This window comes from Sphaerisporangium sp. NPDC005288 (assembly GCF_040607475.1).
GTDB classification, from domain to species: domain Bacteria; phylum Actinomycetota; class Actinomycetes; order Streptosporangiales; family Streptosporangiaceae; genus Sphaerisporangium; species Sphaerisporangium rhizosphaerae.
On record NZ_JBEXGT010000018.1, the window covers coordinates 1 to 57,671 of the forward strand.

The 57,671-nt window shown below is 72.1% G+C and carries 50 protein-coding genes (1 of these 50 running past the window's edge); 8 read left to right on the forward strand and 42 right to left on the reverse strand.

The genetic code is table 11. From position 1 onward, the window contains the following. Positions 1-266 precede the first annotated feature (266 nt). Positions 267-740: a discoidin domain-containing protein gene (locus ABZU32_RS18345; RefSeq protein WP_354923640.1), complete on the forward strand. Its 474-nt coding sequence runs from the start codon at positions 267-269 to the stop codon at positions 738-740. A 66-nt stretch (positions 741-806) separates the two neighbouring features. Here the strand turns inward: ABZU32_RS18345 and ABZU32_RS18350 are convergent, their stop codons facing one another. From ABZU32_RS18350 to ABZU32_RS18425, 16 genes are all read right to left on the reverse strand, one after another. After that, entirely contained in the window at positions 807-3,350 is a 2,544-nt protein-coding gene (locus ABZU32_RS18350) for a phenylalanine--tRNA ligase subunit beta (protein ID WP_354923643.1), read from the reverse strand. Next, positions 3,350-4,390: a phenylalanine--tRNA ligase subunit alpha gene (gene pheS, locus ABZU32_RS18355; protein WP_354847977.1), complete on the reverse strand. Its 1,041-nt coding sequence runs from the start codon at positions 4,388-4,390 to the stop codon at positions 3,350-3,352. The genes ABZU32_RS18350 and pheS overlap by 1 nt, the downstream gene beginning before the upstream one ends. A 297-nt stretch (positions 4,391-4,687) precedes the next feature. Further along, positions 4,688-5,770, reverse strand: a complete 1,083-nt coding sequence (locus ABZU32_RS18360; protein WP_354923646.1) for an ATP-binding protein — start codon at positions 5,768-5,770, stop codon at positions 4,688-4,690. Between the two features lie 142 nt (positions 5,771-5,912). Further along, positions 5,913-6,716, reverse strand: a complete 804-nt coding sequence (locus ABZU32_RS18365) for an RNA methyltransferase (protein ID WP_354923649.1) — start codon at positions 6,714-6,716, stop codon at positions 5,913-5,915. A 127-nt stretch (positions 6,717-6,843) separates the two neighbouring features. After that, the gene (gene rplT, locus ABZU32_RS18370) at positions 6,844-7,227 is read right to left on the reverse strand and encodes a 50S ribosomal protein L20 (protein ID WP_354847900.1); all 384 of its coding nucleotides are present in this window, start codon (positions 7,225-7,227) and stop codon (positions 6,844-6,846) included. Positions 7,228-7,251: 24 nt separating this feature from the next. Next, on the reverse strand, positions 7,252-7,446 hold the full coding sequence (rpmI, locus tag ABZU32_RS18375) for a 50S ribosomal protein L35 (RefSeq protein WP_189163794.1): 195 nt from the start codon (positions 7,444-7,446) through the stop codon (positions 7,252-7,254). 137 nt (positions 7,447-7,583) lie between these two features. Continuing rightward, on the reverse strand, positions 7,584-8,222 hold the full coding sequence (gene infC, locus ABZU32_RS18380) for a translation initiation factor IF-3 (RefSeq protein WP_354923818.1): 639 nt from the start codon (positions 8,220-8,222) through the stop codon (positions 7,584-7,586). Positions 8,223-8,574: 352 nt separating this feature from the next. Further along, the gene (locus ABZU32_RS18385) at positions 8,575-9,405 is read right to left on the reverse strand and encodes a shikimate dehydrogenase (RefSeq protein WP_354923652.1); all 831 of its coding nucleotides are present in this window, start codon (positions 9,403-9,405) and stop codon (positions 8,575-8,577) included. Continuing rightward, on the reverse strand, positions 9,405-10,568 hold the full coding sequence (mltG, locus tag ABZU32_RS18390) for an endolytic transglycosylase MltG (protein ID WP_354923654.1): 1,164 nt from the start codon (positions 10,566-10,568) through the stop codon (positions 9,405-9,407). The genes ABZU32_RS18385 and mltG (ABZU32_RS18390) overlap by 1 nt, the downstream gene beginning before the upstream one ends. Before the next feature lie 157 nt (positions 10,569-10,725). Further along, the gene (mltG, locus tag ABZU32_RS18395) at positions 10,726-11,919 is read right to left on the reverse strand and encodes an endolytic transglycosylase MltG (protein WP_354923656.1); all 1,194 of its coding nucleotides are present in this window, start codon (positions 11,917-11,919) and stop codon (positions 10,726-10,728) included. 329 nt (positions 11,920-12,248) lie between these two features. Continuing rightward, positions 12,249-12,746 carry a Holliday junction resolvase RuvX gene (gene ruvX, locus ABZU32_RS18400; protein WP_354923658.1) on the reverse strand — a complete coding sequence of 166 codons (498 nt, stop codon included), beginning with the start codon at positions 12,744-12,746 and terminating at the stop codon, positions 12,249-12,251. A gap of 28 nt (positions 12,747-12,774) precedes the next feature. Further along, positions 12,775-15,447 carry an alanine--tRNA ligase gene (gene alaS / locus ABZU32_RS18405; RefSeq protein WP_354923660.1) on the reverse strand — a complete coding sequence of 891 codons (2,673 nt, stop codon included), beginning with the start codon at positions 15,445-15,447 and terminating at the stop codon, positions 12,775-12,777. Between the two features lies 1 nt (position 15,448). Further along, positions 15,449-15,703 carry a hypothetical protein gene (locus ABZU32_RS18410; RefSeq protein ID WP_354847880.1) on the reverse strand — a complete coding sequence of 85 codons (255 nt, stop codon included), beginning with the start codon at positions 15,701-15,703 and terminating at the stop codon, positions 15,449-15,451. After that, positions 15,700-16,092 carry a DUF948 domain-containing protein gene (locus tag ABZU32_RS18415; protein ID WP_354923662.1) on the reverse strand — a complete coding sequence of 131 codons (393 nt, stop codon included), beginning with the start codon at positions 16,090-16,092 and terminating at the stop codon, positions 15,700-15,702. Before ABZU32_RS18415 ends, ABZU32_RS18410 begins: the two co-directional genes overlap by 4 nt. 231 nt (positions 16,093-16,323) lie before the next feature. Further along, complete coding sequence (locus ABZU32_RS18420) at positions 16,324-17,640, reverse strand: replication-associated recombination protein A (RefSeq protein WP_354923664.1); 1,317 nt, start codon at positions 17,638-17,640, stop codon at positions 16,324-16,326. A 54-nt stretch (positions 17,641-17,694) separates the two neighbouring features. Next, a complete protein-coding gene (locus tag ABZU32_RS18425) occupies positions 17,695-18,156 on the reverse strand; it encodes a DUF2231 domain-containing protein (RefSeq protein ID WP_354923666.1) in 462 nt (153 codons plus the stop codon). Positions 18,157-18,448: 292 nt separating this feature from the next. On the opposite strand from ABZU32_RS18425, the gene ABZU32_RS18430 reads away from it, so the two are divergent. After that, on the forward strand, positions 18,449-19,378 hold the full coding sequence (locus ABZU32_RS18430; protein WP_354923668.1) for a peptidylprolyl isomerase: 930 nt from the start codon (positions 18,449-18,451) through the stop codon (positions 19,376-19,378). Between the two features lie 101 nt (positions 19,379-19,479). Here the strand turns inward: ABZU32_RS18430 and aspS are convergent, their stop codons facing one another. The 3 genes from aspS to ABZU32_RS18445 are packed head-to-tail and all read right to left on the reverse strand — an operon-like array spanning position 19,480 to position 23,198. Continuing rightward, the gene (gene aspS / locus ABZU32_RS18435; protein WP_354923670.1) at positions 19,480-21,258 is read right to left on the reverse strand and encodes an aspartate--tRNA ligase; all 1,779 of its coding nucleotides are present in this window, start codon (positions 21,256-21,258) and stop codon (positions 19,480-19,482) included. Beyond that, entirely contained in the window at positions 21,255-22,514 is a 1,260-nt protein-coding gene (gene hisS, locus ABZU32_RS18440; RefSeq protein WP_354923672.1) for a histidine--tRNA ligase, read from the reverse strand. The genes aspS and hisS overlap by 4 nt, the downstream gene beginning before the upstream one ends. Continuing rightward, a complete protein-coding gene (locus ABZU32_RS18445) occupies positions 22,515-23,198 on the reverse strand; it encodes an MBL fold metallo-hydrolase (protein WP_354847861.1) in 684 nt (227 codons plus the stop codon). 192 nt (positions 23,199-23,390) lie between these two features. Here ABZU32_RS18445 and ABZU32_RS18450 point away from each other — a divergent pair, with 192 nt between their 5' ends. Further along, positions 23,391-24,263 (forward strand): peptidylprolyl isomerase, encoded by an 873-nt coding sequence (locus tag ABZU32_RS18450; RefSeq protein WP_354923673.1) that lies wholly within the window; start codon positions 23,391-23,393, stop codon positions 24,261-24,263. Positions 24,264-24,322: 59 nt separating this feature from the next. Continuing rightward, positions 24,323-25,552, forward strand: coding sequence for a DUF349 domain-containing protein (locus ABZU32_RS18455; RefSeq protein ID WP_354847855.1), 1,230 nt, complete (start codon positions 24,323-24,325; stop codon positions 25,550-25,552). 294 nt (positions 25,553-25,846) lie between these two features. Here the strand turns inward: ABZU32_RS18455 and ABZU32_RS18460 are convergent, their stop codons facing one another. The 17 genes from ABZU32_RS18460 to ABZU32_RS18540 form a co-directional block, all read right to left on the reverse strand. Beyond that, positions 25,847-28,033, reverse strand: coding sequence for a bifunctional (p)ppGpp synthetase/guanosine-3',5'-bis(diphosphate) 3'-pyrophosphohydrolase (locus ABZU32_RS18460; protein WP_354847852.1), 2,187 nt, complete (start codon positions 28,031-28,033; stop codon positions 25,847-25,849). Between the two features lie 236 nt (positions 28,034-28,269). Then, the gene (locus ABZU32_RS18465; protein ID WP_354847849.1) at positions 28,270-28,788 is read right to left on the reverse strand and encodes an adenine phosphoribosyltransferase; all 519 of its coding nucleotides are present in this window, start codon (positions 28,786-28,788) and stop codon (positions 28,270-28,272) included. Between the two features lie 123 nt (positions 28,789-28,911). Further along, complete coding sequence (gene secF / locus ABZU32_RS18470; protein WP_354923674.1) at positions 28,912-29,994, reverse strand: protein translocase subunit SecF; 1,083 nt, start codon at positions 29,992-29,994, stop codon at positions 28,912-28,914. Next, a complete protein-coding gene (gene secD, locus ABZU32_RS18475; RefSeq protein ID WP_354923676.1) occupies positions 29,994-31,742 on the reverse strand; it encodes a protein translocase subunit SecD in 1,749 nt (582 codons plus the stop codon). The genes secF and secD overlap by 1 nt, the downstream gene beginning before the upstream one ends. An 81-nt stretch (positions 31,743-31,823) precedes the next feature. Next, on the reverse strand, positions 31,824-32,177 hold the full coding sequence (gene yajC, locus ABZU32_RS18480; RefSeq protein WP_354923678.1) for a preprotein translocase subunit YajC: 354 nt from the start codon (positions 32,175-32,177) through the stop codon (positions 31,824-31,826). Positions 32,178-32,616: 439 nt separating this feature from the next. Continuing rightward, positions 32,617-33,675 carry a Holliday junction branch migration DNA helicase RuvB gene (gene ruvB, locus ABZU32_RS18485; RefSeq protein WP_354923680.1) on the reverse strand — a complete coding sequence of 353 codons (1,059 nt, stop codon included), beginning with the start codon at positions 33,673-33,675 and terminating at the stop codon, positions 32,617-32,619. Between the two features lie 163 nt (positions 33,676-33,838). Continuing rightward, the gene (gene ruvA / locus ABZU32_RS18490) at positions 33,839-34,459 is read right to left on the reverse strand and encodes a Holliday junction branch migration protein RuvA (RefSeq protein WP_354847832.1); all 621 of its coding nucleotides are present in this window, start codon (positions 34,457-34,459) and stop codon (positions 33,839-33,841) included. Further along, positions 34,456-35,061 carry a crossover junction endodeoxyribonuclease RuvC gene (ruvC, locus tag ABZU32_RS18495; RefSeq protein WP_354923820.1) on the reverse strand — a complete coding sequence of 202 codons (606 nt, stop codon included), beginning with the start codon at positions 35,059-35,061 and terminating at the stop codon, positions 34,456-34,458. The genes ruvA and ruvC overlap by 4 nt, the downstream gene beginning before the upstream one ends. A gap of 142 nt (positions 35,062-35,203) precedes the next feature. Beyond that, a complete protein-coding gene (locus tag ABZU32_RS18500; protein WP_354923682.1) occupies positions 35,204-36,367 on the reverse strand; it encodes a GNAT family N-acetyltransferase in 1,164 nt (387 codons plus the stop codon). Positions 36,368-36,444: 77 nt separating this feature from the next. Then, positions 36,445-37,194 (reverse strand): YebC/PmpR family DNA-binding transcriptional regulator, encoded by a 750-nt coding sequence (locus ABZU32_RS18505; RefSeq protein WP_354847827.1) that lies wholly within the window; start codon positions 37,192-37,194, stop codon positions 36,445-36,447. A 3-nt stretch (positions 37,195-37,197) separates the two neighbouring features. Further along, on the reverse strand, positions 37,198-37,788 hold the full coding sequence (gene pdxT / locus ABZU32_RS18510; RefSeq protein WP_354923684.1) for a pyridoxal 5'-phosphate synthase glutaminase subunit PdxT: 591 nt from the start codon (positions 37,786-37,788) through the stop codon (positions 37,198-37,200). A gap of 133 nt (positions 37,789-37,921) precedes the next feature. Next, positions 37,922-39,430, reverse strand: a complete 1,509-nt coding sequence (locus ABZU32_RS18515) for an alkaline phosphatase D family protein (protein WP_354923686.1) — start codon at positions 39,428-39,430, stop codon at positions 37,922-37,924. Positions 39,431-39,629: 199 nt separating this feature from the next. Then, positions 39,630-40,547, reverse strand: a complete 918-nt coding sequence (pdxS, locus tag ABZU32_RS18520; protein ID WP_354923688.1) for a pyridoxal 5'-phosphate synthase lyase subunit PdxS — start codon at positions 40,545-40,547, stop codon at positions 39,630-39,632. A gap of 139 nt (positions 40,548-40,686) precedes the next feature. After that, entirely contained in the window at positions 40,687-41,706 is a 1,020-nt protein-coding gene (locus ABZU32_RS18525; protein ID WP_354847817.1) for a DUF3048 domain-containing protein, read from the reverse strand. A gap of 213 nt (positions 41,707-41,919) precedes the next feature. After that, positions 41,920-42,966, reverse strand: coding sequence for a hypothetical protein (locus tag ABZU32_RS18530; protein WP_354923689.1), 1,047 nt, complete (start codon positions 42,964-42,966; stop codon positions 41,920-41,922). Then, positions 42,963-43,511, reverse strand: coding sequence for an RNA polymerase sigma factor (locus ABZU32_RS18535; protein ID WP_354923691.1), 549 nt, complete (start codon positions 43,509-43,511; stop codon positions 42,963-42,965). The genes ABZU32_RS18530 and ABZU32_RS18535 overlap by 4 nt, the downstream gene beginning before the upstream one ends. Before the next feature lie 534 nt (positions 43,512-44,045). Then, a complete protein-coding gene (locus ABZU32_RS18540) occupies positions 44,046-45,422 on the reverse strand; it encodes a helix-turn-helix transcriptional regulator (protein ID WP_354923693.1) in 1,377 nt (458 codons plus the stop codon). 256 nt (positions 45,423-45,678) lie between these two features. Here ABZU32_RS18540 and ABZU32_RS18545 point away from each other — a divergent pair, with 256 nt between their 5' ends. Beyond that, positions 45,679-46,539 (forward strand): hypothetical protein, encoded by an 861-nt coding sequence (locus ABZU32_RS18545; protein ID WP_354923694.1) that lies wholly within the window; start codon positions 45,679-45,681, stop codon positions 46,537-46,539. Between the two features lie 60 nt (positions 46,540-46,599). Here the strand turns inward: ABZU32_RS18545 and ABZU32_RS18550 are convergent, their stop codons facing one another. The 4 genes from ABZU32_RS18550 to pgsA form a co-directional block, all read right to left on the reverse strand. Further along, positions 46,600-47,136 carry a hypothetical protein gene (locus ABZU32_RS18550; protein ID WP_354923822.1) on the reverse strand — a complete coding sequence of 179 codons (537 nt, stop codon included), beginning with the start codon at positions 47,134-47,136 and terminating at the stop codon, positions 46,600-46,602. A 5-nt stretch (positions 47,137-47,141) separates the two neighbouring features. After that, positions 47,142-48,299: a glycosyltransferase family 4 protein gene (locus ABZU32_RS18555; protein WP_354923696.1), complete on the reverse strand. Its 1,158-nt coding sequence runs from the start codon at positions 48,297-48,299 to the stop codon at positions 47,142-47,144. A 43-nt stretch (positions 48,300-48,342) separates the two neighbouring features. Then, positions 48,343-49,245 carry a phosphatidylinositol mannoside acyltransferase gene (locus ABZU32_RS18560; RefSeq protein ID WP_354847792.1) on the reverse strand — a complete coding sequence of 301 codons (903 nt, stop codon included), beginning with the start codon at positions 49,243-49,245 and terminating at the stop codon, positions 48,343-48,345. A 91-nt stretch (positions 49,246-49,336) separates the two neighbouring features. Further along, positions 49,337-49,936: a phosphatidylinositol phosphate synthase gene (gene pgsA / locus ABZU32_RS18565; protein ID WP_354847790.1), complete on the reverse strand. Its 600-nt coding sequence runs from the start codon at positions 49,934-49,936 to the stop codon at positions 49,337-49,339. A gap of 299 nt (positions 49,937-50,235) precedes the next feature. On the opposite strand from pgsA, the gene ABZU32_RS18570 reads away from it, so the two are divergent. The 3 genes from ABZU32_RS18570 (at position 50,236) to ABZU32_RS18580 (ending at position 56,704) form a co-directional block, all read left to right on the forward strand. Then, positions 50,236-52,395, forward strand: a complete 2,160-nt coding sequence (locus ABZU32_RS18570; protein WP_354923698.1) for an elongation factor G-like protein EF-G2 — start codon at positions 50,236-50,238, stop codon at positions 52,393-52,395. Positions 52,396-52,793: 398 nt separating this feature from the next. Then, positions 52,794-54,440, forward strand: coding sequence for a family 10 glycosylhydrolase (locus ABZU32_RS18575; RefSeq protein WP_354923700.1), 1,647 nt, complete (start codon positions 52,794-52,796; stop codon positions 54,438-54,440). 98 nt (positions 54,441-54,538) lie between these two features. Then, positions 54,539-56,704 (forward strand): hypothetical protein, encoded by a 2,166-nt coding sequence (locus ABZU32_RS18580; RefSeq protein WP_354923702.1) that lies wholly within the window; start codon positions 54,539-54,541, stop codon positions 56,702-56,704. A gap of 87 nt (positions 56,705-56,791) precedes the next feature. Here ABZU32_RS18580 and ABZU32_RS18585 read toward each other — a convergent pair whose 3' ends face one another. Then, positions 56,792-57,334, reverse strand: a complete 543-nt coding sequence (locus ABZU32_RS18585) for an HIT domain-containing protein (RefSeq protein ID WP_354847778.1) — start codon at positions 57,332-57,334, stop codon at positions 56,792-56,794. A 72-nt stretch (positions 57,335-57,406) separates the two neighbouring features. Continuing rightward, positions 57,407-57,671, reverse strand: the 3' end of a protein-coding gene (gene thrS / locus ABZU32_RS18590; RefSeq protein ID WP_354923704.1) for a threonine--tRNA ligase. 1,703 nt of this gene lie beyond the right edge of the window; 265 of the gene's 1,968 nt are visible here — the last part of the coding sequence; its start codon lies beyond the right edge, outside the window — the gene reads right to left on this strand; the stop codon is at positions 57,407-57,409.

Genomic DNA, 57,671 nt, shown 5'->3' on the forward strand with positions numbered 1-57,671 from the left:
GGAGCGGCCCGGAGCTTCCGCCGCCGGGACCGGCCCCCAGGCCGCACGCCCGGCGTGCGGAAGGGCTCCGGGCCGGGTGCGGCGGCGCGGAGCGCTGCCGCCTTGACCATGTAGAGAAGATCCTCGCCGATACTCGCCTGTGTCACCCGTCGGCTACGCGTCGCCTCTGCGATCCACGAGGCTATGACTGGCATCGTTCCAGCTCAAAGCCGCTTGCGAAGCCTTGAGGCTGCTCCATTCCGTCCCTGGGCAACCCGGACTAATACTTGCCTTTGTGTCGCTTCTCCTGGCAGAACCGGCCGACCTACCAGCAGGTCGTGTCCTTCCCCGCCCGCCGCGGCGACCCGATCGCCAACCTGGCGGCCGGCGCGAGCGCCGGCGCGTCCAGCACGCAGATCCTGCCCTACTACCCGGCGAGCAGGGCCGTGGACGGCGACCCCACCACCCGGTGGGCCAGCGCCTCCAGCGACGACCAGTGGCTGCGGGTCGATCTCGGGTCCGCCAGGACCGTGGCCCGGGTGGTGCTGCGCTGGGAGGCGGCCTACGGGAAGGCGTACGAGATCCAGACCTCTCCGGACGGGTCGTCGTGGACCACGGTGTACTCCACGACCACCGGCGACGGCGGCGTGGACAACGTGACCTTCGGCCCGGCCTCCGCGCGCTATGTCCGCATGCACGGCATCACCCGCGGCACCGGCTATGGCTACTCGCTGTACGAGATGGAGGTCTACTCCCGCTGAACACCCGGTACCCGGCGGACACGCGTAGCGGTCCGCCGGGTACCGGCTCACCCGCCCCTTGGCGGGTCAGGCGGTGCGGAGGTGGGCGCCGGTGCTGGTGGTCGCCTGGGCCACCGCGGCGTCGCGGGCGGCGGTGGTCTCTTCGACGGTCAGCGTGCGGTCGGCGGCGCGGAAGCGCAGGGTGTAGGCCAGGGACTTGTTGCCCTCGCCCACCTGCGCCCCGGTGTAGACGTCGAACAGCCGGATGGACTCCAGCAGCTCGCCCGCGCCCTCGCGCAGCGCGGCCTCGACCTGCGCGACCGGCACCTCTGCCGGGACGACGAGCGCGACGTCCTGCGTGGCGACGGGGTAGGAGGAGACGGGCACCGCCTGCACCGCCCCGGGCAGGGCGGCCTCCAGGACGCTGAGCTCGAGCTCCATCGCGCACGTGCGCGGCGGCAGGCCGAAGGCCTCGACGACGCGCGGGTGCAGCTCGCCGGCGTGGCCCACCAATGCCTCTCCCACGTACAGCGCCGCGCACCGGCCCGGGTGCCACGGCTCGTGCCGGTCGGCGCGGACCACGGGCTCCAGCCCGGCCTCCCGCACGACCATGCGCGCGGCCTCCACGGCGTCGGACCAGCCGGCCGGGCGTCCCTGGCCCCACCAGCCGGAGCGGTCGAACTCGCCGGCGAGCACCACCGCGACCCGCAGGGGCTGGCGGGGCAGCGCCGCGGCGATGCCGTCCAGCTCCTCCTGCGACGGCCGGCGCTCGACGCCGAGCACGGGCGCCTTGGCCGGGGCGCCGGGCTCGGGCCGGTAGACCAGCCCGGACTCGAACAGCGCCACGTCGCCGAAACCGCGCCCGACGTTGCGGACCAGCGTCTTGAACAGGCCGGGCAGCAGCGTGGTGCGCATGAGCGGTTCGTCCTCGCTCAGCGGGTTGGCCAGGCGCAGGGTGCGGCGCCGCGCGTCGTCCGCGGGGAGCTGCAGGCCGTCCAGGTCGCGGGCGCCGATGAACGGGTAGGCGAGCGTCTCGACGTACCCGGCGGCGGCGAGCGCGCGGCCCACGCGGCGGCGCAGCCGCTGGACCTCGGTCAGCCCGGCCCCGGCCGGGGCGGCGGGCAGCACCGAGGGCAGGCGCTCGTAGCCCTCGAGCCGGATGACCTCCTCGGCCAGGTCGTTGGGGTCGGTCAGGTCGGGACGCCAGGAGGGCGGCGTCACGACCAGCAGCTCGGCCGGGTCGGGCCGGGCGGGACCCTCGAGCACGTCGGCCGGGACGGCCTCGGCGCCCGCCTGGCCGCTCGCGGCGCCCTGGGCGACGACCGTGCAGCCGACCTGCTCGAGGCGGCGCACGACGGTGTCGCGGCCGTAGGCGACGCCGGCGACCCGGTCGGGGTGATCGGCCGGGATGACGATCGTCGCCGGCTCGACGTCGACGAAGGCGTGGGTGACCCCGGCCTCGGCGGTGCCGCCGCCGAAGGCGACCAGCATCTGCACCGCGCGCCAGGAGGCGTACAGCGGCAGCTCGGGGTCGACGCCGCGCTCGAACCGGCGCGATGCCTCGCTCACCAGGTTGTGGCGGCGCGACATGCGCGCCGTGCCGGTGGCCGAGAAGTGGGCCGCCTCGATCACCAGCTCGGTGGACTCGCCGGAGATCTCGGTGGCCAGGCCGCCCATCGTGCCGGCCATGGAGATCGCCCCGGAGGAGTCGGTGATCAGGATGTCCTCGGGGTACAGCTCGCGCACGACGTGGTCGAGCGTCTCGAGCCTCTCGCCCGGCTCGGCCCTGCGCACCACGATCGGCCCGGTGAGCCGGGAACGGTCGAAGGCGTGCAGCGGCTGGCCGAGCTCGAGCATGAGGTAGTTGGTGACGTCGACGGCCAGCGACACCGGGCGCATGCCCGCGCGGGCCAGGCGCACCTGCATCCACATGGGAGTCTCGGCCGAGGGGTCGAAGCCGGACACCGAGCGCAGCACGAACCGGTCGCAGGCCGTCGGGTCGGCGATCGAGGCCGGGTGGGCCTCGTCGTCGAAGGCGGGCGGCTCGATGTCGGCCGGGTCGCGCCAGGGCACGCCGAAGGCGGTGGCGACCTCGCGGGCGACGCCCCTGATCGACAGGGCGTACCCGCGGTCGGGGGTGACCTCCAGCTCGATGACGTCGTCGCGCAGGCCGAGCAGCTCGACCACGTCGGCGCCCAGGTGGGTGTCGGCGGGCAGGATGAGGATGCCGCTGTGGTCCTCGCCGATGCCGAGCTCGCGCGCCGAGCAGATCATGCCGTCGGAGACGTGGCCGTAGGTCTTGCGGGACCCGACCTCGAACCCGCCGGGCAGGACGGCGCCCGGCAGCGCCACAGCGACGCGGTCGCCCACGGCGAAGTTGGTGGCGCCGCAGATCAGCCAGCGCGGCGCGGCCTCGCCGACCTCGACCGAGCAGTAGCGGATGGGCTTTTTGAACCCGGCGAGCTCCTCGATGGACAGCACCTCGCCGACGACGACGTTCTTGATGTCGTCGCCGACCGACTCGATCGACTCGAGCTTGAGCCCGGCGGCGGTGAGCTTCTCTGCGACCTCGTGGGCGTTGGCGGCCGGCAGGTCGACGTACTCCCGCAGCCAGGAGAGCGGGAACTTCATCAGGCCTCCATACCGAACGGGAGCGTGAAGCGCACGTCTCCCTCGACCATGTCTCGCATGTCCTCGGCGTTGTTGCGGAACATCAAGGTCCGCTCGACGCCCATGCCGAAGGCGAACCCGCTGTAGCGCTCGGGGTCGACCCCGCAGGCCACCAGCACGCGCGGGTTGACCATGCCGCAGCCGCCCCATTCGATCCAGCCCTCGGACTTGCAGGTGCGGCAGGGCGGGTTGCCCGGCACGGCCGAGGCGCCCCGGCAGACGAAGCAGCGCAGGTCCATCTCGGCCGACGGCTCGGTGAAGGGGAAGTAGTTGGGCCGGAACCGGGTGCTGATGCCCTGGCCGAACATGACCTCGGCGAACCGGTCGAGCGTGCCCTTCAGGTGGGCCATCGTCAGGCCCTCGTCGATGGCCAGCCCCTCGACCTGGTGGAACACCGGGGTGTGCGTGGCGTCGAGCTCGTCGGTGCGAAAGACCTTGCCCGGCGAGACGACGTAGACCGGAAGCTCGCGCGACAGCAGCGCGCGGATCTGCACCGGCGAGGTCTGGGTGCGCAGCACCATGCCGGAGTCGACCGAGCCGACGAAGAAGGTGTCGTGCTCGGAGCGGGCCGGATGGTCGGGCGCGATGTTGAGCGCGTCGAAGTTGAACCACTCGCCTTCCAGCTCAGGCCCCTCGGCGACCTCGTAGCCCATGGCGACGAAGGCGTCGGCGATGCGCTCTTGGAGGGTGGTGAGCGGGTGGCGGGCGCCGCGCGGGCGGCGGTCCCACGGCAGGGTGACGTCGACGGTCTCCTCGACCAGGACGCGCTCGTCGCGCTCGGCGGTCAGCACGGCCTGCCGGGCGGTGAGCGCCTCGCCGATGGTCTTGCGCGCCCCGCCGATGCGCTTGCCCGCCTCGGCGCGGGCCTGGGGCGGAAGAGCGCCGATCTCGCGGTTGGCGAGCGCGATCGGCGACCGGTCACCGGCGTGGGCGAGCCGCACTTGCTTGAGTTCGTCGAGGTCGGCCGCCGCGTCGATGGCGGCTACGGCTTCGGCCTCCATGCGCGCCACCTCGTCGGCGTGCAACGGCGTCACCTCGACCGGGTCATAGGTGTTCGACAAGAGAGAGCTCCGTATCCAGGGCTTGAGCGGGCACGAGTCTAGTCCGTCCAGAGTGGCGGACCGGCCACGAACGGTGCGCTGTGGACGACCACCACGATCATGCGCGAACGGGGCGGCGCTCACAGCCTCCTGACCGCGGCCGGACCCCGCGACCGCTGCCGCGGTCGGGCGCCGGACGCGACGCGGCCGAGCCGGCGGATGCCGGCGTGGTGTCGCCCACCGGCCGGTCCCGACGCCTCAGGCGAAGTCGGGGGTGCCGGCGGGCATGGTAAATCGGAACTCGGCGCCCCCGCCGGGCGCCCGCTGCACGGTGATCGTGCCGCCGTGGGCCTCCACCAGGCCCTTGACGATGAACAGGCCGAGGCCCGTGCCGCCGCGGCGGCGCCCGTTGCCGCGCCAGAACTGCCGGAAGACGCGCGAGGCCAGCTCGGGTGCCACACCCTCACCCTGGTCACGCACGGACACGGCGACTCCCCACTCGACGGGCTCCACCACTATCGTCACCGTACCTCGCCCGTGGCGCACCGCGTTTTCCAGCAAGTTGCCGAGGATCTGGTCGATCTTGTCCTGGTCGAGCCACATCTCGGGGAGCTCTCCGCGCGTTTCCAGGCGGAAGCGGTCCTCCGGCTCACCTGCGGCGACCCGGCCGGCGATGATCTTGCGGGCCCGGGCCGGGACGTCGACCACCTGGCGGTGGATCTGCAACCGGCCGGACTCGATGCGCGAGACGTCGAGCAGCTCGGTGATCAGCCGCGTGACCCGGTCGGCGTCGGCGTTGACGGTCTCGAGCATCACGCGCTTCTGGTCGTCGGTGAAGCGGCTCCACTTGGCCAGCAGCGTGGCGGTGAACCCCTTGACGCTGGTCAGCGGGGAGCGCAGCTCGTGGGCGACGGTGGAGACCAGGTCGGCCCGGCTGCGCTCGAGGCGGGCGCGCGCCGCGGCGTCGCGCAGGGTGACCACGACGCGCTCGACCTCGCCGCCCCGCGCGGGCCTGCGGACGAACCGGGCCGCGACCAGCAGCTCGTGGCCGCCGGGAAGATACAGGGAGCACTCGGGCTGGCGGCTGCGGATGCGCAGCCCTCCGTAGGCGTCCAGCCACTTCCACCAGTCGCGGCCGTCGTCGTCACGGAAGGGCAGGACGTCGGGGAAGTACTTGCCGACGACGGCGTCGCCCCCCACGCCGGTGAGGCGGCAGGCGGCCCGGTTGAAGGCCACCACCCGGCCGCGGCCGTCGGCCACGATGACGCCCTCGGGAAGGTCGTCGACGTCGATCGAGCACGCGGCATCGGCGTCCCGCCGGTGGGTTTGCTCGCCGCGCACTATCGCCTCCCTCGACCCCTACAGCGCCGACAATAGCGGGTTTCCCGTACCCGGCGGCAGCCCCGCGCCAGCGCGGGACGCCATGCCTCGCCCGAAACATGGCGAGTTGTCCGGTAACGGATTTCCGGGCGGACCGCAGGGGTCAGCCGGCGCGGCGGGCCCGCGCCGAGGCGTAGAGGCAGACGGCGGCCGCCGTGGCCAGGTTGAGGCTCTCGGCGCGCCCGTAGATGGGCACCCGGACGACGTCGTCGGCCAGGCGGAGGATCTCCTCGGGGAGCCCCCACGCCTCGTTGCCGAAGATCCACGCCGTCGGCCCGGCGAGGTCCACGTCGTCGAGCGTCCTGTCGCCCGCCCCGTCGGCCGCCAGCACCCGCAGGCCCTTGTCCTTCAGGTGACGCACGGTCTGGGCCACCGGGGCCGCGGTGACCACCGGCAGGTGGAACAGGCTGCCGGCGCTGGCCCTGACGCACTTGCCGTTGTAGGGGTCCACCGAGGCGTCGGTGAACACCACCGCGTCCGCGCCCGCCGCGTCGGCCGTGCGCAGGACGGTGCCGGCGTTGCCGGGGTCGCGCACGTGGGCGAGCACGGCGACGAGCCCGGCCGTCTCGGTGACGGCCTCGGCGAGCGGGACGTGCACGAAACGGCAGACCGCGAGCAGCCCCTGCGGCGTGACCGTCTGGGCCAGCTCGGCCATGACCTCGCCGCTGGCGCCGTGCACCGGCACCCCCGCCAGCCGGGCGGCGGTCACGATGTCGGCGTGCCTGCTCTCGGCCTCGGCGGTGGTGAACAGCTCGACCGCGACGCCGGGCAGCGCCAGCGCCTCCCTGACGGCCTGCGGGCCCTCGGCCAGGAAGGACCGGTCGCGGTCTCTGAACGCGCGCTTGGTCAGGCGCTTGGCGGCCTTGACCCGCGGCGACTTGACATTGGTCAGCTCGGACCCGGCCATGTGCCCCCTTAGCAACCCCCGGACCGCCGCGGCATGGCCCGCCGCGACGACCCGGAAAACGACGCGGAAAACAGTGAACGACCCGCTCCGTGAAAGAACGAGTCGTTCACCAGGACGTGCGTCGCGATCAGCTCGCGGCCGGCGCGTTCACGTCGGCCGGAAGCGCCTTCCTGGCGGTCTCGGCCAGCGTGGCGAAGGTCTGGCTGTCGTTGACGGCGAGATCGGCGAGGATCTTGCGGTCGACCTCGACACCGGCGGCCTTCAGGCCCTGGATGAACCGGTTGTAGGTGATGCCGTTCGCGCGCGCCGCGGCGTTGATGCGCTGGATCCACAGCCGCCGGAAGGTGCCCTTCTTGTCCTTGCGGTCGCGGTAGGCGTAGGTCAAGGAGTGGAGCATCTGCTCCTTGGCCTTGCGGTACAGCCTCGACCGCTGACCCCGGTAACCACTCGCCCGCTCGAGGACGACGCGGCGCTTCTTCTTGGCGTTGAGCGCCCGCTTTACGCGTGCCATTGTTCTATCTCCCCGGGGGTTCGGTTACTTGCCGAGCAGCTTCTTGATCTTCTTGGTGTCGGCATCGGACATGACGACCTCAGGCTTCAGACGGCGCGTCAGCGTCGACGACTTCCACTCGTTGTAGTGGGCACGGTTCGCGCGCCGGCGAATGATCTTGCCGCTGCCGCTGAGGCGGAACCGCTTCTTCGCACCGCTGTGCGTCTTCATCTTCGGCATCTCAGCCGTCTCTCCCTCGTTCGTCCGTGCCGATATCCCGGGTCAAGGTACCCCAGCCAGGCCGTTCGGCCGGCTGTGGCACCTCACCCGGTGTCGGTGTTCTCTACGCTCGCCGCCGGATCGTCAGGCGGGCCGCGTCACTCCTGCGGTTCCGAAGCCCCCGCCATGTCGGCGCCGACGCTCACGTCGTCATGCGCCGGGTCGTCATGCGCCGGGTCGTCGGTCCGCGCGCGCGCGGCGGCCTTCTCGGCCTTGGCCTCGGCCTTCTTCTTGTGCGGCCCGATCACCATGATCATGTTTCGGCCGTCCTGCTTGGGCTGGGACTCGACGAAGCCGAGCTCCGTCACGTCCTCCGCCAGCCGCTGCAGGAGCCGGAAGCCCAGCTCGGGGCGGGACTGCTCACGCCCACGGAACATGATGGTGACCTTGACCTTGTCCCCCGCTTTGAGGAACCGCACGACGTGACCCTTCTTGGTCTCGTAGTCATGCGGGTCGATCTTCGGCCGGAGCTTGATCTCCTTGATGATCGTGTGCGCCTGGTTACGGCGCGCCTCGCGTGCCTTCATGGCGGACTCGTACTTGAACTTGCCGTAGTCCATGAGCTTGCACACGGGCGGACGAGCCGTGGCCGCGACCTCGACCAGATCGAGATCGGACTCCTGGGCCAGCTTCAGGGCGTCTCCGATGGAGACGATGCCGACCTGCTCGCCGTTCGGGCCCACGAGGCGGACCTCGGGCACACGAATGCGCTCGTTGATGCGGGGCTCAGTGCTGATGGGACCTCCTAGGTACCTGGCATTTCCGCGTTCGTGCTCGACCGTGCCATGGGGCCTCACGCCGGAAAGCGAAAAGCCCCGCACGTCGCGCATGCGGGGCCACCGAGCTCTCAGATCATCGATCGAGAACTCCCCGGAGTACTCCGGTAGTGATCCTTGACCCGTCGGCCTGGCAGCCGATCAGGTGGGAGGAAGACCTCCGCTTGCGCGTCCAGCGCGCACGCCGGACCGATCAAGCAGCAACATTACCACAACACCGCGCCCCCGCCGAATCGTCCCACACCCCTGTCACCCTGTGCGAGCTTTCCGATATAGAGGGCGACGAAACGGCCGTTCACCAGGGGTCGGAAGTTCAGTGTGTACGGGCCGAACGCCTGAGCAACTCGGTCTCGCCGGCGGCGCGCACCGGGTCCACCGGTACGGGGGCCTGGCCGGTGTACAGCTCGACCTGGCGGACGGCCTGGTGGAGCAGCATGGCGAAGCCACTGACGACCGTCCCGCCCTTGTCGCGGACGGCGCGCGCGAGCCGGGTGGGCCAGGGGGCGTAGACCACGTCGAAAACGGCGGGCACGACCGCCACGGCCTCGGCGTAGGCGTCCGCCGCGCCCGACGGCAGAGTCGAGATGGCCAGGTCGGCGTCGAGGGCGGCGCCCAGCTCGTCGAAGCGCCGGACCGACAGGGCCATGCCGAGCCGGTCGGCCACCTGTGCGGTCTCCTCCGCTCGCGACCGGTCGCGGACGACCAGCGTCGCCTCCCGGAGCCCCAGCTCGCGCAGGGCGGCGAGCGAGGAGCCGGCCGTCGCGCCGCCGCCGAGGATGGTCGCCGAGCGCGGCGCCGCGACCCCCGCCTCGGTGAGCGCGCGGACGATGCCGTGCACGTCGGTGTTCTCGCCGTGCCGCGCGCCGTCCCGGAACACCACCGTGTTGACCCCGCCCACCCGCACGGCGAGGTCGGCGACGGTGTCCAGCAGCGGCAGCACCGCCCGCTTGAGCGGCATGGTGAGCGACAGCCCGGCCCATTCGGGGCCCATCGTGGCCATCAGCCCGGCCAGGCCCGCCTCGTCGCACTCGATGGCGTCGTACCGCCAGCCGGAGAGGCCGAGCGCCCGGTAGGCGGCGCGGTGCAGGCACGGCGACAGCGAGTGCGCGATCGGCGAGCCCAGGACCGCGGCGCGGCGCTCCATCAGCCGCCCGCCTGGTTGCGGTTGAACTCCTGGACGAACCTGTCGTGCTCTTCCTGGGAGTCGGTGAACTTGGTGATGCCGCGCTTGGTGTCGGTGGTGACGAAGAACAGCCAGGGCCCGTCGGCCGGCTTGAGCGTGGCCTTGATGGCGTCTTCGCCGGGGTTGGTGATCGGCCCCGGCGGCAGGCCCGGGCGCGCGTAGGTGTTGTAGGGCGACTTGCTCTTCAGATCGGCGTGCGTGGCCGAGACGCCGAACTTGTTCAGTCCGTACATGACGGTGCTGTCCATCTGCAGCAGCATCGGCGGCGTGCGCTGCAGCCGGTTGTAGATCACCCGGGCGACCTTCGGCATGTCGCGCTTGCTGCCCGACTCGGCCTGCACGATGCTCGCGATCGTCAGCACCTCCATCGGGGTGTGGCCGACCCGCCGGGCCCCGGCCACCAGGCCGACGTCGTCGGCGGCCTTCTTGTACCGCTCGACCATCGCGGCGAGCAGGTCCTCGGGGGCCGACTTGGGCGAGACCTCGTAGGTGGCGGGGAAGGCGAAGCCCTCGAGCCGCTTCTTGGCGTAGGACGGCAGGTCAAGCGCCTCGGCGTCCTTGGCGGCCTTCTCGAAGTCGCGCACGGGCTTGCCGGTCGCGGTCGAGAGCTGCTGGAAGATCTGGGAGAGCCGCAGCCCCTCGCGCACGGTGAGGGTGGTCTGCAGGCGGCGCTTGGGGTCCAGGAGGGGGACGGCGTTGGCCGCCGCCATGCCCTTGCGGAGCTTGTACTCGCCCGGCTGGAGGGAGGCGCTCTTGCCGGCGGCGCCGATGGCGTTGATGAACGCCCGCTCGCTCGCCACGACGCCCTGGTCGACCAGGGTCTGGGCGATGTCGGTGGCGCTCTGCCCCTCCTTGATCTCCACGAGGACCTCGCCGGAGCCCTGGCCGGTGTAGTCCTTGGGGATCGTGACGCCGCGGATCCAGTTGTAGCCGTAGTAGCCGCCGACGCCGAGGACTCCGACGATGATGACGATCGCGACGAAGAAGGCGACGAAGCCCTTGCGCCGCTGGCGCCGCTGGCGCTTCTTGCTGCGCCTCTGGGCGGATCGGGAACCACGAGACCGGCGCCGGGGACCTTCGTCGTCCTCGGCACCCAGCAAGCTATCGAGGTCGAGATCGTTCATGGGTGCGTTCGCCAATCTCCCGGTCGGACCGGCCCGCCGTCAAGCCAGTGCTCACAATCGGCAGGACCTACCGTATGGCCGGTCGGTCCGGCGCCGGGGGTCGCGCCGGTCCGCGTCACCGGGCGTGTACGGGAGGGGACGGCCGTACCGCCGGGCATCAGTGGTGCTGCCCGAGACGTTTGTGCAGCTCTTCTCGGTACTTCACGAACTCACTCTCTTTGTCAGTGAATTTCGTGATTCTACGCTGTGGGTCGACCGTGACAAACCAGTACCAATCACCCTTTGCCGGACGAAGTGCCGCGCTGAGCGCCGCCTCACCGGGGTTGCTGATCGGCCCGGGCGGCAGCCCGGGGTGCATGTAGGTGTTGTAGGGGGTGTCGCGCTTGATCTCGGCGTTCGACGCCACGATGCCGTGCTTGCCCAGGCCGTACATCACCGTGCTGTCCATCTCCAGCTTGGCTCCGGACGCGAGGCGATTGTAGATGACTCTGGCGATCTTCGGATAGTCGGACTCCCTGCCCCCCTCCGCCTGCACGATGCTGGCGACCACCACCGCCTCGCGCGGCGTGAGGCGCAGGCGCGCGGCCTCGGCCTCCAGCCCGACCTGGGCGGCGGCGCGCCTGAACCGGCGGACCATCGACCGCAGCAGGTCGCGCGGGGTCGTCGTGCGCTCGATGTCGTAGGTCGCGGGGAACAGGAACCCCTCGGCGGCGCCCTTGGCGTAGGCGGGCAGCCCGAGGTCGGCGGGGCGGGCGAGCACCTTGGACAGTTCGGCGGCCGGCAGGCCCGACCCCTTGGCCAGCCGGGCGACGGCCTCGGCCGCGCGCAGCCCCTCGGGCACCGTCACCCGCTTGCGGATCCTGGACTGCGGCGCGAGAAGCGAGTCCAGCGCGGAGGCGGCCGCCATGCGCTTGCGCAGCTGGTAGCGTCCCGGCCGCAGGCTGCCGGACTGGCCGCGCTCCTCCACGGCGTGCACGAACGCGCGTGCGCTCGCCACCACCTCCGCCTTCACCAGGACCTCGGCGATCTGCCCCGCGCTCGCGCCCGGCGCGATCTCGACCACGACCGGGACCGTGCCCCTGCCCTCGAAGTCGGCGGGCCTCATCAGCGGCCGGAACAGGGTGAGCGCGCCGGCCAGCCCGGCCGCGATCACCACGGCGCTGCCGCCGGCGACCAGCAGGAGCAGCCCGCGGCGCCCGCGGGCCCGCTCGTCGTCCTCCTCGCCGCCCTCGTCGCTGAAAGCGATCAGGTCGCCGGGGTCCTCGGGATCGTCGGGCCTGTCAGGGCCGTCCGGCGGCCCGTCCTGCCGCTCGCGCCCGTCCCGTTCCCCGTCGGCCTCGTCCGGGCCCATCGGAACGCCACGGCCCCGCACCTCCGGCCCGCCGTCCCGCCGCTCCACCCCCGGTGCGACGTCCCGCTGTTCGATACACGCCGAAACCGCTCGGTCCACCGCGTCCGGACGGTCCACCGCGTCCGCTGGGTCCACCGCGTCCGGACGGTCCGCCCCGTCCGGGCGGACGTCCCGGCCCGGTGCGTCCACGCCGGCGTCCTCGCCCGCCGCGTCCGCCGGCGCGGGCCGGTCGGATGTGGTGGGCGGAACGTTCCAATCGTCCCGCTTCACCTCGGGCACATCAGGGGAAACGTCCGGGTCGCCCGGGCCGCCGGGGCCCGCCTGGCGGGTCACCGCGCGGGCCCGGTGCTCGATTCCCCGCCGGGGCGGCGCCCCGGCGGCTCGACGGGTCTGCCCGGCGGGGCGCCGCTCGCCCGCTCGGCGTCCAGGGCGGCCTGCAGCAGCACCACGGCGGCCGCCTGGTCGACCACCTCGCGCTGGTTCTTGGCCTTCACGCCGCTGGCGCGCAGCCCCTGCTGCGCGGTCACGGTGGTCAGCCGCTCGTCGTAGAGCCGGACCGGGGTCGGCGCCAGCCGCCCGGCCAGCCGGACGGCGAACTCGCGCGCCGCGGCCGCCGCGTGGCTCTCGCGGCCCGACAGCGAGGTGGGCAGGCCGACGACGATCTCGACGGCCTCGTGCTCGCCGGCGATCGCGGCGATGCGGTCGAGGTCGCCCCGGCCCCGGCGCACCGTCTCCACGGGGGTGGCCAGCAGACCCGAGGGGTCGCTGCGGGCCACCCCGACGCGGACGGAACCCACGTCGACGCCGAGCCGGACGCCCGCCCTCACGGCGGGCTCCCGATGCGGGCGCCGGTGTTCAGGACAGGGCCTCCCGGACCGCGTGCTCGACGGCGCCGAGCGCGTCGCCGATCGCCTCCGGACGGGCGCCACCGCCCTGCGCGACGTCATCCTTACCGCCACCGCCACCCCCAAGTGCCTTGGCGGCGACGCCGACCAGTCGCCCGGCCTTGAGCCCCCGGGCGCGCCCCGCATCGTTCACAGCGGCGACCACGACCGGCCGGTCGGCGGGAACACCAGCGATCACGATCATCGCGGCGCGGTCACCGGGGAACCGGCCGCGCACGTCTAGGGCGAGTTTACGCAGGTCATCGGGCGAAGTGCCGTCAGGCGCGCGGTGGGTGACGACCGAAACGCCCTCGATGTCGCGGGCGGAGGCCGCGAGCTCGCCGGCCACCGCGAGCACCTGGGCCGAGCGGAGCTTCTCCAGCTCGCGCTCGGCGGTGCGCAGGCGGGTGACGATGCCCTCGACGCGCTCGGGCAGCTCTTCGCGGCGGGCCTTGAGCTGCTCGCTGAGCTGGGCCACCAGAACGCTCTCGCGGGCCAGGAAGCGGAAGGCGTCGATGCCGACCAGGGCCTCGACCCGGCGCACGCCGGCGCCGATCGACGCCTCGCCGAGCACCTTGACCAGGCCGAGCTGGCCGGAGCTGGCGACGTGGGTGCCGCCGCACAGCTCGCGGGAGTAGTCGCCGACCTCGACGATGCGGACCTCGTCGCCGTACTTCTCGCCGAACAGCGCCAGTGCGCCCATCGACCGGGCCTCGTTGAGCGAGGTGTGGTAGGCGTGGACCTTCAGGTCGTTGATCAGGATGGCGTTGACCTCGTCCTCGACGTCGCGCAGCACGCTCGGCGGGACGGCGCCGGCCGCGGTGAAGTCGAAGCGGAAGCGCCCCGGGGAGTTCTCGGAGCCGGCCTGCGCCGCGCTCTCGCCGAGCGCGTTGCGGAACCCGCGGTGCACCAGATGGGTGGCGGTGTGGCTGCGGGAGATGGCCCGGCGCCGCTCGATGTCGATCTCGGCGTGCGCCTGGTCGCCCACGCGGATCTCGCCGTCGCGGACCTTGCCGCGGTGCACGACCAGGCCGGCGAAGGGCGACTGGACGTCCACGATGTCGACGTGCGCGCCGCCGGTGCCGATCGCGCCCTGGTCGGACAGCTGGCCGCCGCCCTCGGCGTAGAACGGGGTGCGGTCGAGGACGACCTCGACCGTGGTGCCCGCGCCCGCCGCCTGCACCGAGGCGCCGTCGACGAGCAGGCCGATGACGGTGGCCTCGGCGGTGGTCAGGTCGTAGCCGAGGAAGTCGACCTTGCCCGCGCGGTCGAGCATCTCGCCCAGCACGGAGATGTCGGCGTTGCCGGTCTTCTTGGCCGCGGAGTCGGCCTTGGCGCGGTGGCGCTGCTCGTCCATGAGGCGGCGGAAGCCCTCCTCGTCGACCTGCAGGCCCTGCTCGGAGGCCATCTCCAGCGTCAGGTCGATGGGGAAGCCGTAGGTGTCGTGCAGTTGGAACGCCTGGCCGCCCGCGAGCGTCGCGGTGCCCTTGCGCTTGGTCTCCTCGACCGCCGCGTCGAAGATCGCGGTGCCGGTGCGCAGGGTGCCGAGGAAGGAGACCTCCTCGGCGTCGATCACCGTGTGGAGGTGGGCGGCGTCGGCCTTGAGCTCGGGGTACTGCTGGCCCATCGCCTCGATGGTGGTGGCGGTGAGCTCGTGCATGTAGCGCTCTTCGCCCGCGCCGAGCAGGCGCAGGTTGCGGATGGCGCGGCGCAGCATGCGGCGCAGGACGTAGCCGCGGCCCTCGTTGGAGGGCAGCACGCCGTCGCCCACGAGCATGACGCCGGCCCGCAGGTGGTCGGCGATGACGCGCAGCGAGACGTCGGCGCGCGCGTTGCGCCCGTAGCGGGACTTGGTGAGCTCGGCCGCCCGGTCGAGGATCTTGTAGGTGGTGTCGATCTCGTAGATGTTGTCGACGCCCTGCAGGATGGCCGCCATGCGCTCGAGGCCCATGCCGGTGTCGACGCTCTTGGCGGGCAGCTCGCCCGAGACGTCGAAGTCGACCTTGCTGCGGACCGCGCTGAGCTGGAACTGCATGAAGACGTTGTTCCAGACCTCCAGGTAGCGGTTCTCGTCCGCGACCGGGCCGCCTTCCTTGCCGTAGTCGGGGCCGCGGTCGTAGTAGATCTCGGAGCAGGGGCCGCCGGGGCCGGGCACGCCCATGTGCCAGTAGTTGTCGGCCAGGCCGCGGCGCTGGATGCGCTCGGCGGGGATGCCGACCTTGTTGTGCCAGATGTCGAAGGCCTCGTCGTCGTCGTGGTAGACGGTGACCCAGAGGCGCTCCTCGGGGAAGCCGAAGCCGCCCTCGGACTCGGGCCTGGTCAGCAGCTCCCAGGCGTACGGGAGGGCCTGGTCCTTGAAGTAGTCGCCGAAGGAGAAGTTGCCGAGCATCTGGAAGAAGCTGGCGTGCCGGGTGGTCTTGCCCACCTCGTCGATGTCGAGCGTGCGCACGACCTTCTGGGCGCTGGCCGCCCTCGGGAACGGCGGCTTCTTCTGGCCCAGGAAGTAGGGCTTGAAGGGCACCATGCCCGCGTTGACCAGCAGCAGCGTCGGGTCCTCGGCGACAAGGCTGGCCGAGGGCACGACAGTGTGACCGCGCTCCTCGAAGAAGCGCAGGAAGCGGCGGGCGATCTCTGCCGACTCCATCTCAGCGGCCATCCTTTACGTCGTTTACGTGGGTTTGTTCAACACTGTCGATGCCGAAGCGCGCTCGCAACTCGGTTTCCCTGCCGGCCGCCAGGCGCCGGACGTCACCGGCGAGAAGGCGCGCCTCCTCGGCGAGGCCCATGGCGCGGTCGGCCGTGCGGCGCGCGACGTGGTCGGGCTTCAACGCTTGCAGCTTACGCATCACCCAGACCGCGATGTACGCGCCCAGGGCCATGTAGAACAGCCGGCGGATCACGCGCGCCACCGCCTGTCGCCCGCCTGGAACGCGGCGCCCCGGCGGCGGCCGGTGAACGCGGCGCGCAGGCCGTGCAGCAGCGCGGCGACCTTGATGAGCGGCCTGGCCAGGAGCGTCGAGGCGACGCCGGTGACCTTGACCATGTTGCCGCTGACCTGCTTCATGTCGACCGCGATGGCCTCGACGGCGACCAGCTGGCGGTTGGTCTCGGAGACCGTGACGCTGACCTCGTCCAGCAGGGGGATGACCCGCTCGCTCAGGTCGGCGACCATCTTGGCGGTCTCGGTGAGCAGCCGGGCCAGCCGCACCAGCACCACGGCCATGAAGCACACCAATATCGCCCAGAACAGTGCGACGATGAGGCCTGCGACCTCTCCCGCGGTAAGCATGTCGATGCGTCCCCTCGTAGGTGACCTACGGATGTTCGACCCGGCTGGGGCGATGGAATGGGGAGACCCTATCGCGCCCGGGCGTGGCGCCCGCGCTGAGCGCGCCAGTCCGTGGACGGCGGGAGCTCGCCCCGCCCCGGCGGAGCGGCAGGTCGCACGGTCCCGGCGCAGTGGGCTCGCCGCGCGTCCACCGGGATCTCCGGCGATCTCCGGAGGCGGCCGGCGGGACGCTCACCCGGCGCCGCGCAGGAACTCGCGGATCTTGGCCCACCGGTCGGCGAAGTGCCCTTCGGCGCCGTGGCGGGTGGGCTCGTAGTAGCGCCGGTCGCGGACCTCCTCCGGCGCGTAGTCCTGCCGGACCAGGCCGTGCTCGAAGTCGTGCGGGTACTTGTAGCCCTTGCCGTGGCCGAGCTTGGCCGCGCCCGGGTAGTGGGCGTCGCGCAGGTGGCCGGGCACCTGGCCGATCAGCCCCCTGCGCACGTCGTCGGAGGCGGCGCCGATCGCCCTGGTGACGGCGTTGGACTTGGGGGCCAGCGCGCAGTGGACCACCGCCTGGGCCAGGTTGAGGCGGCCTTCGGGCAGGCCGATCATCTGCACGGCCTGGGCGGCGGCCACGGCGACCTGCAGGCAGGTCGGGTCGGCCATGCCGACGTCCTCGGAGGCGAAGATCATGATGCGGCGGGCCAGGAACCGGGGGTCCTCCCCCGCCTCGATCATGCGCGCCAGGTAGTGCAGGGCTGCGTCGGCGTCCGAGCCGCGCATGCTCTTGATGAAGGCGCTGATGACGTCGTAGTGCTGGTCGCCCTGCCGGTCGTAGCGCACGGCGGCCTTGTCCACGGCCTTCTCGACGGTCTCGACGGTGATCTCGCCCTCGGGGACGAGCAGGGCGGCCGCCTCCAGGTAGGTGAGCGAGCGGCGGGCGTCTCCCCCGGCCAGGCGCACCAGGTGGTCCATGGCCTCGGGGGCCAGGGTCACCGCGCCCGCCAGGCCCCTGGGGTCGGTCAGGGCGCGGTCGAGGACGGCGCGCACGTCGTCCTCGGTCAGCGACTCCAGCGTCAGCAGCAGCGAGCGCGACAGCAGCGGCGAGATGACCGAGAAGAAGGGGTTCTCGGTGGTGGCGCCGATGAAGGTGACCCAGCGGTTCTCCACGGCGGGCAGCAGGGCGTCCTGCTGGGCCTTATTGAAGCGGTGCACCTCGTCGACGAACAGCACCGTCTGGCGGCCGGTCATGCCGAGCTCGCGCTTGGCCTGGTCGATGGCCGCCCTGACGTCCTTGACCCCGGCCGAGACGGCCGAGACCTCGACGAAGCGCCGCTTGGTGACGCCGGCGACGACGTAGGCGAGGGTGGTCTTGCCGGTGCCGGGCGGCCCCCACAGGAACAGCGACATGGGGGCCTCGCTCTCGACCAGACGGCGCAGCGGGGTGCCCTGGCCCAGCAGGTGGCGCTGGCCGACCACCTCGTCGAGGCCGCGCGGCCGCATGCGCACCGCGAGCGGCTCCTGGCCCTTGTGGGCCTCCTCCGCCGCCGAGTCGAACAAACTCTCCACGCGTCGACATTACCGCCGGCGCGGGAGGGCCTACGGCCGCGCCGGCGCCGGCCCTCAGTGCGCCCAGACCGCCGTCGCCCCGGTGTGGCCGGCCCGCAGGACGTAGAAGCCGGCGGCGGCGGCGAGCAGCACGGTGACCACGACCAGTACGGCGGTGGTCATCCTGCCCAGTCTGCGGGAGGAGTAGACCAGCAGCAGCGAGGAGACGCCCAGCCCGAGCGTGCTGAACAGCAGCGGGTTGGCGTAGCTCTCGTGCTCCTCGATGCGCGCGCCCAGCGGCCCGCTCGGCGAACCGCCCGCGAACATGGTGCTCAGGAACGCCTCGCCGCTCTCCTTGGCCGCGAAGGTGACCGCCGGCGCGGCGATCGCGAGCAGGACGACGGCCCAGCCGATGGACGGCCGCACGCGGGGCACGACGCCGTACACCACCGCGCCCACGGCGAGCAGCGGGATGAAGATCACGGCGGTATGGATGATGAGGGGGTGGGCGGGCAGTCCGAGAATCTGGTCGAACATCACATGGCTCCTGTCAGTGGTTCGTCCCCATATACGGATCCGGCCGGCGCGTGGTTCCGGCCGGGCCGGCGGCACGGTCCCCCTCCACCGCCTCCCCATGATCCCGGAACCGGCGTCAAGTCGCCATAAGAAGTTCCGCACGGCAACTTTCCTCGCGGCAACCAGGCTGGACCGCCCGGCAAAGGACGATCGACCAGGCGATGCGAACTGGGCGTTTTATACGGGCTCGACGTAAAGGCCGGTACGATTCCCGAGCACATCAAGTCATCTATCGGCAAATGGAAGGCATACCGTGACCGACGTGGATCGCCAGACCCAGCTGGCACGGGAGCACCGCGAGCGGCAGGAACAGCGCAGCAAGGACACCGGCAACTCCAGGCGGAACACGGTCATCGGCGCCCTCCTGGGGGTGGTGCTCGTGGCCGGCGGCGTCATCGCCGCCGTGACACTCATGGGGAACGACGACTCCAAGGCGCCCGACGCGGCCGCGCCCGCCGACTCGGCCTCCGCCTCGGCCTCCGCGTCGCCCGGGGCCTCCGTCCCGGCCGCGGTGCCCAGCACCGGCGCCAGCGCCAACCCGGCCGCCGCCACCTGCGAATACCGCAAGGACGACTCGGGAGCGCCGGCGAAGAAGGTGGGCACGCCGCCGGCGAAGCCCGACACACGGGGCAAGAACATGGTGATCACCACCAACCAGGGGACGATCGTCATCCAGCTCGCCACCGCGCAGACGCCGTGCACCGTGAACTCCTTCGAGTTCCTCGCGAAGAAGAACTTCTTCGACAACACGCGCTGCCACCGTCTGGCGACCCCGGATACCGTGGGCCTCGGCATGCTGCAGTGCGGCGACCCGCTGGCCAAGGGCGACGCCAAGCACGCGACCGACGGCACCGGCGGCCCGGGCTACCTGTTCGCCGACGAGAACCTCGGCGGCATCCCGCTCGGCAGGGGCACGGTGGCGATGGCGCAGGCCTCGGAGGACGCCAACTCCAACGGCAGCCAGTTCTTCATCTCCTTCTCGGACGAGAACACCCAGCTGACCTCCTCGGGCGCCGCGTTCACACCGTTCGGGGTCGTCACCAAGGGCATGGACGTCATCGACAAGATCGCCAAGGGCGGCATCATCCCCTTCAACGGCGACCCCCTCGCCGACGTGCGGGGCGAGGGCTCCAACGCCCCCAAGCTCCCGGTGGTCATCAAGGACCTGCGGATCACCCGCTAGCCGGCGGGCACCTGTCAGCACAGCGGAGCCCCGGCGCGCCACGCGCGCCGGGGCTCTCTTGCGTCTCAGCGGACCGGCGTCTCAGCGGACCGCGGCGGCGGTCACCCGGTGGCCTTGCGCGCCTCCGTGGCGGCCCCAGGGGCCCGTCCGGCGTCCACCCCGGCCTCCTTGCGCTGCTCGGGGGTGATGGGCGTCGGAGCGGCCGTCAGCGGGTCGAAGCCGGAGGCGGTCTTCGGGAAGGCGATGACGTCGCGGATGGAGTCGCCGCCCGCCAGCAGCATGCAGATGCGGTCCCAGCCGTAGGCGATGCCGCCGTGCGGCGGCGGGCCGTACTTGAACGCCTCCAGCAGGAAGCCGAACTTGCTCTCGGCCTCCTCCTTGGAGATGCCGAGCACCTCGAAGACCCGCTGCTGCATCTCGGCCCGGTGGATACGGATCGAACCGCCGCCGATCTCCATGCCGTTGCACACCATGTCGTAGGCGTAGGCCAGAGCCTCGCCGGGACGCTCGTGGAAGGTGTCGGCGAACTCGGGCTTGGGGCCGGTGAACGGGTGGTGCACGGCCGTCCAGCCGGTCTGGCGGCCCACCTCGTCCACCACCGGCTCGAACATCGGCGCGTCGACGACCCACAGGAAGCTCCACAGCGACTCGTCGATCAGGCCGCAACGCCGGCCGATCTCCAGGCGGGCGGCGCCCAGCAGGTCGCGCGAGGGGCTGCGCGGGCCGGCGGCGAAGAACACCGCGTCGCCCTCCGAGGCGCCGACGGCCTCGGCCAGCCCGGCGCGCTCGCCGTCGGAGAGGTTCTTGGCGACCGGGCCGCCGAGCTCGCCGCCGGCCTGCACCAGCACGTACGCGAGGCCCCTGGCGCCGCGGGCCTTGGCCCAGTCCTGCCAGGCGTCCAGCTCCTTGCGGGTCTGGGAGGCGCCGCCGGGCATGACGACCGCACCGACGTAGGGCGCCTGGAAGACCCGGAAGGTGGTGTCGGCGAAGTAGCCGGTCATGTCGACCAGCTCGCAGCCGAACCGCAGGTCGGGCTTGTCGGAGCCGTAGCGGGCCATGGCGTCGGCGTAGGTCATGCGGGGAAGCGGGGTGGGCAGCTCGTAGCCCACCGTCTCCTTCCAGATGCGCCCGATCAGCGCCTCACCCAGGGCGATGACGTCGTCCTGGTCCACGAAGGACATCTCGACGTCGATCTGGGTGAACTCCGGCTGGCGGTCGGCGCGCAGGTCCTCGTCGCGGAAGCAGCGAGCGAGCTGGTAGTAGCGCTCCAGGCCGCCCACCATGAGCAGCTGCTTGAACAGCTGGGGCGACTGCGGCAGCGCGTACCAGTTGCCCGGCTGCAGCCGCACCGGCACCAGGAAGTCGCGGGCGCCTTCGGGGGTGGACCGCGTGAGGTCGGGGGTCTCGACGTACAGGAAGCCGTGCTCGCGCATGACCTCGTGGGCCAGGTAGGTGGCGGTGGAGCGGATGCGCAGGGCGTTGCCGACCTGCTGGCGGCGCATGTCCAGATAGCGGTACTTCAGCCGCGCCTCCTCGGAGACGCCGGTGCCGCCCTCGATCGGGAACGGCAGCGGCGCGGACTCGCTGAGCACCTCGACCTCCGAGGCCACGACCTCGATCTCGCCGGTGGGCAGGTCGGGGTTCTCGTTGCCCTCGGGCCGGGCGCGGACCTCTCCGACGATCCTGACGCAGTACTCCGAGCGGAGGTCGTGCGCGTGGTCCTCCTCGCGGAAGACCACCTGCGCCGAACCGGACGCGTCGCGCAGGTCGATGAAGACGACGCCGCCATGGTCGCGGCGGCGCGCCACCCAGCCGGCCAGCGTGACCTGCCGTCCGGCGTGTTCTCTGCGCAGCGATCCGGCGGTGTGCGTGCGGATCATTTGGTCAGTTTCTCCTTCAGAGTCGAGACGATCTCGGCGAGTGGCACGGCGGTCTGTTCGCCGCTCGCCAGGTCCTTCACCTGCGCGGACCCGGCGGCGATGTCGCGCTCGCCGAGGATCACCGCGTACGTGGCCCCGGAGCGGTCGGCGCCCTTCATCGCGCCTTTGAGCCCCTTGCCGTCGAAGGCCATGTCGGCGGACACGCCGGCGGCGCGAAGCGCGTTGACGAGGGTGAACATCCGCCGCGCGGCCTCCTCGCCGAGCGGCACGCCGTACACCGCGACGCGGGCGGGCGCCCGCTGGGCCAGGCCCTCGGCCTCGACGGCCATGATGATGCGGTCGACGCCCACGGCGAAGCCGATGCCCGGCAGCGCCGGCCCGCCGATGTCCTCCGACAGCCCGTCGTAGCGGCCGCCGCCGCCGATGCCCGACTGGGCGCCGAGCAGCGGGTGGTCGAACTCGTAGGTCGTGCGGGTGTAGTAGTCGAGGCCGCGCACCAGCCGGGGGGTGTCCTCCCAGGGGACCCCGAGGTCCTCCAGCAGGGAGCGCACGCGGTCGTGGTGGGCCTTGCAGGACGCGCACAGGTGGTCGGTGATCAGCGGCGCGTTCTCGACCTGCGCCCGCACCTCGGGGCGCTTGTCGTCCAGCACCCGCAGCGGGTTGACCTCGATGCGGGCCCGGGTGGCCTCGTCCAGGTCGAGCCCGCGCAGGAAGTCCTGCAGGGCGGCGCGGTAGGCCGGGCGGCACTGCTTGCAGCCCAGAGTGTTGAGCAGCAGCCGCACCCGCCTCAGGCCGAGGGCCTGGTAGCCGGCCCAGGCCAGGGCGATGGTCTCGGCGTCGACCGCGGGGTCCTCGGTGCCGATGGCCTCGACGTCGAACTGCTGGAGCTGGCGGTAGCGGCCCGCCTGCGGGCGCTCGTAGCGGAAGGCCGGGCCGGTGGTCCACAGCTTGACCGGGAGCTGGCCGGTGTGCAGGCCGTGCTCCAGCGTGGAGCGCATCACCCCGGCGGTGAACTCCGGCCGCAGCGTCACCGACCGGCCGCCCCGGTCGGCGAAGGTGTACATCTCTTTGGTCACGACGTCGGTCGACTCGCCGACGCCGCGGGCGAACAGCTCGGTGTCCTCGAAGACCGGCACCTCGATGTAGGAGTAGCCGGCGTTCTCGGCCGCCGTGGAGAAGGCGTCGCGGACCGCGAGGAAGATCGCGGAACGCGGCGGCAGATATTCTGGTACGCCCTTGGGCGCCTGAAAGCTCATCTACAGTCCCCTGGTTGGGCCCGCGAACGGCGCCGCCTCGGCGAGGTACGGGTTCGTCGCGCGTTCGCGGCCGATCGTCGTCTGTGGTCCGTGACCGGGCAGCACCGTCGTGTCGTCCGGAAGCGTCAGGCAGACGCTCCCCAGACTGCGCAAGATGGTCGGGTAGTCACCGCCCGGGAGGTCGCTGCGCCCGATGGAGCCGGCGAACAGCAGGTCCCCGGAGAACATCACACGCTCTCCTGGAAGCCTGAATGTCACCGACCCCCTGGTATGCCCGGGCGCGTGGTCGACGGTGATGGCCATGCCGGCGATGTCGAGCACCGCGCCGTCCGACAGCTCGCGCACGTCGTCCGGCTCGGTGAAGCTCAGCCCGCCGAAGAGCTGCTGACGGGTCATGAGCGACAGGCCCTTGCCAGGGTCGCTCAGCAGATCACGATCTTCGGGGTGGATCCAGGCGGGCACGTCCCTCGCTCCGCAGACCGGCGCGACCGACCACATGTGGTCGATGTGACCGTGCGTCAAAAGCACGGCGACCGGCTTGAGCCGGTGCTCGCGCAGCATGTCGTCCAGGCCCCGGACGGCGTCCTGACCTGGGTCGACGATCACGCACTCCTCGCCGGCGGCGGGCGCGACCACGTAGCAGTTGGCCTGCAGGGAGCCTGCGGGAAAGCCGTCGATGAGCACGGAAGCGGTCCTCGGTGTGATCGATCTCGTCAAGGAAAGCGGATGGGAATGTAACCGAAGGGTACCGGTGCGGGTCGCCGGGCTGCGAACCATGACCCGTGGGCCGATACGATTCGCCCACTCCATAAAGGTGGCGGTCGTCCAGTGAGGCGACCAAACACGACCAACTCGGACAGTCGGGAGGGCACAGCGGTGGCGACCGGCAAGGACCGTCAAAAGCAGCTGGCACGAGAGCATTACGAACGGCAGATACGCCGGCGCGCCGAGCGGCAGGCCCAGCAGAAGAAGGTGGCGGTCGTCGCCACCACCGTGGGTGTCCTGGTGGTGGTCGGCGGCATCTTCACGGCCGTGGCGGTGGTCGGGGGCGGCGACTCCAAGACCCAGGCCGCGGCGGCGACGCCCTCGGCCCCCGCCTCCGCCTCCGCCGCCCCCTCGGCGGCGGCGGGACCCAAGCCGTACGACGCGGCCACCGGCACCTGTGACTACGTCGCCGACGCCAACGGCGGCCCGGCGAAGAACGTCGGCATGCCGCCCGCCAAGCCGGACAAGAACGCCAAGACGATGACCCTGGAGACCAACCACGGCGACATCGTGGTGGCCCTGGACACCGCCAAGGCGCCCTGCACGGTCAACTCCATGGCGTTCCTGGCCAAGAAGAAGTTCTTCGACGGCTCCAAGTGCCACCGCCTGGGCCCGGCCAACTTCCCGATGCTGCAGTGCGGCGACCCGCTGGCCAAGGCGGACGGCAAGAACCAGACCGACGGCCAGGGCGGGCCGGGCTACCGGCTGGCCGAGGAGAACCTCTCGGGCGCCAAGTACACCCGCGGCGTGGTCGCCATGGCCAAGAGCCAGGCGCCCGGCACCACGGGCAGCCAGTTCTTCATCATCTTCGGCGACCTGCAGCTCCCCGCGGAGTACACACCATTCGGTACCGTCACAAAGGGGATCGAAATCCTCGACGATGTCAGCAAGAAGGGCGTCCTGCCCGGAGGCATGGGCGACGGCTCCGGGGCTCCGAAGGACCCGGTCGACATCAAACACGTGACAATCTCTGGCAAGAGCTGACGTAATACAACCAAGGACGCGTGGCGTCCTGGAGGCTGATTCGAGTGCGGGAGGACACGGTGAGCACCGACCCGTGGGGCCGGGTAGACGACGACGGCACCGTCTACGTTCGTACGGCTGAGGGAGAACGGGCCGTCGGGTCCTGGCAGGCCGGTGAACCGGAAGAGGCCCTGGCCTACTTCCATCGCAAGTACGACGAGCTGGCGACCCAGGTTGAACTGCTGGAACAGCGGCTTCGCGGCACCGACCTGCCACCCGCCCAGGCGGAGGCGACGATCGTCAAGCTGCGCGAGTCGATCACCGAGGCGCACGCGGTCGGCGACCTCGGCGCGCTGGAGGACCGCCTGGCGGCGCTCAGCGAGCTGGTCGGCAAGCGCCGCGAGGAGGTCAAGGCCGCCCGCGACCAGGCGCGCGCCCAGTCGCGGGAGATCAAGGAACGCATCGTCGCCGAGGCCGAGCGCATCGCCGAGGACACCACCCACTGGAAGTCCGGCGGCGAGCGGCTGCGCCAGCTGGTCGAGGAGTGGAAGACCGCCGAGCGCATCGACCGCGTGACCGAGGCGGCCCTGTGGAAGCGGCTGTCGGCCGCCCGCACGGCGTTCGCCAAGCGGCGCAAGTCCTACTTCGCCGGGCTCGACGAGCAGCGCGAGTCGGTGCGCAGCATCAAGGAGCGCATCGTCGCCGAGGCCGAGCAGCTCGCCACCTCCACCGACTGGGGTGACACCGCCTCGGCCTACCGCGAGCTCATGCGGCAGTGGAAGAACGCCGGGCGGGCATCGCGCGAGGCCGAGGACGAGCTGTGGGGCCGCTTCAAGGGGGCCCAGGACCAGTTCTTCCAGGCCCGTTCCGCGGTGTTCGCCGAGCGCGACGCCTCCCTGCGGGAGAACGCCGAGGCCAAGGAGCGCATCCTGGCCGACGCCGAGCGGATCCTGCCGGTGACCGACGCCCGGTCCGCGCGCGCCGCGCTGCGCGGCGTGCTGGAGCGCTGGGAGGCCGTCGGGCCGGTGCCCCGGGAGTCCAGGGACAAGCTCGAAGGCGGGCTGCGCCGCATCGACGAGGCCGTCCGCAAGGCCGAGGAGACCGAGTGGAAGCGGTCCAACCCCGAGGCCCGCGCCCGGGCACAGAACACCGTCGACCAGCTCCGCAAGTCCATCGAGCAGCTCGAGGGGCGCCTGGCCAAGGCGAGCGCCGCGGGTAAGGACAAGGACGTCAAGGAGGCCGAGGAGGCCATCGCCGCCCGCCGTTCCTGGCTGGAGGAGGCCGAGCGCACGCTGGCCGAGTTCTCCTGACCCTCGGCCCGGGAAGCCGTCCATCGGGGGGACGGTCCCGGGCGGACGGGACCGGCGGTCGCGCGGATGAGCGGCCTCCACGTCCTCCGCATCTTCGCACGGCTTCCACGGCCCCCAGGACGACATCGGGCGCGGTGCACGTGATCGCGGGCGGGTCACCCGGGCGGCCCCCAGCACGGCCCCGGGCGCGGCGCACGTGACTCGCGGGCGGGTCACCGCGGCGGCCCTCAGGACGACCGGGGGCGCGCGGGGACCGGCGGCCGTCCCCGCGGGCGGGCCACGCCGCCGGGACGGTCAGTTGGTGACGCGGTAGACGTCGTAGACGCCCTGGATGTTGCGCACGGCCTTCAGCACGTGGCCGAGGTGCTTGGGGTCGCCCATCTCGAAGGTGAACTTGCTGACCGCCGTGCGGTCACGGGAGGTCGTCACCGACGCCGACAGGATGTTGACGTGCTGGTCGGACAGCGTGCGGGTGACGTCCGACAGCAGGCGCGGCCGGTCCAGGGCCTCCACCTGGATCGCCACCAGGAACACCGAGTCGTCGCCGGGCGACCAGCTCACCTCGACCAGCCGGTCGGGCTCGGAGCGCAGCTGCTCGATGTTGGGGCAGTTGGTGCGGTGGACCGACACCCCGTGCCCCCGGGTCACGAAGCCCACGATCTCGTCGCCGGGCACCGGCGTGCAGCAGCGCGACAGCCGCACCCACACGTCGGAGTCGCCCGCCACGATCACTCCGGCGTTGGTGCCGGTGCGCGGGCGGCCGCGCATCTTGGTCGGGACGGCCGCCTCGGCGATGTCCTCCTCGGCGGCGTCCACTCCCCCGAGGGACTGGACGAGCTTCTCGACCACCGACTGAGCGCCTGTGTGGCCCTCTCCGACCGCCGCGTACAGCGCCGAGACATCGGGGTAGCGAAGGTCCCTGGCGAGCGCCAGGAGCGTCTCTCCGGACATCAGGCGCTGCAACGGGAGGCCCTGCTTGCGCATCGCCCGCCCGATGGCCTCCTTGCCCGCCTCGATCGCCGTCTCGCGGCGCTCCTTGGAGAACCACTGGCGGATCTTGTTGCGCGCCCGGCCGCTCTTGACGAACTTCAGCCAGTCGCGGGACGGGCCGGCGTCGGGCGACTTGGAGGTGAAGATCTCGACGGCGTCGCCGTTGCTCAGCCGCGACTCCAGCGGCACCAGGCGGCCGTTCACCCGGGCGCCGATGCACCGGTGGCCCACCTCGGTGTGCACGGCGTAGGCGAAGTCGACCGGCGTCGCCCCCTCGGGCAGCGCGATGACCTGGCCGCGGGGGGTGAAGACGAAGACCTCCGACACCGACAGGTCGAACCGCAGCGACTCCAGGAACTCGCCCGGGTCGGAGGTCTCCTTCTGCCAGTCGAGGAGCTGGCGCAGCCAGGCCATGTCGCCGGCCTGCTTCACCCGCGCCCCTGCCGCGCCGGCGGCGCCTATCTCCTCTTTGTACTTCCAGTGGGCGGCCACGCCGTACTCGGCGCGGTGGTGCATCGCGCGGGTGCGGATCTGCAGCTCGACCGGCTTGCCCTCGGGCCCGATGACCGTCGTGTGCAGCGACTGGTACATGTTGAACTTGGGCATCGCGATGTAGTCCTTGAACCGGCCGGGCACCGGGTTCCACCGAGCGTGGATCGTTCCTAGCGCCGCGTAGCAGTCGCGCACGGTGTCGACCAGCACGCGGATGCCCACCAGGTCGTAGATGTCGTCGAACGCGACCTCGCGCGCGATCATCTTCTGGTAGATCGAGTAGTAGTGCTTGGGCCTGCCCTTGACCGTCGCGCGGATCTTGGCCTCGCGCAGGTCGGCCGAGACCTTCTCGATGACCTCCTGCAGGAACAGGTCGCGGCGCGGCGCGCGCTCGGACACCATGCGGGCGATCTCGTCGTACCGCTTGGGGTAGAGCATGCCGAAGGCGAGATCCTCCAGCTCCCACTTGATGGTGTTCATGCCGAGACGGTGGGCCAGCGGCGCGAAGATCTCGAGCGTCTCGCGGGCCTTCTGCTCCTGCTTGTGGCGGGGCAGGTAGCGCAGGGTGCGCATGTTGTGCAGGCGGTCGGCGAGCTTGATGACCAGCACCCGGATGTCGCGGGACATCGCCACGACCATCTTGCGCACGGTCTCGGCCTGCGCGGCGTCGCCGAACTTGACCTTGTCGAGCTTGGTGACCCCGTCGACCAGCAGCGCGATGCTCTCGCCGAAGTCGGCGCTCAGCTCGTCCAGCCCGTAGGCGGTGTCCTCCACGGTGTCGTGGAGCAGCGCCGCGCACAGGGTCTCGTCGTCGGTGCCGAGTTCGGCGAGGATCGTCGCCACCGCCAGCGGGTGGGTGATGTAAGGATCGCCGCTCTTGCGCTTCTGATCACGGTGGTGGTAGGCGGCGACGTCGTAGGCGCGCTCGATCACGCGCAGATCCGCCTTGGGATGCGTGGCGCGGACCGTCTTGAACAGCGGTTCCAGGACCGGATTCATCGCGCCACCCCATTGCCCCCCGAACCGGGAAAGCCTGCGGCGTGCGGCAGGCGCCGGCTTGTCGTCGGTGCCTGCGGACGTGGCTAAACCCGTATCGTCCGCGGGCGCGGAAACCGGCTCAGGCGTGTCGGTCACTTCGGGCAAGGCCACATCACGGGGCACTCAGACTCCTCACGTCGAGTCCAGATCCTCCAGTGTATCCACGCTGGAGAACGCCGACCTCGCGGAGGAGCCGATCAGACCACCACCAGGGCGCGCAGGTCGACGTCGGGAAGACGGTCGCGCCCCTTGAGGAAGGCGAGTTCCATCAGCACGGACACGCCGACGACCTGCGCGCCGGCCCGGCTGACCAGCTCCACCGCGGCCCGGGCGGTGCCGCCCGTGGCCAGCACGTCATCGACGATGAGCACGCGCTCGCCCGGGGAGAAGGCGTCGCGGTGCACCTCGATGACGGCGGAGCCGTACTCCAGATCGTAGGACGCTTCCAGCGCCTCGGCAGGGAGTTTGCCCTTTTTTCGGACCGGCACAAACCCGGCTCCCGCGCGGTAGGCCACCGGGGCGGCCACGATGAAGCCGCGGGCCTCGATGCCGACGACCTTGTCCACCGCGAGGCCGTCGGCCAGCGCGTCGACCACCGAGGAGAAGGCCCCGTGGTCGCCGAGCAGCGGCGTGATGTCCTTGAACATCACCCCCGGCCGGGGGTAGTCGGGCACGTCCCTGATGCGGTCGAGGATCGTCGTGGTGAGGTCGCTCATAGGGGGTCCTTTCCGGCGGCGGTGAGTCGCCCGGCGATCCTAGGGGACCGCCCGGCGGCCAGCAGGCGAGCGCCCCCGTGGCGGCGAGCTCACGGGGGCGCTGAGGGACGTGCGGGTGCGGGGCTAGCGCTTCTTGCGCTTGCCCGTGGCCACCGACCCGTTCGCCGAGCCGGAGGTGGAGGTGGAGGCGGCGGCGGGTTCCTTGCCCTTGGCCTTGCCCGGGGACGCGGCGTCCTTGGAGGCGGCGACCCGGTTGGCGTGGACCCGCTTGGCGATCGCCAGGTACTTCGGCTCGCGCTCCTTGAGGTTGGCCAGCAGCGGCGTCGCCACGCACAGCGAGGAGTACGTACCGACGATCATGCCGACGAACAGGGCCAGCGACAGGTCCTTCAGCGTGCCCGCGCCGAACAGCGTGGTGCCGATGAACAGGATCGCGGCGACCGGCAGGATGGCCACCAGCGAGGTGTTCAGCGAGCGGATCAGCGTGTGGTTGAGCGCGTTGTTGGCGGCCTCGGTGTAGGTCATCTTGGCGGTCGTGCCGAGCTTGGCGGTGACCTCCTTGATCATGTCGAACACGACGACGGCGTCGTAGAGCGAGTAACCGAGGATGGTCAGGAAGCCCAGCATGGTCGCCGGAGTGACCTCGAAGCCCGACCAGGCGTAGATGCCGGCCGTGATGACCAGGTCGTGGATGAGCGCGACCACCGCGGCCAGCGCCATCTTCCACTCGAAGGCCAGCGTGAGGTACAGGATGATCGCGATCATGAACACGATCAGGCCGATGATGGCCTTGTTGAGGACCTCACCGCCCCAGGTGGCGCCGATGATCTGCTTGGAGATCTGGTTGTCGGGCACGCCGTACTTGGCGGAGATGGCGTCGGCGACCTTCGTCACGCCCTGTTCCGGCAGGCTCTGGGTGGTGACCCGCCAGCGCGTGCCGGCCTCCTGCACGATCACCTGGTGGCCGCCGACCGCCTCGACGGTGTCGCGGACGTCGGCGATGGAGGACGCGGCCGGCTTGTCGAAGCTGAAGACCGAACCGCCCCGGAACTCGATGCCCAGGTTGAGCCCCTGGATGACCAGCCCGAGGATGGAGATCAGCAGCAGGACCCCCGACAGCGTCGCCCAGAGCTTGTACCTGCCGACGAAGTCGACGTTGACCTCACCGCGGTACAGACGGCGCCCGAGCGCCCCGATGGCAGACATCAGCCCTCCTGCGGAACGGTCGTGCGAGCGGCCGGCGCCTCGCGGCTCATGCGCTCGGCGTCGAGGCCCGACAGCTTGTGCCCCTTGGCGAAGAACGGGAGCTTGGCCAGCAGGGCGACGAACGGCTTGGTGAACAGGAACACCACCGCGATGTCGATCAGGGTGGTCAGGCCCATCGCGAAGGCGAACCCGGCCACGCCGCCGACCGCGAGGAAGTACAGCACCACGGCGGCGATGAACATGACCGCGTCGGCGATCAGGATGGTGCGCCGGGCGCGGGCCCAGGCGACCTCGACGGCGACCCGCAGCGACCGCCTGCCCTCCTTCATCTCGTCTCGCATGCGTTCGAAGTAGACGATGAAGGAGTCGGCGGTGATGCCGATCGACACGATGAGGCCGATGATGTGCGGCAGCGAGAGCCGGAAGTTGGCGTTGTGGCCCAGGATGACCACCGTGCTGTAGGTCAGGATGGTCGCCACCACGAGGCTGGCCACCGCGACGAGGCCGAGGCCCCGGTAGTACAGCAGGCAGTAGAAGACCACGAGGACCAGGCCGATGGCGCCGGCGAGCAGGCCGCCCCTGAGCTGGTCGGCCCCGAGCGTGCCGGAGACCTCCTCGATCGAGCTCTGCTTGAACTTCAGCGGCAGCGCGCCGTACTTGAGCTGGTTGGCCAGGTCGGTGGCGGACTTCTGGGTGAAGCTGCCGGAGATGCGGGCCTGGCCGCCGGGAATGGGCTCCTCGATGACGGGAGCCGAGATGACCAGGCCGTCCAGCACCATGGCGAGCTGGTTGCGCGGCTGCGGCGCGCTGGTGATCTGACCGGTGGTCTTGGCGAACTCGCTGGCGCCCTTGCTCTTGAAGGTGACCTGGACGATCCACTCGCCGGTGGTGGAGTCGACGCCGGAGGTGGCGCCGGACACCTCGGTGCCCTTGACGGCGGCCTTCTCCAGGATGTACCTGGCGTCGCCGTCCTTGCTGCACGCCGCGAGCTGCTTGTCCGGGTTGTCCTGGACGCCCTGGCCTCGGTCCTTCTTGGTGCAGTCGATCTTCTTGAACTGCTCGGCCACGGCCGGGTCGACGCCGGTGAGGTCCACGCCCGCCATCGGGTCGTCGGAGGGCTGCGCGGTCGGCTGGCCCGAGGGCGCCGAGGCGCTCGGCGCCGGGGTGGCCTTGGCGCTCTTGTCGGCCTTGCCGGAACCCGAGGCCGAAGTGGACGGCGCCGGGGTCGGGGCGGTCAGCGCCGACGACAGGGCGCGGCCCGCGGGCGTCGCGCTCGTCGCGGGCTTCGCCGTGGCGGCGGGCTTGGCGGTCGATGACGGCTGGCCGCTCGCGCCCGGCTTCGGAGTGCCGGTGCCCGAGGGCGCGGGCGTCGCGGGCGCGGTCGGCAGCGGGCTCGGGGCGATGACCGCCGGGGCCACCGCGAGCACTTGACGGAAGCGGAGCTCGGCCGTGGTGCCCAAGCGCCCGACGACCTCCTTCTGCCCGGCGCCGGGAACCGAGATGACGATGTTGTCACCCGATTTGGCGACCTCGGCATCGGAGATGCCCGTACCGTTCACCCGGTCGCGGAGGATGTTGACGGCCAGGTCGAGGCTCTCCTGGGAGGGAGCCGCACCTGCCTCCGTGACCGGAGACAGCGTCACCGTGGTGCCGCCGGCGAGGTCGAGGCCGAACTTGGGCACGAAGGCCTTCTGCAGTGCCATCACCCCGCCCATGGCGAGGATGAGCACCAAGAGGGCCAGGAGCACGCGTCCCGGCCTGCTCTGGCTACTGGTCGATGGGGCCACTGGTGGTCGATTCTTTCGTCAAGGGGTTTGCGGTGAGCCTACTCAGGACTTCTTGTCGCTCGGACCTTCGTCTCCGCGGATCTCCGGTGCGTCGGCCGGCTTGACGTCGGTGACGGGTTCCGGCTCGACGATTCCATTGTCCACCGTCTCCTCCTCGACCGGGACGAGCACGCGGCCGATGGCCGCCTTCGTCCAGCGGGTCTCGACGCCGGGCGCGACCTCGAGGATCACGTCGTCGTCCTCGACGGCGATGACGGTGCCGAACAGGCCGGTCGTGGTCATCACACGGGTGCCCGGCGTCACACTGCTCTGCATCTGCGCCTGCTCCTGCGCCCGCTTACGCTGCGGGCGGATGAGCAGGAAATAGAACACCACGACCAGCAAGATCAGTGGCACGAACGATCCAAGGCCCTGCACGGGGCTTCCTTCCGGTTAAGAATTGACCGGCCTGGCGCCGGCGGTCTGGCGGCGATCGGCACGGCCACACACTGATCGCGTCAGCGTACACAGCCAGCCAAGCCACGGAGTTTAGGCGAGCTTGTCAAAGCCCGGCAACGAACCCACGCTCTTGCAGGCGGGAAAGTTCCCGTTGTCACCGATCTGTGACCGGCGGATACGACCGGCTTGAAACTTTCAGTGCCCGCGCCGCCCTGCTGCGACGGCATCCCCGAACAGCCCGAATGATCCGGCGTATCCCCCCAAACATGTGCACAGCTCGCAAGCAGCACCGCGACCTCTGTCAACCTCCCAGTCAGAACGCGCGCGGGCCGACACCTGCCACCGCCCCGCGCCGGGCGCCCGAGTCCGGCGTCCCCCCGGCTCGGCCCTGCCTCGTTCAGGAGGCACCGGGGTCCTCGAACAGGACCGGCTGGGCCGCCGCGCCGAAGGCGTCCGGCGGGGGGACCATGCCGAGGTGCGTCCAGGCCGAGGCGGTGGCCACCCGGCCGCGCGGCGTGCGCGCGATCAGGCCCTGGCGCACCAGGAACGGCTCGGCGACGACCTCGACCGTCTCGGGCTCCTCCCCCACCGCCACGGCCAGCGTCGACAGCCCCACCGGGCCGCCGCCGAACTTGCGCAGCAGCGCCCCGAGGACGGCGCGGTCGAGCCGGTCGAGCCCTTCGGCGTCCACCTCGTACAGGTTGAGCGCGGCCGAGGCGGTGTCCCTGGTGATCACGCCGTCGGCGCGGACCTCGGCGAAGTCGCGCACCCGCCGCAGCAGGCGGTTGGCGATGCGGGGCGTGCCCCTGGACCTGCGGGCGATCTCGTGCGCGCCCTCGTCGGGGAGCTCCAGCCCGAGCAGCCGTGCCGAACGGCGCAGCACCTGTTCGAGCTCGGCCACGTCGTAGAAGTCCATGTGGGCGACGAAGCCGAACCGGTCGCGCAGCGGAGCGGGCAGCAGCCCGGCGCGCGTCGTGGCCCCGACCAGGGTGAAGGGGGCGATCTCCAGCGGGATCGCCGTGGCCCCCGGACCCTTGCCGACGACGATGTCGACCCGGAAGTCCTCCATGGCGAGGTACAGCATCTCCTCGGCGGGGCGGGCCATGCGGTGGATCTCGTCGATGAACAGCACCTCGCCCTCGGACAAGGTGGACAGGATCGCCGCGAGGTCCCCCGCGCGCTCCAGGGCGGGGCCGGAGGTCAGCCGCAGGGGCATGCCCAGCTCGGCCGCGATGATCATGGCGAGGGTGGTCTTGCCGAGCCCCGGCGAACCGCTCATCAGGACGTGGTCGGGCGGCCGGCTTCGGCGCAGCGCGCTCTCGAGCACCAGCGACAGCTGCTCGCGCACCCGGCCCTGGCCGATGAACTCGCCGAGGCGCTTGGGGCGCAGCGCCGACTCGACGGCCTGCTCGTCGCCCTCGGCGTCGGGGGACACCAGGTCACGCTCAAGGCTCACCGCAGGGCCTCCGTCACATGAGTAGGGCTCACCGGCAGCGCCTCCGTCACAGGGTCACGGCTCACGCGGCGGGGCCCGCCCGCGAGATCGATGCTCGCCGCCACGGGCCGGGACGTCCAACCCCCGGCGGGCGCGCCGGCGCCGCCGATCGCCTGGACGGCGCTCATCGCACGCTCAGGGCCCGCAGGGCGGCCTTCAGCAGGGCGGCGACCGCGGGGGTGCGCCCGGCGGCCAGCTCGGCGTCGGCCTCGGGGGACACGATGGAGATCGCCTCGTCGGCGTCCTTGGCGGAGTAGCCCAGCCCGACCAGGCCGGCGTGCACCTGCTCGCGCCAGGCGGGCTTGCTCGCCTTGCCGTTCAGCGCCGCGGCGACGGCCGCGTCCGGGGTGCCGAGCTTGTCCTTCAGCTCCAGGATGATGCGCTGCGCCCCCTTCTGGCCGATGCCGGGGACCATGGTGAGCGCCTTGACGTCGGCCCCGGCCACCGCGACCCGCAGGGCGTTCGGCGCGTGGACGGCGAGCATGGCCAGGGCGAGACGCGGGCCGACCCCCGAGGCGGTCTGGAGCATCTCGAACACCACGCGCTCGTCGTCGGAGCCGAAGCCGTAAAGAGTGAGCGACTCTTCGCGGACCACCAGCGAGGTGGCCAGCCGGGCCTGCTCGCCCACCCTCAGCCCTGCCAGCGTGCCGGGAGTGCAGTGGACCAGGACGCCGACGCCGCCCACCTCGACCACCGCGGAGTCGGGGGCGAGCGCGGCGACGCGGCCGGACACCGAAGCGATCACTGGCCGGCTCCTTTCGCGGGAAGGCCGGAGGGCGGCGCCGCGGCGGGCCTGGCGCCGCGCGGGCCCGCCGACGGCGGGCGCGTGCCGGTGGATCTGGCCTTGGCGAGGGCGTCGGCGAGGCGGTTCTGGGCGCCGCCGCGCCAGATGTGGCAGATGGCCAGGGCCAGCGCGTCGGCGGCGTCGGCGGGCTTGGGCATGGCGTCGAGCCGCAGCAGCCGGGTGACCATGGTGCCGACCTGCGCCTTGTCGGCATTGCCGAACCCGGTGATGGCGGCCTTGACCTCGGAGGGGGTGTGCAGGGCGACCGGCAGCCCCCGGCGGGCGGCGCAGACGATCGCCACGGCGGAGGCCTGGGCCGTGCCCATGACCGTGCGCAGGTTGCTCTGGCTGAAGACCCGCTCGACCGCGACGGCGTCCGGCTTGATCTCGTCCAGCCAGCGTTCGATCTCGGCCTCGATGGCCACCAGGCGCTCGCCGATGCCATCGTCGGCCGGGGTGCGGGCGACGCCGACCTTGACCAGCGACAGCGGGGCGCCGGCCCGCCCCTCGACGGCGCCGAGACCGCATCGGGTCAGCCCGGGATCGACCCCCAGCACCCGCAGCTCAGGCAGCCGCACCCGCACGCCTCCAACCTCGCCGAACACCTGTTCGGAGGAACTGTACCGGCATCGGCGGCCCCGCGCACGCACCGGTCGCGCCGCCGTGTCCCAGCCCCGCACGGTGGCAGAGGCGCCGGGGCCGGGGTCAGAAGTAGTCGATCATGTAGGGCTTGGCGGCGAAGACGGCGCCGAGCCGGTCGTCGCCGGCCGGGGTGCCGCCGGTGAGCAGCCCGGCGCGGCGCAGGGTGCTGGTCTGGACGCCCGCGAACAGGGCCGACATGCCGCCGATGGTGAGGCGGGCCACCTCGTCCCCGGCGGGGCCCTCGGCGGGGGTGGCCGTGCCGGCTCCATCGCGGACGCGCAGCCGCCAGGCCCCGGAGTTGGACGGGCGCATGCGGTCCTCGACTCGGACGACGGTGTCGAGGCCGGTCCCGGCCGGGTAGCCGCGGGCGGCGACGGCGGCCGGCAGGTCGATGAGGCGGAGCATCCAGCGGGTCTGCTCGACCGAGTCGCGCGAGCGCTCGCGCAGCAGCCACAGCATCGGGTCGTCCGGCTCGACGCTGGCCCTCACCGTGGCGGCGACCGAGGAGGCCGTGCCGACCAGGGACCACAGCGCCCTGGCCGTCGCCTCCGAGCCGGCCACCAGGTTCTCCACCTCGATGTTCCCCTGGTGCCAGCGGTAGACGACGTAGCCGTCCTCGGCGAGGTAGGCGAAGTCGTCCTCATCGGCCAGCCACCGGCGGGCGGCGGACTCCTCCCACCCCAGCGGCCCGCAGGCGCGCGTGGAGGCGTAGACGCGTGCCATCGTGGCGAGCAGCTCGGGGGCGTCGCCGGGGCCCATCCTGCGCAGCTTCACGCCGTCGCGGGCTCCGAGGGCGCGCAGCGCCTCGGTGGGAACGGTGACGCGGCTGCGCGCGCCGGCGTGCTCGTAGCCGGCGCCGCGGTACACCGGGGTGGTGGCGGGGTACAGCGCCGAGATCGCGTGGCCGAGGTCGGCGCAGCGGTCGACGGTGGCCTGGATGAGCAGGCGTCCGACGCCGCGGCCGCGGTCCTCGGGGGCGACGGTGACGCTGGCGACCCCGCCCATCGAGACGGGCCGGCCGTGCCACCACTGGTCGAAGCGGATGATCCTGCTGGTGGCGACCAGGCGCGCGCCGTCGAAGACGCCGAGGTAACGGCCGTCGCCCAGGGCGGCGGTCGCCATGGCGCGCCACTGCTCGGCGCTGCCGGGCGGAATGGGGCCGAAGGCGCGTATGCGGTTGTCGAGCACGGCGCCGAGGTCGCCGACCGTCACGTCACGAATTTCCACAACCGCCCAACCTAGGGCCCCGCCCCGACCAGGTCGAACCGTTTTCCATCCCGGTCGGCGGCCCGGCCGGGCCGGCGTCAGTCGAGCTTGGCCAGCACGTCGTCGGAGACGTCGAAGTTGGCGTAGACGTTCTGGACGTCGTCGCTGTCCTCCAGGGCGTCGATGAGGCGGAAGACCTTGCGGGCCGAATCCTCGTCGAGGGGCACGCTCAGCGTCGGCATGAAACTGCTCTCGGCGGAGTCGTAGTCGATGCCGGCGTCCTGCAGGGCCTTGCGGACCGGGACCAGGTCGCCGGCCTCGGAGACGACCTCGAAGGAGTCGCCGAGGTCGTTGACCTCCTCGGCGCCGGCGTCCAGGACGGCGACCAGCACGTCGTCCTCGCTGAGGCCGCCCTTGGGCACGATGACGACGCCCTTGCGGTTGAACATGTAGGACACCGAGCCGGGGTCGGCCATGGAGCCGCCGTTGCGGGTCATGGCGACGCGGACTTCGGAGGCCGCGCGGTTGCGGTTGTCGGTGAGGCACTCGACCAGCACCGCGACACCGCCCGGCGCGTAGCCCTCGTACATGATCGTCTGGTACTCGGCGCCGCCCGCCTCCAGGCCGCCGCCGCGCTTGCGGGCGCGCTCGATGTTGTCGACGGGCACCGAGCTCTTGCGCGCCTTCTGGATGGCGTCGTACAGCGTCGGGTTGCCGTCCGGGTCAGGACCACCGGTACGGGCCGCCACCTCGACGTTCTTGATGAGCTTCGCGAAGAGCTTGCCGCGCTTGGCGTCGATCACGGCCTTCTTGTGCTTCGTCGTCGCCCATTTGGAGTGGCCGGACATCGGCTAGAGCTCCCTCACCATCTCGACAAAATACGAATGAACCCGCGTGTCCCCGGTCAGCTCGGGATGGAAGGACGTCGCGAGCAGAGGTCCCTGCCGGACCGCGACGATCCTATCCCCAGGCTCGGCCCGTCCCAGCACCTCGACATCCGCGCCGACGGACTCGACCCACGGAGCCCGGATGAAGACGGCGCGCAGCCGACCGCGTCCGGCGAAATCCAAGGATGCCTCAAAAGAGTCGACCTGGCGGCCGAAGGCGTTGCGACGCACGACCATGTCGATGCCGCCGAGGGTCTGCTGGCCCTCGACGCCACCTTCGATGCGGTCGGCCAGCATGATCATCCCGGCGCAGGAGCCATAGGTCGGCATGCCGGACTTGACGCGCATGCGCAGCGGTTCGAGCAGCTCGAACGCTTCGGCGAGCTTCCACATGGTCGTGGACTCGCCGCCCGGCAGGACCAGCGCGTCGACCGCCTCCAGCTCGGCCTGGCGGCGAACGGCCACGGCCCTGGCGCCGGAGGCCTCCAGGGCCCGGACGTGTTCACGCACGTCGCCCTGGAGGGCGAGCACGCCGATCGTCGGCGCAGAGGTCACCGGTCTTCCTCCCCGTTCGGTCCGTTGGTGGTGGCGCGGATGTCGTTCCCGACCGCCGAAGCGTACGGCCAAGCGGAACAACGTCCCAAACGGGCCCGGACTTCCCGGAGCGTGGCCGAGGCCGGCGGCCGGGTCAGGCCTGGCGGACCAGGCCGGGGATCCGGTCGGCGACGGTGAAGCCGGCTGCCACCAGGGCCGGGGCGCCGGGGGTGTTCACGTACTTGACGATCTTGAACTCGGCCCTGACCTCGGCGGGCTCCACCTTGAGCAGCAGGTAACCGCGGCGGCGCAGATGGAACCGCAGGTGGGGGTTGGTGTCCAGCAGGGCGTCTCTGGCGCGGTCGTGGTCGTGGCCGTTGCCGCCGCTGCTGACCGAGGTCACCGCCAGCTCGGTGCCGATCAGAGGCGAGTCCTCGTCGTCGTAGTCCAGGGCGAGGTCGCCGGCCCAGTGGGAGTGCACGTCACCGGTCAGCACGATGGCGTTGCGCGTGCCGGCCTCCAGCCAGCCGCGGGTGACCCTGGTGCGCGAGGCGGTGTAACCGTCCCAGGCGTCCTGCCGCACGACCCTCTCGGGGCCGGGGTACTTGGTCCGCTGGCCGAAGAAGACCTGCTGGCCGATGATGTCCCAGCGCGCCCTGGACTCGCGGAAGCCCTCCAGCAGCCATCGTTCCTGGGCTTTCCCGGTGATCGTGCGGCCGGGGTCGTCGGCCTTGGGGCAGTCGGCGAAGCCGGAGCCGCAGATCGGCCGGTCGCGGTACTGGCGGGTGTCGAGCAGGTGCAGGGTGGCCAGGCTTCCCCAGTGCAGGCGGCGGAACAGATGGATCGCCGCCCCCTTCGGGATCGACGCGCGGCGCAGCGGCATGTGCTCGTAGTAGGCGCGGAAGGCGGCCGCGCGCCGCGCGGCGGGCAACCGGCTCGTCCAGTTGTTGCGCACCTCGTGGTCGTCCATGATCGGCACCCAGGGCGCCGCCGCGTGGGCGGCCCGCAGGTCGGGGTCGGTCTTGTAGAGGGCGTGCCTGCGGCGGTAGTCGGCCAGGCTGGTCGCCTCGCCGCCCTCGTGGTCGCGCACGTTGCCGCCGGGGCACGGCGCCTGGCCCTTGCCGTGCTCGTAGATGTAGTCACCAAGGTGCAGCACCAAGTGCGGGCGCTCCTCGGCGACCCTGGTGTAGGCGGTGAAGTGCCCGTGCTGGTAGTTGGCGCAGGAGGTCACCGCGAGGGTGAGCGAGGCGGCGGGCGCGCCGGCGGGGGGCGCGGTCACCGCGCGGCCGGTCGGCGAGATGTAGGGGCCGGCCTTGAAGCGGTACCAGTAGTCACGGCCCGGCTCCAGCCCGCCGACCTCGGCGTGCACGGCGTGGGCCCATTCGCGCACGGCGTTCTCGCTGCCGCGCCGCACGACGCGGGCGCAGGCGGGGTCGGTGGCGACCTCCCAGTACACCGGCACCGGGGCCGCCGGCATGCCGCCGTACCCGTCCTCGGCGAGCGGGGCCGGCGCCAGGCGGGTCCACAGGACGAAGCCGTCGGGCGCGGGATCGCCGGAGGCGACGCCGAGCGTGAAGGGCTCGCCGTAGGGAGCGCTCAGGGGTGGCACCCCCGGCACTCCGGCTATGAGCCCCATCACGAGGAACGATCGCCTGTCGATCACATGACGATCATCAACTATGCCCAGCAAACGCCAGGTATAGCCACACCCAGGTCAGAGCGGATATTTCCGGACGATCAACGCGCCTCGGCCGCTCGGGGCGCCCGTCTCGGCCGACATGTCACGATTCCAGGCGACAAATCGCCATGTAAGTGACACGCCGTCCCGATGGCCGCGAAAAGGCACCGGGACGGCGGGAAGATCACCAGCCGCGCGTGGCCAGGCGCTCGCTGTCGGGAAGCGTGGCGACGTTGATGCCGACCATGGCCTCGCCGAGCCCGCGGGAGACCTTGGCGATGACGTCGGGGTCGTCGTAGAAGGTGGTGGCCTTGACGATCGCCGCCGCCCGCTTGGCCGGGTCGCCGGACTTGAAGATGCCCGAGCCGACGAACACGCCCTCGGCGCCGAGCTGCATCATCATGGCGGCGTCCGCCGGGGTGGCGATGCCGCCGGCGGTGAACAGCACCACGGGCAGCTTGCCGGTCTTGGCGATCTCGGCGACCAGCTCGTAGGGCGCGCGCAGCTCCTTGGCGGCGGCGTAGAGCTCGGCCTCGTCCAGGGCGCCCAGGCGCTTGATGTCGCCGCGGATCTGCCGCATGTGGCGGGTGGCCTCCACGACGTTGCCGGTGCCGGCCTCGCCCTTGGAGCGGATCATGGCGGCGCCCTCGGCGATGCGGCGCAGGGCCTCGCCCAGGTTGGTCGCCCCGCAGACGAAGGGCACCGTGAAGGCCCACTTGTCGATGTGGTTGGCCTCGTCGGCGGGGGTGAGCACCTCGGACTCGTCGACGTAGTCGACGCCGATGGCCTGCAGGACCTGGGCCTCGACGAAGTGGCCGATGCGGGCCTTGGCCATGACGGGGATCGAGACGGCGGCGATGATGCCGTCGATCATGTCGGGGTCGCTCATGCGCGAGACGCCGCCCTCGGCCCGGATGTCGGCGGGCACGCGCTCGAGGGCCATGACGGCGACGGCCCCGGCGTCCTCGGCGATCTTGGCCTGCTCCGCGGTGACGACGTCCATGATCACACCGCCCTTGAGCATCTCGGCCATGCCGCGCTTCACGCGGGCGGTGCCGGTGACGGCGGTGGTCTCGGCGACTTCGGGGGTGCTGCTGGACACGGTCTTACCTCACGAGCGTGACGACGGGTTCCCGTCCCATGGTAGGCGCTGATCAGCCCGGCGCTCGCCGTCCGGATCGTCGCAACTCCACGGGCGCTTTGGACATGTTGTACGGGTACGGCGGACCGCGTGCCCCGGATCAGGGCTGCACGGGCTTGGGCGCCGCCAGGACGATCCACACCTGGCCGGGGCTGAGGTTCATCGGCTCGCCGCCCTCGGTGGTGAACGTGGCGCCCTCCTTCTCCGAGGAGCGCGACCATTCCGCCTTGTAGGCCTTGCCGTCGCGCAGGACGACGGCCTTGCCGGTACCGGTGGTGTGGATGAGGGGGGTGTAGCTGCCGGTGAAGTCGTGGAACTGCGAGCGGGTGGTCTTGGCGTACTGGACGACGATGGTGGGGGCGCCGAGCTGGCCGCCCTCGGCCGCCATGTCCTTCTTGCCGTCCTGCGTCACCAGCCAGCGCTTCTGGGAGGCCGCCCAGGTGAAGGTGAAGGTCGCCGCCGGATATTTCACGGTGAACGACTTCTTGGGGGTCCCGCCCTCCGGCGCGTCGCCGAAGGTGAGGCCGATGTCGCGCGCCTTGGTGGCCTTGGGCGCCTTCGCCAGCAGCTTCCTGGTGTCGGCGAACAGGTTGTAGGGGGCGACGCGGCCGGGCTGGCGGAAGTAGGCGCCCGGCGCGGCGCTGTCGGACACGTCGTACAGCGACGCCTGCTGGACCAGCGGCACCATCTTGCTCTGCACGCCCGAGTAGGCCAGGGCGGGCTTGCCGAACATCGGCAGCAGGTGCAGGTCGGAGATGCGGGCGCTGCGCACCGGGCCGACCTTGGCGGGGATCTTGGAGGAGAAGACCGCCATGAGGCGGGTCAGGCCGCCCTCGACCTGCTCGACGAACACCAGGTCGGCGCTGCGCAGTCCGAGCTGCGGCTTGCCCGAGGAGGTGTTCTCGATCTTCACGGCGAGCACCGGCCGGCGCCCCGCCACCGGCTGCCCGGTGAACGGGTGCTCCGGCGGCGGGGTCGGGGAGGCCGAGGCCGAGGCCACGGGCTCCGCGCCCTGCGACGCGGGCGCCGCGCCGCCGCCGCCGGAGGAGGAGCACGCCACGGCGGGCACCAGAACGGCCGTCCCCGCCAACGCGATGCCAATCACCCGTTTTGCTGGCACAGCTGCGGCTCCTCCCGATTCGTCGCGAAACGCCACGAAGCTTACCTATGCAGGCCCCGGCGAATACGCAAGATCGGTCGTATCACCCGAATCGAGGGCAAGTCGTTGCCAGTACTTGCCGCAATCCCTACCAAGGACCCCGGCCTACGGCCTGCCCGCCCGACGCGATGGGCGTCCCCGGCAGCGCCGGGACCTGCTCGGACCGGCTCGCCGTCAGCCCAGGGCGGGTGGTGGGGCGCTCCCGTTGTAGAAGGGATTCTCGGGCAGGCGCCCGGGCGTGACCAGCAGCCGGACCACCCCGGCCTTCACCTGCCAGGCGTTCCACACCGTCCAGCCCCCGTCCACCCGGTCCGCGGGCAACGGCTCGAAGGACAGGCCGCCGGTCTTCGGGTCGATGCGGATGAGGCTGAACACCGCCGACAACTCGCGCCGGCGCGCCTCGGCGAGGATCTCCCTGACCGGGCGGCCGTCCCGCAGGCGCACCCCGTGGAACATCCCCCCCGGCGCCAGAGCCGCGTCGAAGTTGGCGTACTCCTCCCCCGGCCTGGCCTGGCGGCCGATCCGGACGTCCACCCTCCCGGTCAGCCCGGCCGGGACCCGGATCACCATGACGCAGCCGGGGGACCGTCCGGGTTCGCACCCCCGGGGAGCCGTTCCCAGCGTCAGCGGGACGCCGCCGAACCGCGGGCCGGAGGGATCCGGCGTGGCCTGCCGGTCGGGAGCCTCCTTCGACGCGATCACCATGCCGAGGATCTTCCCCACGTATCCCGCCGAGACCGGCACCGGGCGCAGTTCGACCCGCAGGCCGACCGCCCGGAACGCCTCGGTGTACATGGCGTACTCGGCGAACGGGTCCTTGATGCGGGCGACGTACTGGTCGCCGTCCCGTCTGATGTCCACCGCCGCGTTGGCGTAGGACACCGCGACACCGCCTCCGTCCCGCACCAGGCTCGGCCCCACGACGACGCCCGTCGCGAGCAGGGCCGCGGCGGTGAGGCCGAGCACCAGGCGACGGGGGCCGAGCAGGAGGAACCGGCGCCGCGGCCCGGCCAAGGGGGCGGCTGGGCTCCCTGCGGCCACCGCCTCCGGCCGCGCGACGACCGTGTCCGGCCCAGGGACCGCCGACGCGTCGCTCCGCCGGCCCGTGATGGAGGCCAGCAGCGCCTGCGCCCCCGCGCCGGACCCCCCGCTTCCCTTTCTTCCGGGCTCCACCCGGGCCAGCGGCCGCAGCAACCGGCTGATCTCTTCCGCGTCGTTCACAGCGGCCTCCCCGCCGGGATCATCCGGCTGCCCGTCGTCAGGTGGACATCGGCCGCGCTCAGCGCGGCGGCGAAGCGCCTGCGCGCGCGGTGCAGCCTGATGCGCACCGCGTTGCGCGACACTCCGAGCATCGTGGCGATCTCGTCCCGGCCGAGCCCTTCCCAGGCGACCAGCGACAGCAGCTCGCGATCGTCGTCCGGCATGCTCCGGAACACCGCCGCGACCGCCCTCAGCTCGGCGCCGGCCTCCGGCGGATCGCCGTAGAGATCGACCATCTCGGCGTCGAGCTCCACGTCACGCATCCGCCGGCGGACCGACTTGCGGCGCTGGTCGGCCAGCACCCTGCGCGCCACGCCGTACAGCCAGAGCCTGGCCTCTCCGCCCCGCGGCAGGTCGGCCAGCTTGCGCCAGGCGATCGCGAAGGTCTCGGCCACGACGTCCGCCGCGTCCTGCGGCGAGTCACAGCGCCGCACCGCGTAGGCCGTGATCTGGTCGTAGCACTCCCTGTAGACGGCCTCGAACCGGGCCACCTCGTCATCATCCACGCGCCGTCCTCATGGGCGTCTCCTTCGTCAGTACCGGATGCGGACATCCCGTACATGGCGCGAGCGGACCCATCATTTCCGGCGAGCTACGCCAGGACGGCGGTCATGGTGCGCCGGCCGCCTGGCACCGCAGGCTCGCCGTCCGCTATGAAGCCGGCCGCCACATCGCCTTATCGACGACCGGCTGCCGACCTCGCCTCGCGACCGGCCCTCTGTGGGGGGCACACGTCGTCCAGCGCGGCGCGGAGGATCGCGTGGGCGTTCGCGCGCAGCATCTCGGCCGCGTCCTCCCGGGTCAGGCCCGCCACGTCGATCAGCCAGACCAGGGCCTCGATTCCGGTGGCGGCGCGGATCGCGATCGCGAGCCGCCGGGTGTCGAGGTGCGGCCGCAGCGGGACCAGGGCGTCCGCACGCGCTGTTCATCGAGCTCAAGGAGCCCGCCCCCGCCCCTTCCCCGGGCACCGCGCTCGGCCCGGAGGAAGGCTAGGGCGATTTCACCGCCATCCGCCCTACTACTCGTCGTCCGAGCTCCCGTCAGGCGGTGAGCTCGGCGGCCAGGTGGGCGCGGAACTCCTTGACGTGGACCGTGTCGGCGTAGGGGGTGAGGCGGTCGGAGAACTGCCTGACGCGCTCAACGGCCCGAACGGAGGTCAGCGACCGGGCCGCCGGAATCGCCTTCCGGGCCATATCGACGGCCCGCTCCACCTCTCCCATGCTCAGGTAGGCGTCGGCCGCGTTCACCCGGTTCAGCTGCGCCGAGCGTGGCCGGGCCTCCGCGAACTCGCGTACCGCCAGTTCGGCGCAATCGGCGGCCCGCTCGTGCTCGCCCAGCAGTTCCCAGCACATGCCCGCACGGGCGATCAGTTCCGGCTCGTCGTTCCAGGTGGCCCAGGCCGGGTCGCGGTCGCTCCGGCCCCGGGCGTGGACACGCTCGGCCTCGGCGAGCTTCAACTGGACGGTGCGTGCGCCATGTCCGTCCCGGCTCTCGCCAGGCCGGGTACGCAGTGCCGTCGCCCAAGCCTCCTCGACCAGCAACATCGCCGCCACCCATGGCGGCGCGTCCACGCGCCGGGCGGCTTCCACGGCGGCCCCGGTCAGCCAGACGGCCTGCGCCGAATGCCGCAGGTACAAGGCCTGATGGGTCATGCCCTCCAGGATCAGGGAGCCGATCATCGGGTCGCTGCCCAGTTTCGCCAGTTTGAGGGCCTGCCCGAAGTACTGCTGTGCCTGCCCATGACGGTGCAGGTCGAACGCGGTCCACCCCGCCATCCCCGTGAGCCCCGCGGCGGCCGACATGAGGGCGGCGCCGACCTTCTCGGTGTAGCGGCCGCGGAGCAACGGGTGGACCACGGTGCCGAGGTAGTCGACCACGGCCGGGCGGACCAGGCCGGCGCCGAAGCGGTGGTCCATCTCGCCGAACGCCTGCCGCGCCTCCTCGATGCGCTGGACGTCCGACAGGCCCACGGAGGGGCCGGAGCCGTCGTGGGCGGCGGAGGCGACCGGGGCGCCGTAGCTCCAGGCCGACAGCCAGCTTCCGAGGGCCGCGGGCACGAAGGGCAGGGCGGCGAGCACATGACGGCGATCGGGGTCCATGTCGCACCTCCACAGGCGTCCGGCGGCCTCGACCGTAGCCGCGAGCGACAGGTCGCTGAAGTCCGGGCGGAGCCAGGCTTCCGTATCGACCGGGGCACCGCCTTCGATCCACCGCTCGACCTCGGCCGGGTCCACCGCGAACACCTCGGCCATCCGCGCCCGGTACACCGGCCGGATGGCCTGCCTGCCGCGCTCCCAGCGGCTCCAGGTGGTCGGCGAGACCCACAGCGCCTCGGCGATCTCCTCCTGGCTCATGCCCATCCGCCTGCGCGCCCGCGCCAGCTCCGGCCTTCCCGCACCACGCTTCGGCCCGCCCACGACCACCTCCATGACCACGCGTAATCAGACGGCGACCCATTGTCAATAGGGACGGCACGGATTCCCGGCCCCCCGTCCGAAACGACCGGGAAACGACCACTGGGCGCGCAGACGCGCACGGCGGGCGACGGAAAGGTCCCCGGGACGCTTGGACGGCGCGGCGAACGGCGACGCCGGAGAGGGGACCTGTCGTGCGGGCGTTCGGTCGGGTCTCCTGTTGGAGCACCGTCGCCGAGAGCCGAGAAGGAGCAGCCCGATGCGGCCGATCCCCCACTGGTCAGCGGACGCACCCGGCGTCCCCTCAGGACGCCCGACGATCCCCGCCCAGAGAGACCCGGGCGCCGACGGGCGCACCGTCGCGAACCCCATGGACGGCATGAACGCCGGTCCTCGCCCCGGGCGGTCGGCCTCGGCCGGCACCTGCTGGGGCGAGGCGCCCCGGCGCGACCGCGTCCCCGAAGGGGACGGGCACGGACCCGTCATGGGAGGGGACGAGCACGGACGCCTCATCGAAGGAGATGGGCTCGGAGGCGTTCGCGAGGAGACGGCGGACCGTCGCGCCGCCGAGCGGGGAGCCGGTTTCGCCGCGACCGGCGGGGCGGGCGGGGAGTTCCCTTTCGCGCTGGTGAGCGTGGTGGTCGCGGTGCTGCATCCCGGTTCGGCGTGCCGCCGTGGCCGCGCCCTGGTCCGGGAGGCGCTCCAGGCCGAGGGGCTGTCCGGCGAGGAGGTGCTGGACGCCGAGACGATCGTGGCCGAGCTGGTGGCCAACGCCGAGCGGCACGGCCTGCCGCCCTACGAGCTGCGGGTCTATGAGCTCGGCGGCGTGCCGACCTGGTGCGAGGTGGTGGACGGCGACCCGGATCTCGGCTGGATCCCGGCCGTCCTGGGTCGTCGGCACGGGCGGGTGGAAGTGGGTCTGTTCTCCGAAGGCGGCCGGGGGTTGGTGCTGACCCGCGAGCTGTCGCAGGGCCACTGCCGCGCGTACGTCACCACGGCCTTCGCCGGCGGCGAGCCCGCCAAGGCCGTGGCCTTCGCCCTGCCGACCCGATCAGGCACCCGCCTGACCTGCCCTCCGCTGCTGCGCCACGCCCGGTCCCGGGCCCGCCTGCTGCCCTGACCAGAACCGCCGGGCTCAGGACTGCTGGGCTCAGGACTGCTGGGCTCAGGACTGCTGGGCTCAGGTCTGCTGGGCGAAGGAGGCGGGTTCGGCGTCGTCGATCTCGAAGAAGGACGGGGGGTCGGTGTGGCCGGCCAGCCGCAGGGTGCGGGCCAGCCAGCGGCGCTGGGCCCGCCGGGTCACCTCGGCGGCGTTGTTGTAGAAGCGGCGCGAGTAGATGACCTTGGTGACGGCGGTGTCCAGCTCGGCCGCCAGGGCGGCCCCCTCGGGGGTCTCGGCCAGTCGCTCCCTGAAGCGGTCCTGGTCCATGACGGCCCTGATCGTGCGCGACAGGTCGCTCTCGGCGTGCTCGCGCTCATCCGGCCCCGCCGAGCGGGCCTCGTGGGTGGCCGCGGCCAGCACCAGGCTGGTGGCCGGGTCCAGCACCCGTGAGGCGGCCAGCTCCATGCACACGGCGGCCCGGCTGATGAGCGCGGCGTCCAGGGCGGCCCGCGCGGTCTCCAGGCGGATGTGCATGCGGTCCAGCCGGCCGGCCCGCCAGGAGATGTAGACGGCGGTCAGCACGATGACCGCGCCGACGACCAGGCTGATGGTCATGGCGCTCACAGGACCACTCCGCGGCTCTCCTCTTCGACGCCGCCGCTGGTGGTCGCGGCGACCGTCTCGTAGACGCGCACGACGTCGCGGGCCACCGTGGACCAGTCGTACTTGCGCACGGCCACGCCGGCCTCGTCGGACAGCTTGGCGCGCCGCTCGGGGTCGTCCAGCAGGGACGCGGCCTCACGGGCGAGGGAGGCGGCGTCGCCGGTGGTGAACAGCGCGCCCGCCTGGCCCTCGCCGAGCACCTTGCGGAAGGCGGGGATGTCGCTCGCCAGCACGGTGGCCCCGGCCGCCATGGCCTCGGCGAGCACGATGCCGAAGCTCTCGCCGTGGGTGTTGGGCGCGCAGAACACGTCCACGGAGTGGTAGGCGCGGGCCTTGTCCTCCTCGCTGACCATGCCGAGGACCCCCACCCGGTCGCGCAGCGCCGCGGGCACCTTCGACAGCACCTCGTCGGCGTCGCCCGGCCCGGCCACCAGCAGCCGCAGGCCGGGACGCTCAGGGGCGAGCCGGGCGAAGGCCTCCAGCAGCACCGGCAGGCCCTTGCGGGGCTCGTCCATACGGCCGAGGAACCCGATGACGCCGCCGCCCGAGCCGCCGTCGGGGCCCCAGCCGGGCAGCGGCTCGGCGTCGGTGTACCGGCTGACCGTGACCCCGTTGGGGATGAGGACCGCGTCGCCTCCGATGTGCTCGACGAGCGTCTTTCGCGCGGCGTCGGACACGGCGATGCGGCCGGAGATCTTCTCCAGCGCGGTGTGCAGCACGGGCGCGGTGACGGCCACGACCCGCGAGCGCTGGTAGGAGGCGTGGAAGGTGGCCACGATGGGCCCGCTCGCCGCCCACACGGCCAGCAGGCCGACCGAGGGGACGGCCGGCTCGTGGACGTGCAGCACGTCGAACCGGCCCTCGCGCAGCCACTTGCGCGTCCGGCCGGCCGACAGGAAGCCGAACGCCAGCCGCGCCACCGAGCCGTTGTAGGGCACGGGGACGGCCCGGCCGGCGGAGGTCACGTAGTAGGGCAGCGGCGCGTCGTCGGAGGCGGGCGCGAGCACCGACACGTGGTGCCCGTCGGCGATGAGCGCCTCGGCCAGGTCGCGGACGTGGGCCATCACCCCGCCGGGGACGTCCCAGGTGTAGGGGCAGACCATGCCCACCCTCACGGCGCGCTCACCCCGCCCCGGGCGGGCCGGGCCGCGGGCGCGGTCACCGGGGCTCCAGGTCGTCCAGCCAGAGCCGCTGGAGCATGTGCCAGTCCTCCGGGTGCTGGGAGATGCCCTCCTGGAAGACGCGGGCCATGCTCTGGGTCATGACGGCGACCTTCTCCTGCCTCGTCCCCTCGGCCGGGACGGGGATCTCCTCGTGGATGTGGATCGCCCAGCCGGCGTCCTCGAACCAGATGGTCGCCGGGTGCAGCGCGGCGCCGGTCTGGACGGCCAGCAGCGCCGGGCCGGCGACCATGCGGGTCCTGCCGTCGAAGAAGTCGACCTCGATGCCCTTCTCGGTCAGGTCGCGCTCGGCGGGCAGGCAGACCGCGCGGCCGGCGCGCAGCCGCTGGGCCAGGGTGCCGAAGGCGTGCGCGGTGCCGCCGCCCTGGGCCGTCAGCGGCAGCACCTCCATGCCCAGGCTCTCGCGGAAGGCCACGAACCGCTCGTACAGCGACTCGGGCTTGAGACGTTCCATGACCGTGGTGAAGGTGTGGCCGCTGTGGACCAGCCAGGCACCGGACAGGTCCCAGTTGCCCATGTGGGGCAGGGCGAGCACGATGCCCCGGCCGCTGTCGAGGGTGTCGAAGATGCGCTCGCCGTGGATGGCGCGCGTGCCGGTGAGGATGCGCTCCTTGCCGATCACCGGCAGGCGCAGCGCCTCCATCCAGTAACGGAAGTAGGAGCGCATGCCGGCCCTGCTCAGGTCGCGGACCGAGGGGTCGGCGACGTCCTTGCCGGTGACCCGCGCCAGGTTGGACTCAAGGCGGCGCACGAGCTTGCCGCGCCTGCGCCAGATGAGGTCGGCGATGAGGCGGAAGGCCCACGCGGCCACCGGCTCGGGCAGCTTGGGCACCAGCACCCAGCCGAGGTGGAAAGCCCATACGACGAGCCGATCAGTCAACGCGAGGTTCACCCCCATGGGTAGGTCACAGGCTCCGGCGGGGCGCCGGTCGGGACTTCAGGGCATCATCGCCGATGCGCGGCCCGTAGGTTCATGTTGGCACCGTCTGGCGGTAAACGTGCACGATGCGCTGCACGGCGGTGAACGCGCTGGCGGCGGCGAGCAGCCACAGGCCCACGGCCAGGATGTAGGGCACGCCGAGTCCGCCGAGGCCGGCGGCGACCAGGACGACCACCAGACGCTCGGACCGTTCGGCCAGGCCGACGTCACAGGTGAGGCCGAGCCCTTCGGCCCGCGCCTTGGCGTAGGAGACCACGGCCCCCGCCACCAGGCAGAACAGCGCGACGCAGGCCAGCACGGCCTGCCCGGTGGACATGAACCACAAGATCAGCCCGGAGAAGACGGCGGCGTCGCCGACGCGGTCGAGGGTGGAGTCCAGGAAGGCTCCGAACACGCTGCCGTTGCCGAGCATGCGGGCCAGGACGCCGTCCAGCAGGTCCGCCAGAACGAAAAAGGTGATGACGACCGACCCGAGGAACAGCTGGCCGCGCGGATAGAAGCCGAGGGCTCCGGCGGCGACCCCGAGCGTGCCGAGGACGGTGATGACGTTCGGGCTGATCCCCCGGCGGGCGAGCGCCCGGCCGAGCGGGGACAGGACACGGGTGACGGCGGGGCGCAGGAGCTTCAACATCGCCGTCCGATCGTAGCCACTCCGGCCACGGGGTCCGAACCGAGCGCCGTCCCCTCACCTGGGCCGCTTCCCCGGACGGGGAACGGCGCGGCGCGGGCCGGGGAACGGCGGGGAACGACCCGGAGAACGGGTCAGGAAGTTCACATGTCTTCTCGCGAGCACTTTTGCCTTTAGACCCTTGTGATCCGCGCCGGACGGGTGAAGGGTGAATGCACCGCGCTCTTTTTCGGGCGGCGGGCGCGGCGGCGGACGATGCGACCGCGCGCGGCCGCATCTCACGGCGAGACGCGGGAGGCGTTATGCCAGAGAGAACAGCGGGAGGACCAGCGGGAGCCGCGGGCAGGGCACCCTCGGCCGACCGGCCGGATGCCGTGCGCAACGTCGTGCTGGTCGGCCACTCGGGGTCCGGGAAGACGACGCTCGTGGAGGCCCTGCTGGCCGCGACGGGCACCATCCAGCGCACCGGCCGGGTCGAGGACGGCACGACCGTCAGCGACTTCGACGAGGTGGAGGTGCGCCAGCAGCGTTCGGTCAACCTGTCGGTGGCGCCGCTCACCTACAACGGCATCAAGATAAACCTCCTGGACACCCCCGGCTACGCCGACTTCGTGGGCGACCTGCGGGCGGGCCTGCGCGCCGCGGACGCGGCGCTGTTCGTGGTCTCCGCCGCCGAGGGCATCGACGGGCTGACGCGCATGCTGTGGGAGGAGTGCGCCTCGGTCGGCATGCCGCGCGCCGTCGTCATCACCAAGATCGACCATCAGCGGGCCGACTTCGACGACGTGGTCACCGCCTGCCAGGACACCTTCGGCGACGGCGTGGCGCCTCTCTACCTCCCGGTGGTCACCAACGGCCATGTGAACGGCCTCATCGGCCTGCTGTCGCAGAAGTTCTACAACTACGCGACCGGCACGCGCACCGAGAACCAGGCGGGCGCGGCCTACCAGGAGCAGATCGACGCCTACCGGGGCACGCTGATCGAGGGCATCATCCAGGAGAGCGAGGACGAGTCCCTCATGGACCGCTACCTCTCCGGCGAGGAGATCGACACCAAGGTCCTGATCGACGACCTGGAGAAGGCCGTGGCCAGGGGCGGCTTCTACCCCGTGCTGGCGACGTGCGCCGTGCAGGGGTCGTGCGCGATCGTCGGCATGCAGGAGCTGCTGGAGATCATCACCCAGGGTTTCCCCTCCCCCATGGAGCACCCGCTGCCCGAGATCACCACGATCGGCGGCAAGCCGGTGCCGGGCCTCGCCTGCGACCCCGACGGGCCGCTGGTCGCCGAGGTGGTCAAGACCACCAGCGACCCCTACGTCGGCCGCATCAGCCTGGTCAGGGTCTTCTCCGGCACGCTGCGCCCCGACATGGTGGTCCACGTCTCCGGGCACGGCCTGACCGAGCGGGGCCACGAGGACCACGATCTGGACGAGCGCATCGGCGCGCTGTCCTCCCCGCTGGGCAAGCACCAGCGCACCACCACCAAGTGCGTCGCGGGCGACATCTGCGCGGTGGCCAAGCTCAGCCGGGCCGAGACGGGCGACACGCTGTCCGACAAGGACCAACCGCTGCTGGTGACCTCCTGGACCATGCCCGACCCGCTGCTGCCCGTCGCCATCCGCGCCAGGTCCAAGGCCGACGAGGACAAGCTCTCGCAGGCCCTCGGGCGCCTGGTGGCCGAGGACCCGACCCTGCGCCTGGAGAACAACCCCGAGACGCGCCAGCTCGTCCTGTGGTGCATGGGCGAGGCCCACGCTGACGTGCTGCTGGACCACCTGGCCAAGCGCCACGGCGTCGACGTCGAGCGCGTCGAGCTGCGGGTGCCGCTGCGCGAGACCTTCGGCGGCAAGGCCCAGGGCACCGGCCGCAACGTCAAGCAGACCGGCGGGCACGGGCAGTACGCCATCTGCCACGTCGAGATCGAGCCCCTGCCCTCCGGCGGCGGCTTCGAGTTCGTCGACAAGATCGTCGGCGGCGTGGTGCCGAGGCAGTTCATCCCCTCGGTGGAGAAGGGCGTGCGGGCCCAGATGGAGCGCGGCGTGCTGGCCGGCTACCCGGTGGTGGACATCCGGGTGACGCTGTTCGACGGCAAGGCCCACTCGGTCGACTCCTCCGACATGGCCTTCCAGATCGCCGGGCAGCTCGCCCTGAAGGAGGCGGCGGCCAAGGTGCCCGCCCTGCTGCTGGAGCCGGTGGACGAGCTGTCGGTGCTGGTCGAGGACGAGCACGTCGGCGCGGTGATGTCCGACCTGTCCTCGCGCCGTGGCCGCGTCCTCGGCACCGAGCCGGTCGGCACCGGGCGCACGCTGGTCAAGGCGGAGGTCCCCGAGCTGGAGATCACCCGGTACGCCATCGACCTGCGGTCCATGTCGCACGGCACGGGCACCTTCCACCGCTCGTTCCTGCGGTACGAGCCACTGCCCTCCCACCTGGCCGACAAGCTCAGATCGGCCGCCGACTAGACCCTTCCCGGCGGCCCCGGGCTTCACGGGGATGGCCGCCGGACGCGGTGCGAGCGCGCGGGCCGTACGACACCGGCCGGCCCGCGGCGTTCGCGAGCCCGGCGCCCGTGAGGCCGCCGCAGGGCGCCCGGAGCCCTCGGAGGTAAGGCAGTTGTCACCCGCGCCGGAGGCCGGAGCAGATCTGGCGACCGGTCCGGGAGATCACCGGGCGGGCCGGGGCGCCGAGGCGCAGGTGCCGGCCGGGAAACCGCCGTGTCCGCACCGGACGGCGGCCGCCGTCATGGGCCGGCGCTCCCCGCCACGGCGGCCTCATATACCTCGCGCGTCACCGTGGCATCACGGTGCGATTTCTTTTATCGGGCCTTACCAGTGTTTGGCCGATGCCAGACTGATGTCCCATGCGAAACGGACATCGGCCTCTGCTCGCCGCCACCACCATGGCGGTGGTCACCACCGGCGTCGCCTATCTCTTCGGGCCTGGCGCCGCTCCCGCCGACAGCGAGGCCAAACGCCCGGCCGCCGAAGCCAAGCGGTCGGCCGCCGAGGCCAAGCCCACGACCGGCCAAGCCAGGTCCGCGGCCGCCCACCCCGCTGCGGCGAAGCAGGAGCAAGCGTGCGAGGCGAGCCCCAAATACCCCAAGCGGCAACTGCGGGGCGTGTGGATCGCGACCGTGCACAACGTCGACTGGCCGTCCAAGACCGGCCTGGACGCGGCGCGGCAGCAGGCCGAGTACGTCCGCATCCTGGACAACGCGGTCAAGCGCCACCTCAACGCGGTGTTCGTCCAGGTCCGTCCGGCCTCCGACGCGATCTACAAGTCCCCCTACGAGCCGTGGTCCCAGTGGCTGACCGGCACCGCGGGCCGCGACCCCGGGTGGGAGCCGCTGCCCTTCCTCATCGACGAGGCGCACAAGCGCGGCCTTGAGTTCCACGCCTGGTTCAACCCCTACCGCGCGGCCGACAAGGACGACGTGTCCAAGCTGCCGGCGAACCACCCGGCGCGCCTGCACCCGAAGTGGGTGGTCAAGCACGAGGGGAAGCTGTACTACAACCCCGGCCTGCCGGAGGTGCGCGCCTACACCGTCAAGGTGATCAAGGACGTGGTGCAGCGGTACGACATCGACGGGGTGCACTTCGACGACTACTTCTACCCCTATCCCGGCCGGGGCACGAAGTTCGGCGACGCCGCCGCCTTTACAAAGTACGGCAAGGGCATGTCGCTCGCCGAGTGGCGGCGGGAGAACGTCAACACGCTGGTCTCCCAGGTCGGCGCGGCCGTCCACCAGGCCAAGCCGTACGTCAAGTTCGGCATCAGCCCGTTCGGCATCTGGCGCAACAAGTCCGACGACCCCACGGGCTCCGACACCAAGGGCCTGTCCGCCTACGACGCCATCTACGCCGACGCGAAGGCGTGGATCAAGTCCGGGTCGATCGACTACGTCATGCCGCAGATCTACTGGCCGCGCGGCTTCGCCGCCGCCGACTACGCCAAGCTCGTGCCGTGGTGGGCCGACCAGGTCAAGGGCACCGGAGTGCACCTCTACATCGGTCAGGCGCTCTACCGCGTGGGCACCAAGGACACCGCGGCCTGGACCAGGGCCGGCGAGCTGCCCGCCCACCTGACCCTCAACCGCAAGTACCCCGAGGTGCGGGGGGACGTCTACTTCAGCGCCGCCCAGCTCGCCAAGAACCCGCTGGGCGTGCTCGACGCGCTGGTCAAGGACCACTACCCCCGCCCCGCGCTGCTTCCGCTGGTCCAGGACCGCGGCGGCAGGGCCCCGGCGGCCCCCACCGGGCTCACCCTGGCGGGCGGCGCGCTCAGCTGGAAGTCCTCCCCCGAGGCCCGGTCCTACGCCGTGTACCGGGTCACGGGCGCCAAGCCGGACGCGTGCGCGACGGCCGACGGCCGCAACCTGGTGGCCGTGGCACCGGCCGCCCCGGCCGCCGTCCAGTCCTTCACGGTCACGGCCGGCGGCTCCTACCTGGTGACCGCCCTCGACCGCCTCGGCAACGAGAGCGCGCCCGCCACCGTCGTCCTGCCCTGATCCCGGGCCACGCCGGGCCGCGGGCGATGTTCACCGCGATTTCCTGGACCGGGCGGCGCGCTTTCCCGTACGGTTCCATGGATTCGCGGGTGGACGTCATGGGAGGTCAGTCAGTGGTGAGGCGGGCGCTGGGCGCATTGGCGGTGATCACGCTGTGCATGGTCACGACCGGCGCCGCGTGGGCGCATGCCCCCGGGCGGGCGGAGGCCGCAGGACGGGCCGACGCCCCAGGGCGGGTGGCGCTGATCGGCGTGCCGGGGCTCCACTGGGACGACGTGAGCGCCGAGACCACCCCGAACCTGTGGCGGCTCGCGGCGCAGAGCGCCATCGGTTCGCTGTCGGTGCGCACCGTCGGCCGCGTCACCTGCCCCTACGACGGGTGGCTGACGATCTCCTCGGGCGTTCGCTCCTCGGTCGGCGCCCGCTGTGGGCCGCCGCCCGCCGTCGAGCAGCAGGGCGGCAAGGCCGTCATCCCCGGCTTCGACTGGCTGTGGACCGTGCGCGACGCCGACTACGCCGGCTCGCTCGGCGCGGCCGTCCACGCGGCCGGTGGCTGCACCTCGGCCGTCGGTCCGGGGGCGGCGCTCGCGCTCGCCGACCGCTCCGGCGCCGTCGACCTGTACGCCCCGGCGCCCGACGGCGTCCGCGACTGGTCCGCCTGCCCAGTGCTGGCCGCCGACATCGACGACCTGGTGCGCCCCTACTACGACGGCGAGCTGCTGGCGGACGCCCCCGACAAGCTGACCCCCGCCGCCCGCCGGGCGGCGCTCGCCGCCGCGGACGCCGGCGTCGGCACGGTCGTGGGGCACCTGCCCGCCGACACGCGGGTCGTGCTGACCGGGCTGTCCGACCACGGCTCCGAGCCGCACCTGCGGGTGGCGATGTGGCGGGCGCCCGGCGCCCAGGACCACTTCCTGGGCGCGACCTCCACCCACCGCGACGACATGGTGATCCTGCCCGACGTGACCGCGACGGTTCTGCGGGCGGCCGGGGCGGCCGTCCCCGGCACCGTCATCGGGGTGCCGTGGGCGCCCACCGGCGCGACCGGCACCGAGGAGGGCGTCGCCGCCCTGCGGCACGCCGACGTCGCCGGGCAGACCATCCGCGCCGTCGGCGGCGGCTTCTTCACCGGCCTCGCCGTGCTGCAGGTGCTGTTCTACCTGGTCGCCTTCCTGCTGCTGCGCCGCCGCCGGGCCCTCGGCGGAGTGCGCGTCGCCGCGCTCGCCCTGGCCTCGCTGCCGGTCTCGACCTACCTGGTGAACCTCGCCCCGTGGGAGCGCGCCGCGGCGCCGGCGGTCACGCTGGTGGCCGGGGTGCTCGCCTGCGCCGCCGCGCTCACCGTGCTGGCCCTCGGTGCGCCGGTCGCGTGGGCGCGGCTGCGCGGCCGTCCCGGCGCGGGCGGGGTGCTCGGGCCGCCGTCGGTGATCGCCGGGGTCACGGCCGCGGTGCTGGTGGGCGACCTGCTCACCGGCACGCCCCTGCAGCTCGACAGCATCATGGGGTACACCGGCGTGGTCGGCGCCCGCTACTACGGCCTGGGCAACATCCCGTTCGCGCTGATGGCCACCGCCGTGCTGCTGCTGACCACCGCGGTCGCCGACGGGCTGGTGCGGGCCGGGCGCCGACGGGCGGCCGTCCTCCTGGTGGCCGGGCTGGGCGGTTTCGCGATGATCCTGGACGGCTGGCCGGGGGTGGGCAGCGACTTCGGCGGCGTCATCGCCTTCGTGCCGGGCATCGCGGTCACCGCCCTGCTGGTGGCCGGCAAGCGGGTCTCGGTGGTCAGGCTCGGGGCGTTCTGCGTGGCCGGCGGGGTCCTGGTGATGGGCATCGCCTACCTGGACCACCTGCGGCCGCCCGCCTCGCAGACCCATCTCGGGCGGTTCGCCGGTCAGGTGATCGACGGCACGTTCCTGCCGGTGATCGGGCGCAAGCTCGGGGCCATGCTGAGCACGCTGCTGTCGCCCAACCTCATGCCGATCGTCATCGCGGCGTTCGCGTTCCTGGTCTTCGCGCTGCTGCGGCCGGGCACCGCGAGCGCCGGGGTGCTGCCGGTGGCCTTCGAGCGGGCGCCGATGCTGCGCGCCGGGCTGATCGGCGCGCTGGTGAGCGGCGTGGTGGGCATGCTGGTCAACGACTCGGGCGCGGCCGTGCTGTCGATGGCCCTGGCGCTGGCCGTGCCGCTGGTGCTGTCGGCCGGCATCCGCGCCCTGGCCCCGCAGGCGCCGGCCCGCCCGGCCCCCGCGCTCAGCCCGCTGCCCACCTGAGCCGGGACCGGCGAGCGCGTCCGTCCGAACCGTCCGTCCAAGCCATCCGTCCGGGCCGCCCGTCCAAGGTGGCGGCCGGTCGGCGGGTCAGGCGGGCCAGGCGCCGGCGAGCAGGTCGCGGGTGTCCTGCAGGAGCTGGGGCAGCACCTTGGTGTGGCCGACCACCGGCATGAAGTTGGTGTCGCCGCCCCAGCGGGGCACGACGTGCTGGTGCAGGTGGGCGGCGATGCCGGCGCCGGCGACGTGGCCGAGGTTCATGCCGACGTTGAACCCCTGCGCGCCGCTGGCCTTCCTCAGCGACAGCACCGCGCGCTTGGTGAAGTCGGCCAGCTCGGCGGTCTCCGCCTCGTCCAGGTCGACGTAGTCGGCGACGTGGCGGTAGGGCACCACCATCAGGTGCCCGGAGTTGTAGGGGTAGAGGTTGAGCACCGCGAAGACCGAGGAGCCGCGGGCCACGATGAGCCCGTCCTGGTCGCTCATCTTGGGGATCTCGCAGAACGGGCAGCCGTCGCCGGGGCCCGAGCCGCTCGGCTTGTTCTCTCCCTTGATGTAGGCCATGCGGTGCGGGGTCCACAGACGCTGGAAGTTGTCGGGATCTCCCGCACCGGGCTGCTCAATCGGCTCCTGCATGCCTTGCAGCATAGGACGCGGGGCGCCGGCCGCGCCCGCCGGGCACCGCCGCCGCCCCGCCTCCTTCGAGCCTCAGACCTGGACGCGGCGTTCGACGGCGTCGACGATCTCGGCGATCGCGTCGTCCACGGGGACGCCGTTGTTCTGCTCGCCGCTGCGGTAGCGGAAGGAGACCGCGCCGGCCGCGACGTCGTCGTCGCCGGCCAGCAGCATGAACGGCGCCTTGGCCTTCTGCGCGTTGCGGATCTTCTTCTGCATGCGGTCGGCCGAGGCGTCGACCTCGACCCTGATGCCCCGCTCGCGCAGCCGGCCGGCTATCTGCGAGAGGTAGTCGACG

Coding starts and splice junctions, on each gene's coding strand:
- pgsA (WP_354847790.1), bottom strand. CDS start 49,936: ATGTTGAAGCTCCTGCGCCCCGCCGTCACCCGTGTCCTGTCCCCGCTC.
- ABZU32_RS18385 (WP_354923652.1), bottom strand. CDS start 9,405: ATGGAGCGCCGCGCCGCGGTCCTGGGCTCGCCGATCGCGCACTCGCTG.
- pheS (WP_354847977.1), bottom strand. CDS start 4,390: ATGGAGGCCGAAGCCGTAGCCGCCATCGACGCGGCGGCCGACCTCGAC.
- ABZU32_RS18575 (WP_354923700.1), top strand. CDS start 52,794: ATGCGAAACGGACATCGGCCTCTGCTCGCCGCCACCACCATGGCGGTG.
- alaS (WP_354923660.1), bottom strand. CDS start 15,447: ATGGAGTCGGCAGAGATCGCCCGCCGCTTCCTGCGCTTCTTCGAGGAG.
- ABZU32_RS18365 (WP_354923649.1), bottom strand. CDS start 6,716: ATGGCCGGGTCCGAGCTGACCAATGTCAAGTCGCCGCGGGTCAAGGCC.
- ABZU32_RS18545 (WP_354923694.1), top strand. CDS start 45,679: ATGCGGCCGATCCCCCACTGGTCAGCGGACGCACCCGGCGTCCCCTCA.
- ABZU32_RS18580 (WP_354923702.1), top strand. CDS start 54,539: ATGGGAGGTCAGTCAGTGGTGAGGCGGGCGCTGGGCGCATTGGCGGTG.
- ABZU32_RS18585 (WP_354847778.1), bottom strand. CDS start 57,334: ATGCAGGAGCCGATTGAGCAGCCCGGTGCGGGAGATCCCGACAACTTC.
- ABZU32_RS18425 (WP_354923666.1), bottom strand. CDS start 18,156: ATGTTCGACCAGATTCTCGGACTGCCCGCCCACCCCCTCATCATCCAT.
- ABZU32_RS18415 (WP_354923662.1), bottom strand. CDS start 16,092: ATGCTTACCGCGGGAGAGGTCGCAGGCCTCATCGTCGCACTGTTCTGG.
- ABZU32_RS18350 (WP_354923643.1), bottom strand. CDS start 3,350: ATGAAGTTCCCGCTCTCCTGGCTGCGGGAGTACGTCGACCTGCCGGCC.
- hisS (WP_354923672.1), bottom strand. CDS start 22,514: ATGAGCTTTCAGGCGCCCAAGGGCGTACCAGAATATCTGCCGCCGCGT.
- ABZU32_RS18505 (WP_354847827.1), bottom strand. CDS start 37,194: ATGTCCGGCCACTCCAAATGGGCGACGACGAAGCACAAGAAGGCCGTG.
- ABZU32_RS18570 (WP_354923698.1), top strand. CDS start 50,236: ATGCCAGAGAGAACAGCGGGAGGACCAGCGGGAGCCGCGGGCAGGGCA.
- ABZU32_RS18465 (WP_354847849.1), bottom strand. CDS start 28,788: ATGAGCGACCTCACCACGACGATCCTCGACCGCATCAGGGACGTGCCC.
- secF (WP_354923674.1), bottom strand. CDS start 29,994: ATGTCTGCCATCGGGGCGCTCGGGCGCCGTCTGTACCGCGGTGAGGTC.
- rpmI (WP_189163794.1), bottom strand. CDS start 7,446: ATGCCGAAGATGAAGACGCACAGCGGTGCGAAGAAGCGGTTCCGCCTC.
- mltG (WP_354923654.1), bottom strand. CDS start 10,568: ATGAACGATCTCGACCTCGATAGCTTGCTGGGTGCCGAGGACGACGAA.
- ABZU32_RS18550 (WP_354923822.1), bottom strand. CDS start 47,136: ATGACCATCAGCCTGGTCGTCGGCGCGGTCATCGTGCTGACCGCCGTC.
- aspS (WP_354923670.1), bottom strand. CDS start 21,258: ATGATCCGCACGCACACCGCCGGATCGCTGCGCAGAGAACACGCCGGA.
- rplT (WP_354847900.1), bottom strand. CDS start 7,227: ATGGCACGCGTAAAGCGGGCGCTCAACGCCAAGAAGAAGCGCCGCGTC.
- mltG (WP_354923656.1), bottom strand. CDS start 11,919: ATGGGCCCGGACGAGGCCGACGGGGAACGGGACGGGCGCGAGCGGCAG.
- ABZU32_RS18460 (WP_354847852.1), bottom strand. CDS start 28,033: ATGAATCCGGTCCTGGAACCGCTGTTCAAGACGGTCCGCGCCACGCAT.